At 69.2% G+C, this 57671-nt stretch carries 56 protein-coding genes (2 of these 56 cut by a window edge); 30 read left to right on the forward strand and 26 right to left on the reverse strand.

The window, feature by feature from the left end:
• Positions 1-439: the 3' end of a magnesium and cobalt transport protein CorA gene (locus LX13_RS00240; protein ID WP_253659324.1), read on the forward strand. It extends 629 nt beyond the left edge of the window; 439 of the gene's 1068 nt are visible here — the last part of the coding sequence; the start codon falls outside the window, past its left edge; it ends in the stop codon at positions 437-439.
• A gap of 4 nt (positions 440-443) precedes the next feature.
• On the opposite strand, the gene LX13_RS00245 is transcribed toward LX13_RS00240, so the two are convergent.
• The gene (locus LX13_RS00245; protein WP_253660502.1) at positions 444-1028 is read right to left on the reverse strand and encodes a suppressor of fused domain protein; all 585 of its coding nucleotides are present in this window, start codon (positions 1026-1028) and stop codon (positions 444-446) included.
• A gap of 40 nt (positions 1029-1068) precedes the next feature.
• Between LX13_RS00245 and LX13_RS00250 the strand changes: the two genes are divergently transcribed.
• The gene (locus LX13_RS00250; protein ID WP_253659325.1) at positions 1069-1779 is read left to right on the forward strand and encodes a metallophosphoesterase family protein; all 711 of its coding nucleotides are present in this window, start codon (positions 1069-1071) and stop codon (positions 1777-1779) included.
• Positions 1769-2626 carry a chromosome partitioning protein ParB gene (locus tag LX13_RS00255; RefSeq protein WP_253659326.1) on the forward strand — a complete coding sequence of 286 codons (858 nt, stop codon included), beginning with the start codon at positions 1769-1771 and terminating at the stop codon, positions 2624-2626. Before LX13_RS00250 ends, LX13_RS00255 begins: the two co-directional genes overlap by 11 nt.
• 42 nt (positions 2627-2668) lie before the next feature.
• Here the strand turns inward: LX13_RS00255 and LX13_RS00260 are convergent, their stop codons facing one another.
• The 6 genes from LX13_RS00260 to LX13_RS00285 form a co-directional block, all read right to left on the reverse strand.
• Positions 2669-3841, reverse strand: a complete 1173-nt coding sequence (locus tag LX13_RS00260) for an ABC transporter ATP-binding protein (protein ID WP_253659327.1) — start codon at positions 3839-3841, stop codon at positions 2669-2671.
• A 2-nt stretch (positions 3842-3843) separates the two neighbouring features.
• A complete protein-coding gene (locus LX13_RS00265) occupies positions 3844-4674 on the reverse strand; it encodes a carbohydrate ABC transporter permease (protein ID WP_253659328.1) in 831 nt (276 codons plus the stop codon).
• An 8-nt stretch (positions 4675-4682) separates the two neighbouring features.
• Positions 4683-5699, reverse strand: a complete 1017-nt coding sequence (locus LX13_RS00270; RefSeq protein ID WP_253659329.1) for a carbohydrate ABC transporter permease — start codon at positions 5697-5699, stop codon at positions 4683-4685.
• A complete protein-coding gene (locus LX13_RS00275; protein WP_253660503.1) occupies positions 5696-7114 on the reverse strand; it encodes an extracellular solute-binding protein in 1419 nt (472 codons plus the stop codon). Before LX13_RS00275 ends, LX13_RS00270 begins: the two co-directional genes overlap by 4 nt.
• A gap of 311 nt (positions 7115-7425) precedes the next feature.
• A complete protein-coding gene (locus tag LX13_RS00280) occupies positions 7426-7920 on the reverse strand; it encodes a YflT domain-containing protein (RefSeq protein ID WP_253659330.1) in 495 nt (164 codons plus the stop codon).
• The gene (locus LX13_RS00285; RefSeq protein ID WP_253659331.1) at positions 7917-8870 is read right to left on the reverse strand and encodes an HpcH/HpaI aldolase/citrate lyase family protein; all 954 of its coding nucleotides are present in this window, start codon (positions 8868-8870) and stop codon (positions 7917-7919) included. The genes LX13_RS00280 and LX13_RS00285 overlap by 4 nt, the downstream gene beginning before the upstream one ends.
• A 56-nt stretch (positions 8871-8926) precedes the next feature.
• Between LX13_RS00285 and LX13_RS00290 the strand changes: the two genes are divergently transcribed.
• The 4 genes from LX13_RS00290 (at position 8927) to LX13_RS00305 (ending at position 13473) form a co-directional block, all read left to right on the forward strand.
• The gene (locus LX13_RS00290) at positions 8927-10225 is read left to right on the forward strand and encodes a magnesium transporter MgtE N-terminal domain-containing protein (protein ID WP_253659332.1); all 1299 of its coding nucleotides are present in this window, start codon (positions 8927-8929) and stop codon (positions 10223-10225) included.
• Entirely contained in the window at positions 10222-10803 is a 582-nt protein-coding gene (locus LX13_RS00295; protein WP_253659333.1) for a DUF1003 domain-containing protein, read from the forward strand. The genes LX13_RS00290 and LX13_RS00295 overlap by 4 nt, the downstream gene beginning before the upstream one ends.
• A gap of 132 nt (positions 10804-10935) precedes the next feature.
• Complete coding sequence (locus LX13_RS23355) at positions 10936-12267, forward strand: PraA/PraB family alkane oxidation protein activator (RefSeq protein ID WP_308214684.1); 1332 nt, start codon at positions 10936-10938, stop codon at positions 12265-12267.
• 48 nt (positions 12268-12315) lie between these two features.
• Positions 12316-13473 (forward strand): Mrp/NBP35 family ATP-binding protein, encoded by a 1158-nt coding sequence (locus LX13_RS00305; RefSeq protein WP_253659334.1) that lies wholly within the window; start codon positions 12316-12318, stop codon positions 13471-13473.
• A gap of 32 nt (positions 13474-13505) precedes the next feature.
• Here LX13_RS00305 and tatB read toward each other — a convergent pair whose 3' ends face one another.
• The 4 genes from tatB to sigE form a co-directional block, all read right to left on the reverse strand.
• Positions 13506-13979, reverse strand: coding sequence for a Sec-independent protein translocase protein TatB (gene tatB, locus LX13_RS00310; RefSeq protein WP_253659335.1), 474 nt, complete (start codon positions 13977-13979; stop codon positions 13506-13508).
• A gap of 34 nt (positions 13980-14013) precedes the next feature.
• Complete coding sequence (locus LX13_RS00315) at positions 14014-15534, reverse strand: S1C family serine protease (protein ID WP_253659336.1); 1521 nt, start codon at positions 15532-15534, stop codon at positions 14014-14016.
• Positions 15531-15971, reverse strand: a complete 441-nt coding sequence (locus tag LX13_RS00320; RefSeq protein WP_253659337.1) for an anti-sigma factor — start codon at positions 15969-15971, stop codon at positions 15531-15533. The genes LX13_RS00315 and LX13_RS00320 overlap by 4 nt, the downstream gene beginning before the upstream one ends.
• Positions 15972-16129: 158 nt before the next feature.
• Positions 16130-16750, reverse strand: coding sequence for an RNA polymerase sigma factor SigE (sigE, locus tag LX13_RS00325; RefSeq protein ID WP_253659338.1), 621 nt, complete (start codon positions 16748-16750; stop codon positions 16130-16132).
• Positions 16751-16952: 202 nt separating this feature from the next.
• On the opposite strand from sigE, the gene LX13_RS00330 reads away from it, so the two are divergent.
• The gene (locus LX13_RS00330) at positions 16953-17627 is read left to right on the forward strand and encodes an O-methyltransferase (RefSeq protein ID WP_253659339.1); all 675 of its coding nucleotides are present in this window, start codon (positions 16953-16955) and stop codon (positions 17625-17627) included.
• 24 nt (positions 17628-17651) lie between these two features.
• Here LX13_RS00330 and LX13_RS00335 read toward each other — a convergent pair whose 3' ends face one another.
• The 4 genes from LX13_RS00335 to rfbD are packed head-to-tail and all read right to left on the reverse strand — an operon-like array spanning position 17652 to position 21382.
• Positions 17652-18455 (reverse strand): SGNH/GDSL hydrolase family protein, encoded by an 804-nt coding sequence (locus LX13_RS00335; RefSeq protein ID WP_253659340.1) that lies wholly within the window; start codon positions 18453-18455, stop codon positions 17652-17654.
• Complete coding sequence (gene manB / locus LX13_RS00340) at positions 18448-19557, reverse strand: mannose-1-phosphate guanylyltransferase (RefSeq protein WP_253659341.1); 1110 nt, start codon at positions 19555-19557, stop codon at positions 18448-18450. Before manB ends, LX13_RS00335 begins: the two co-directional genes overlap by 8 nt.
• Complete coding sequence (locus LX13_RS00345; RefSeq protein ID WP_253659342.1) at positions 19558-20475, reverse strand: glycosyltransferase family 2 protein; 918 nt, start codon at positions 20473-20475, stop codon at positions 19558-19560.
• Positions 20465-21382: a dTDP-4-dehydrorhamnose reductase gene (gene rfbD / locus LX13_RS00350; RefSeq protein ID WP_253659343.1), complete on the reverse strand. Its 918-nt coding sequence runs from the start codon at positions 21380-21382 to the stop codon at positions 20465-20467. Before rfbD ends, LX13_RS00345 begins: the two co-directional genes overlap by 11 nt.
• A 150-nt stretch (positions 21383-21532) precedes the next feature.
• Between rfbD and LX13_RS00355 the strand changes: the two genes are divergently transcribed.
• Positions 21533-23188, forward strand: a complete 1656-nt coding sequence (locus tag LX13_RS00355) for an LCP family protein (RefSeq protein WP_253659344.1) — start codon at positions 21533-21535, stop codon at positions 23186-23188.
• A gap of 16 nt (positions 23189-23204) precedes the next feature.
• The gene (locus tag LX13_RS00360; protein WP_253659345.1) at positions 23205-23927 is read left to right on the forward strand and encodes a TIGR03089 family protein; all 723 of its coding nucleotides are present in this window, start codon (positions 23205-23207) and stop codon (positions 23925-23927) included.
• A 51-nt stretch (positions 23928-23978) separates the two neighbouring features.
• On the opposite strand, the gene LX13_RS00365 is transcribed toward LX13_RS00360, so the two are convergent.
• A complete protein-coding gene (locus LX13_RS00365; protein WP_253659346.1) occupies positions 23979-25139 on the reverse strand; it encodes an acyl-CoA dehydrogenase in 1161 nt (386 codons plus the stop codon).
• A gap of 160 nt (positions 25140-25299) precedes the next feature.
• Here LX13_RS00365 and LX13_RS00370 point away from each other — a divergent pair, with 160 nt between their 5' ends.
• Both LX13_RS00370 and LX13_RS00375 read left to right on the forward strand, forming a co-directional pair.
• Positions 25300-26124 carry a dienelactone hydrolase family protein gene (locus LX13_RS00370; RefSeq protein WP_253659347.1) on the forward strand — a complete coding sequence of 275 codons (825 nt, stop codon included), beginning with the start codon at positions 25300-25302 and terminating at the stop codon, positions 26122-26124.
• Positions 26125-26244: 120 nt separating this feature from the next.
• A complete protein-coding gene (locus LX13_RS00375) occupies positions 26245-27123 on the forward strand; it encodes a type IV toxin-antitoxin system AbiEi family antitoxin (protein ID WP_253659348.1) in 879 nt (292 codons plus the stop codon).
• Between the two features lie 140 nt (positions 27124-27263).
• On the opposite strand, the gene purE is transcribed toward LX13_RS00375, so the two are convergent.
• Positions 27264-27818, reverse strand: coding sequence for a 5-(carboxyamino)imidazole ribonucleotide mutase (purE, locus tag LX13_RS00380; RefSeq protein ID WP_253659349.1), 555 nt, complete (start codon positions 27816-27818; stop codon positions 27264-27266).
• Positions 27811-29052, reverse strand: a complete 1242-nt coding sequence (locus LX13_RS00385; RefSeq protein WP_253660504.1) for a 5-(carboxyamino)imidazole ribonucleotide synthase — start codon at positions 29050-29052, stop codon at positions 27811-27813. The genes purE and LX13_RS00385 overlap by 8 nt, the downstream gene beginning before the upstream one ends.
• A 151-nt stretch (positions 29053-29203) precedes the next feature.
• Between LX13_RS00385 and LX13_RS00390 the strand changes: the two genes are divergently transcribed.
• Entirely contained in the window at positions 29204-29776 is a 573-nt protein-coding gene (locus LX13_RS00390) for a GtrA family protein (RefSeq protein ID WP_253659350.1), read from the forward strand.
• A 33-nt stretch (positions 29777-29809) separates the two neighbouring features.
• On the opposite strand, the gene LX13_RS00395 is transcribed toward LX13_RS00390, so the two are convergent.
• The 3 genes from LX13_RS00395 to LX13_RS00405 are packed head-to-tail and all read right to left on the reverse strand — an operon-like array spanning position 29810 to position 32323.
• Complete coding sequence (locus LX13_RS00395) at positions 29810-31126, reverse strand: sensor histidine kinase (RefSeq protein WP_253659351.1); 1317 nt, start codon at positions 31124-31126, stop codon at positions 29810-29812.
• A gap of 7 nt (positions 31127-31133) precedes the next feature.
• Positions 31134-31811, reverse strand: coding sequence for a response regulator transcription factor (locus LX13_RS00400; protein WP_253659352.1), 678 nt, complete (start codon positions 31809-31811; stop codon positions 31134-31136).
• Complete coding sequence (locus LX13_RS00405; protein WP_253659353.1) at positions 31808-32323, reverse strand: PH domain-containing protein; 516 nt, start codon at positions 32321-32323, stop codon at positions 31808-31810. Before LX13_RS00405 ends, LX13_RS00400 begins: the two co-directional genes overlap by 4 nt.
• A 72-nt stretch (positions 32324-32395) precedes the next feature.
• Here LX13_RS00405 and LX13_RS00410 point away from each other — a divergent pair, with 72 nt between their 5' ends.
• Entirely contained in the window at positions 32396-33046 is a 651-nt protein-coding gene (locus LX13_RS00410; protein ID WP_253659354.1) for a DUF6069 family protein, read from the forward strand.
• On the opposite strand, the gene LX13_RS00415 is transcribed toward LX13_RS00410, so the two are convergent.
• Complete coding sequence (locus tag LX13_RS00415; protein WP_253659355.1) at positions 33043-33855, reverse strand: biotin--[acetyl-CoA-carboxylase] ligase; 813 nt, start codon at positions 33853-33855, stop codon at positions 33043-33045. The two genes, LX13_RS00410 and LX13_RS00415, sit on opposite strands and share 4 nt — an antisense overlap.
• A 117-nt stretch (positions 33856-33972) precedes the next feature.
• Here LX13_RS00415 and LX13_RS00420 point away from each other — a divergent pair, with 117 nt between their 5' ends.
• From LX13_RS00420 to LX13_RS00470, 11 genes are all read left to right on the forward strand, one after another.
• Positions 33973-35601, forward strand: a complete 1629-nt coding sequence (locus tag LX13_RS00420) for an acyl-CoA carboxylase subunit beta (RefSeq protein WP_253659356.1) — start codon at positions 33973-33975, stop codon at positions 35599-35601.
• Positions 35598-35858, forward strand: coding sequence for an acyl-CoA carboxylase subunit epsilon (locus LX13_RS00425; protein ID WP_253659357.1), 261 nt, complete (start codon positions 35598-35600; stop codon positions 35856-35858). Before LX13_RS00420 ends, LX13_RS00425 begins: the two co-directional genes overlap by 4 nt.
• 13 nt (positions 35859-35871) lie before the next feature.
• Positions 35872-36504 carry a Maf family protein gene (locus LX13_RS00430; RefSeq protein WP_253660505.1) on the forward strand — a complete coding sequence of 211 codons (633 nt, stop codon included), beginning with the start codon at positions 35872-35874 and terminating at the stop codon, positions 36502-36504.
• A gap of 285 nt (positions 36505-36789) precedes the next feature.
• Complete coding sequence (locus tag LX13_RS00435) at positions 36790-37782, forward strand: ATP-binding cassette domain-containing protein (RefSeq protein WP_253660506.1); 993 nt, start codon at positions 36790-36792, stop codon at positions 37780-37782.
• On the forward strand, positions 37779-38597 hold the full coding sequence (locus LX13_RS00440) for an ABC transporter permease (protein WP_253659358.1): 819 nt from the start codon (positions 37779-37781) through the stop codon (positions 38595-38597). Before LX13_RS00435 ends, LX13_RS00440 begins: the two co-directional genes overlap by 4 nt.
• Positions 38598-38637: 40 nt before the next feature.
• Positions 38638-40020: a hypothetical protein gene (locus LX13_RS00445; protein WP_253659359.1), complete on the forward strand. Its 1383-nt coding sequence runs from the start codon at positions 38638-38640 to the stop codon at positions 40018-40020.
• Between the two features lie 4 nt (positions 40021-40024).
• The gene (locus LX13_RS00450; RefSeq protein WP_253659360.1) at positions 40025-41296 is read left to right on the forward strand and encodes a glycosyltransferase; all 1272 of its coding nucleotides are present in this window, start codon (positions 40025-40027) and stop codon (positions 41294-41296) included.
• Positions 41297-41477: 181 nt separating this feature from the next.
• Positions 41478-42434, forward strand: coding sequence for an alpha/beta hydrolase (locus LX13_RS00455; protein WP_253659361.1), 957 nt, complete (start codon positions 41478-41480; stop codon positions 42432-42434).
• A gap of 246 nt (positions 42435-42680) precedes the next feature.
• Positions 42681-44195, forward strand: a complete 1515-nt coding sequence (locus LX13_RS00460; protein ID WP_253659362.1) for a condensation domain-containing protein — start codon at positions 42681-42683, stop codon at positions 44193-44195.
• A complete protein-coding gene (locus LX13_RS00465) occupies positions 44192-45607 on the forward strand; it encodes a condensation domain-containing protein (protein WP_253659363.1) in 1416 nt (471 codons plus the stop codon). The genes LX13_RS00460 and LX13_RS00465 overlap by 4 nt, the downstream gene beginning before the upstream one ends.
• On the forward strand, positions 45604-46950 hold the full coding sequence (locus LX13_RS00470; RefSeq protein ID WP_253659364.1) for a condensation domain-containing protein: 1347 nt from the start codon (positions 45604-45606) through the stop codon (positions 46948-46950). Before LX13_RS00465 ends, LX13_RS00470 begins: the two co-directional genes overlap by 4 nt.
• Before the next feature lie 28 nt (positions 46951-46978).
• On the opposite strand, the gene LX13_RS00475 is transcribed toward LX13_RS00470, so the two are convergent.
• Positions 46979-48277, reverse strand: a complete 1299-nt coding sequence (locus tag LX13_RS00475; RefSeq protein ID WP_253659365.1) for a hypothetical protein — start codon at positions 48275-48277, stop codon at positions 46979-46981.
• A gap of 100 nt (positions 48278-48377) precedes the next feature.
• Entirely contained in the window at positions 48378-49700 is a 1323-nt protein-coding gene (locus tag LX13_RS00480) for a hypothetical protein (RefSeq protein ID WP_253659366.1), read from the reverse strand.
• A 39-nt stretch (positions 49701-49739) separates the two neighbouring features.
• On the opposite strand from LX13_RS00480, the gene LX13_RS00485 reads away from it, so the two are divergent.
• Complete coding sequence (locus LX13_RS00485; RefSeq protein ID WP_253659367.1) at positions 49740-51008, forward strand: glycosyltransferase; 1269 nt, start codon at positions 49740-49742, stop codon at positions 51006-51008.
• Between the two features lie 148 nt (positions 51009-51156).
• Positions 51157-52020 carry a glycosyltransferase family 2 protein gene (locus tag LX13_RS00490; protein ID WP_308214686.1) on the forward strand — a complete coding sequence of 288 codons (864 nt, stop codon included), beginning with the start codon at positions 51157-51159 and terminating at the stop codon, positions 52018-52020.
• Positions 52021-52036: 16 nt separating this feature from the next.
• Here LX13_RS00490 and LX13_RS00495 read toward each other — a convergent pair whose 3' ends face one another.
• Both LX13_RS00495 and LX13_RS00500 read right to left on the reverse strand, forming a co-directional pair.
• Entirely contained in the window at positions 52037-52852 is an 816-nt protein-coding gene (locus tag LX13_RS00495; RefSeq protein ID WP_253659369.1) for an ABC transporter permease, read from the reverse strand.
• A complete protein-coding gene (locus LX13_RS00500) occupies positions 52849-53805 on the reverse strand; it encodes an ATP-binding cassette domain-containing protein (protein ID WP_253659370.1) in 957 nt (318 codons plus the stop codon). The genes LX13_RS00495 and LX13_RS00500 overlap by 4 nt, the downstream gene beginning before the upstream one ends.
• A 550-nt stretch (positions 53806-54355) precedes the next feature.
• Here LX13_RS00500 and LX13_RS00505 point away from each other — a divergent pair.
• The 3 genes in view from LX13_RS00505 to LX13_RS00515 are tightly spaced (at most 5 nt apart) and all read left to right on the forward strand, a layout consistent with a single transcriptional unit that may run on beyond the window.
• The gene (locus tag LX13_RS00505; protein WP_253659371.1) at positions 54356-55804 is read left to right on the forward strand and encodes a condensation domain-containing protein; all 1449 of its coding nucleotides are present in this window, start codon (positions 54356-54358) and stop codon (positions 55802-55804) included.
• A 5-nt stretch (positions 55805-55809) separates the two neighbouring features.
• On the forward strand, positions 55810-57312 hold the full coding sequence (locus LX13_RS00510; RefSeq protein ID WP_253659372.1) for a condensation domain-containing protein: 1503 nt from the start codon (positions 55810-55812) through the stop codon (positions 57310-57312).
• A protein-coding gene (locus tag LX13_RS00515) for a condensation domain-containing protein (protein ID WP_253659373.1) crosses the window boundary here: on the forward strand, positions 57293-57671 show its 5' end (the start). The gene runs 977 nt beyond the window's last position; the window shows 379 of its 1356 coding nt (coding positions 1-379); its start codon is at positions 57293-57295; its stop codon lies off the right edge, out of view. The genes LX13_RS00510 and LX13_RS00515 overlap by 20 nt, the downstream gene beginning before the upstream one ends.

Raw genomic sequence — 57671 nt, forward strand, 5'->3', positions numbered from 1 at the left:
CGAGATCGACTCGGTCTACCTGCTCAAGCGCGAGATGACCGAACTCCGTCGTGCCGTGGCGCCGCTCGCGGTCCCGCTGCAGCGGCTCACCTCGCCGGACAACGAACTGTGTCCCAAGGAGGTGCGTCGTTACATGCGCGACGTGCTCGACCACCACACCACCGTCGCCGAGCAGATCAGCACCTTCGACGAGGTGCTGACGTCGCTGCTCGAGGCCGCCTCGGCGAAGATCGGCATCCAGCAGAACACCGACATGCGCAAGATCACCTCGTGGGTGGCGATCGCCTCGGTGCCCACCATGGTCGCGGGCATCTACGGCATGAACTTCGACAACATGCCCGAACTGCACTGGCACTACTTCTATTACTGCGTGCTGGCGTTTCTCGCGGTGGTGTCGGTGCTGTTGTGGCGCACCTTCCGGCGCAACCACTGGCTCTGAGGACTCAGACTGCGCCCGGATCGGCGGCGATCCGATCGGGGTCGGCGACGTCGATCCCGGCCTCGTCCCAGGCGCGGCGCAGGGCCTCGACCCCCCGGAGTCGGACCCACGCGGCCTCGTTGCCGGTGACCGGCACGGCGCGCAGGAACGTCACCGCCGACATCGGATCGGGCAGCGGGCAGTCCTCGATGTCGTCGGGCTCGAGAACCACCGCGGTGCACGACGATCCCGACCACAGGGGCTCGCCCAGGTCGATGAGCGCGTCGGGAACCAGCACGATCCCCTCGACCGACGGCGCGGCGGCCAGCAGGGCCAGGCTGCGGTGCAGTCCGGGCAACTCCCGTTTCTGCGCCATCCTGATCACTATCTCCGCGCGCGGGCCGCGGAGCGGATCGGCGGCCAGGTCGGTCGGATCGGTCATCGGGTGTCGGGCGCACCCGACGCTGGCGTAGACCACCTGCGTGTCGGTCTCGAACCGCAGCACGTCCACCGCCTCCACGCCGAGAAACGTGACGGACGCCTTCTGCGGGGATGCGGACAGAACCGACCGCAGGTGGCCGGTGATCTGATCGGTGACGTGCTCGCTCATCGTCATCAGTCAACACCTTCCCTGCCGGTAGCCTCGACACATGGTGCGAGTTCTCGCGGTGGCCGACGAGGTGGTCGATGCACTGACCTGCGGTCTCGTCGAACAACTCGCCCCCGATCTGATCCTCGGCGCCGGCGACCTGCCTTTCGACTACCTCGAGACGCTCTCCACCCGCAGCGGCGCCCCCTGTGTCTTCGTCCCCGGTAACCACGATCGGGACCTCTCCGGTTTCCGTCGTGGCCGGGGCGGATGGGTCCGCGCAGGCCTCCCGGCACCCGACCCCGGCCCGCGCGGCGCCGTGAACGCCGACGGCCGGGTGGTCACCGTGGCGGGTCTGCGTATCGCCGGGCTGGGCGGCTCCATCCGCTACAACGACGGCCCCAACCAGTACCGCGAGGCCGCGCAGCGGCGCCGGGCGAACCGGCTGCGGTGGCGGCAACGACTCGCCCGACGCTCCTCGGTGCCGGTGGACATCCTGCTCACCCACAGTCCGGCCCGCGGGTACGGCGACGGTGACGACGGCCCGCACATCGGTTTCCGCTGCCTCGTCGGGTTGGTCCGGACGCTCCGCCCGCAGGCCCTCGTCCACGGCCACATCCACCCGTACGGGATGACCCCGGCCGATCTGCAGATCCCCGTGGACGGATCGGAGGCGGGCGCGCTGTCGATGAACACCGTGGGCTACACCGTCTTCGACATCGACGCCGGCGGTAGTCGGATATCCGTGCGGAGGCGCAGACATGGCTCGTGACACCGGGTTCCCCGACGCGGACGCCGAGAACGACTTCACCCGCCTGCGCAGACAGGCCGAACTCGCGCGCCTGTCGGCGTGGTTCACCAGGGCGCCCGCCGACGTCAACACCATCCTGCCGTTCGACGAGGTCGTGGCCGCGCTCGGCCGCACCGGTGAGACCAACGTCGGCCTGGTGGTCGTGGAGGTCTCCACGATCGTCGGGAGTGTGGACCGCACAAGGGATTTCGACCGGTACTTCCGTCCCACGTCCGCACGCGTGCGAGCGCGGTGGCAGCGTCTGGCGGCCGCGCAGCGACGCGGCGAATCGGTACCGCCGATCATCCTCTACCGCATCGGGTCGATGCACTTCGTCGTCGACGGGCACCACCGGGTGTCCATCGCGATCGCCCGTCGCATCAAGACGCTCGACGCCTACGTCACCGAGATCCACACCCGCATCTCACCCGACGGCATCAACGCGACGTCCGACCTGCTGCTCAAGGACCACCGCCGCCTGTTCCTGGCTCGGGTACCGCTGGCGGGCAAGCAGGCCGACGCGATCACCTTCGACGACCCGTTCCACTACGCCGAGCTGGCCGAGGCCGTCGAGGCGTGGGGGTTCCGGCTGACACAGGAGATCGGCGAGTTCCTCTCCCGTGGCGAGATCGCCCGCCGATGGTTCGGCGAGGAGTTCCTGCCGGTGGTGCGGATGGCGCGCCGCGCCGAGGTCCTGCCGGGCGTCACGAGCGACGCCGAGCTGTACAAGTGGCTGGCCGGCGAGCGCTATCGCCTTGTGCGCAAACATGTCTGGGATGAAGACATCATCGACGAGCTGCGCAGCAGCGCGCCGCGCCGCCTGCCCTGAGGGCGAGACGACGCGGCGTGGTGGTGACTGCGGTCGCGGGTACTAGAGACGCAGGTTGTGCCCGCTGGCCTGATCGAACAGTGCGACCTTGGAGGTGTCGTAGAACAGCTCCGCCGACTGGCCCTTGCTGATCGTCGACTCCGGGGAGAGCCGCGCGATGAGCTGGTTGGACCCGAAGTCGGCGCCGGAGTCCGCCGCGAGTTCGGCCAACGCATCGCTCGAGGCCCGCTGGCCCTCGACGGTGAAGTAGGCGTACTTGTCCGAGCCCATCGACTCGAGCACCTCGACGTGGGCGGCGAAGGTGCCACCGTTGCCGCGCGCCAGGGTGTCGAGCAGTTTCGCGTCCTCGAAGTGCTCGGGACGGATACCCACCAGCACCTCGCCGTTGCTCTGCACCGACTGGGCGTTGGACACGACCTTCTGGTGATCGGGGACGACGATCTCACCGATCGCGGTCTGCACGGAGCCGGCCGTGAGCGTGCCCGGCAGGAAGTTCATCGCGGGCGAGCCGATGAAGCCGGCCACGAACAGGTTCGCCGGATTCGAGTACAGCTCCTGCGGTGATCCGATCTGCTGGACGTGTCCGCCGCGCAGCACGACGACACGGTCGCCGAGGGTCATCGCCTCGGTCTGGTCGTGGGTGACGTAGACCGTGGTGGTGCCCAGTCGCTGCTGCAACCGCGAGATCTCGGTGCGCATCTGCACGCGCAGCTTCGCGTCGAGGTTCGACAGCGGCTCGTCCATCAGGAAGGCCTTGGGATCGCGCACGATCGCGCGTCCCATCGCGACGCGCTGTCGTTGACCACCAGAGAGGTTCGCCGGCTTGCGATCGAGGTACTGACCGAGGTCGAGGATCCGGGAGGCCTCGTCGACCTTCGCCGCGATCTCCGACTTCGACAGCTTCGCCAGCGTGAGCGGGAACGCGATGTTGTCGCGCACGGTCATGTGCGGGTACAGCGCGTAGCTCTGGAAGACCATCGCGATGTCGCGATCCTTCGGGGCCTTCTCGTTGACGCGGGTCCCGCCGATGCGCAGTTCGCCCGAGGAGATGTCCTCGAGACCGGCGATCATGTTGAGCGTCGTGGACTTACCGCAGCCCGACGGCCCGACGAGGATCACGAACTCGCCGTCGGCGATGTCGATGCTCACCTCGCTGACCGCCAGCGAACCGTCGGGGTATTTCTTGGTCACCTTGTCGAGAACGATGTCGGCCATGGTTATCCCTTCACAGCGCCGGAGGTCAGGCCGGCAACGATTCGACGTTGGAAAAAGAGCACGAAGATGATGATCGGAATGGTGATGACGACGGCGGCCGCCGCGATGGAGCCGGTCGGCTCGGCGAACTGCGAATCACCGGTGAAGTTCGCGATCGCCACGGGGGCGGTGATCGAGTTCTCGGTCGACGTCAGTGAGATCGCCAGGAGCAGGTCGTTCCAGGCGAAGATGAAAACGAGGATTGCCGCGGTGACGATGCCCGGTGCGGCCAGCGGCGCGATCACCTTGCGGAACGCCTGAGCCGGTGTGGCGCCGTCCATCTTGGCCGCCTTCTCCAGCTCCCAGGGGATTTCCCGGAAGAACGCCGACAGCGTGTACACCGCCAGCGGCAGCGCGAAGGTGATGTACGGCAGGATCAGGCCCGGCCACGTGTCGAAGAGGCCGATCTTCCGCTCGATGTTGAACAGCGGTGTCACCAGGGAGATCTGCGGGAACATGGCGATCAGCAGTGCCGCTCCGATGAACAGCTTCTTGCCCGGGAAATCGAGGCGCGCGACCGCGTATGCGGCGATCGTGCCCAGCAGTACCGCGATGAACGTGGTGATCAGGCCGATGCCGATCGAGTTGATCAACGCGCTCGTGAAGGTGCTGGTGTCGAAGATGCCTTTGTAGTTGTCGAGGGTTAAGCTCTTCGGGATGAAGTTGCCGTCGGTCACCTGGCCGGTCGTCTTGAACGACAGGCTCACGATCCACAGCACCGGGATCAGTGCGTAGAGCACGACGAGCAGATTGATGACGGACCAACCGACCTTGCGTCCAGCAGTCTGGTTCATGCTCGGACCTACCGCCCCTCGGTGTCGGACCCGGGCGCCGAGGCGCCGAATCCCTTGATGAACAATGCGGCGATGATCGCGACGGTGAGGAAGATCAGCACGCTGATCGCTGATCCCACACCGAGATTGAACGCCCTGAACAGGTTGTCGTAGCCGAGAACAGAGACCGAGTACGTCGTGTTCGCACCCTTGGTGAGCACGTAGATGTTGTCGAAGATGCGGAACGCGTCGAGCGTGCGGAACAGCAACGCGACGAGGATCGCCGGCTTCATCAACGGGATGGTGATGCGGATCAGACGGGTCCACGCACCCGCTCCGTCGACCTGTGCGGCCTTGAGGAGATCGTCGGGCACCAACGCCAGACCGGCGAGCAGCAGCAGAGCCATGAACGGCGTCGTCTTCCACACCTCGGCGAGAACGATCACCGCCAGAGAGGGGATCTGGTGGGTCAACGGCGCCGAACCGGTGGGCAGCAGGTTCGCGAGGTACCCGGTGTCGGGCGTCCATGCGTAGTACCACGAGTAGGCCGCGGCCACCGTGACGATGCCGTAGGGGATCAGGACGACGGTACGTACCAGCCCTTTGCCGAAGATGGTGCGGTGCATCACCAGCGCGATCGCCAGACCGAGCACGAACTCGATCACCACCGACACGACGGTGATGCCGAGCGTCACCGAGAACGCCGTCCACCAGTAGCTGTCACTCAGTGCGGTCGCGTAGTTGGTGAACCAGACGAACTCACTCTCACCCGGCGCCGACAGGCTCGCCTTGAACAGGCTCAGGTAGATCGAGTAGACGATCGGATACCCGGTCACGGCGAGCATGACGATCGCGGCGGGTGCGATGAGCATCAGGCCCAGTCGACGCTCGGCGCGTTTGCCGTCACTGACGTTCTTGGCGGTGGGGGGTGCTCCCCCACCGTCGGCCCGGGCCGGGGCCTGGGCCGGCGACCGCGTCGGGCCGGAGGCATCGGGGCGCGCGTGCCGCCCGCCGGGCTGCGTGAGCCCGCCATCGGCAGTTGTCATGGAATCAGTCCCTTACCGTCGATTGCCTTGCGGACCTGGTCTGCCAACACGTCGACGCCGGACTTGGGGTCGAGCCCACCGGGCGGACTCAGCTTGGCGACGAGCAGCGTCGAGATCGCCTGATAGACCGGTGAAGCCGGGCGAATCGACGACGAATTGGCCTCGAGCTGGGCCTTGATGTCGTCACCCATCGGGTACGTCTGCTTGAAATCCGGGTCGTCGTAGATGGATGCGATCGTCGGAGGCGTGCCACCGCTGATCGAGTACACCTTCTGGGCGTCGGAGTTCGTCAGACACTGCGCCGCCTTGAAGGCCAACGACTTCTGCTTCGAGGTGCTCGCCACCGCGAGGTTCACACCACCGACGGTCGCCTTGGCGGGGGTACCCGGGTTGACCCCGGGGTAGCGGGCGAAATCGAACCGGGTGCGCACGAGCTTGTTCACCGGCCCCAACTCGGAATCCTTGGGCGGGTTGTCCGCATCTGCGAAGAGGTTTGCGTACTTCTTCATCTCGGGGAAGAAGGCGACGTCGCCTGCCGCGGCGTTCGACCTCATGCTGGGGAACACGAACGGGTAGTTCACCTGGAAGGTGGACAGACCGTTCTCCATCGCCAGACGTCCCTCGTTCTCCTTGTTGTTGCTCAACGAGGGATCGCTACCCGGTGCGCGGGCCACCGAACGCAGGATCTCCAACGCCTTCTCGGTCGCCGCACGATGCTCCGGGGTGTCGTTCAACGTGATCTTCGACGGATCGTCAGGGTCGACCACCTCGCCGCCCGCACTGGCCAGCAGCGTGTTGAACCACACCATCAGCCCTTCGTACTGGGCGCCCTGGACCTCGACGTAACTTGGCGCGGGGCCGGGTCCCTTCCACGCGGTGCGGATCTTCTCGTTGGCGGCGAGCACCTCGTCCCAGGTGGCCGGCGGCGTGGTGGTGCCGAGATACTGCTTGAGGACGTCGGGTCGGTACCAGAGCAGCTGCGTGTTGGTCCACGTCGGGATCGCGTAGAGACGTTTGTCGTTGTCGTCCTTGGTCTTCCACTCGGCCGTCGCGAGCGGTCCGGGCAGGGACTCCTTGCTGATCTGCGACACCAGATCACTCGGAACCGGCTCCAACCACCCTGCATCGGCGAATTCCGCCGTCCACACGACGTCCATGCCCATGAGATCGAGGCCGGCGTCGTTACCCGCGAGCCGACGCGCCAACTGCAACCGCTGGTCGTCGGCCGCCTTGGGAAGCGCGTGCGTGACGATGTTGTACTCACCGTTGGACGCGGCGCTGCACTTCTTGCCGACCTGGTCGATGAACGTCGCGCCGTCGGCCGGGGCGTACGCGTTCAACGTGCCCGTGGTGTAGCCGGAGCCACACGCGCTGACCCCGGGGATCACCACCGCGGCCGCGACCGCCGCGACGATCAGTTTCGACGCACCGGGGCGACGAAAAAATCCCCCCTGGTGCGGACGGGATGGCCCGCCCCCGAAAACCCTGTTCCCCGCCACGTGCGCCTCCTTGCGACCGGAGCACACGCACCAACGATCGGCGTGCACCTTCGAATGCCTGAGGCGTTACGTTATATGTGGCAATTCGTGACGCGCAACACATTCGGCATGATCGTCCCAACTGGATGCGAAATTGCCGCCGTGCGGCCACATCCAGTCGGGCTGAGCCCGCGCCGCACCGCGCGATCGGCGTCGGGAATCGCGGCGGGTGTGGTAACGCGGTCCGATCAGATCGACGTGCGCGCCAACAGGTCGCGGGCCTTCTCGGCGCTCTTGGGATCGCAGATCACGTCATAGCGACCGGCAACCAGCTGCATGGTGGAGGCGAAGTCGCGCTGCCCGCGCGTGGCGGCATACGGGATCGAGGTCGAGATGACACCGAAGACGATGCCGCCGACGAGTCCGAAAATCAGTGGGACGATTGCGTTCCCGGTCACCACCAGACTCACCAGCAGACCGAAGAACAGTCCGAGCCACGCGCCGGACACGATGCCGCCGCCGATCACCTTGCCCCAGGTGAGACGGCCGAGCACCCGCTCGACCTGCATGAGATCGACACCGACGATGGTGACGTCCTCCACCGAGAAGTTCTCGTCGGACAGGTAGTCGACCGCCTTCTGCGCCTCGGCGTAGGTGCCGTAGGAGCCGATCGGCCAGCCGGTGGGCGGCGTGGGGAGTCCGGGGGTACCGCGGGCGGGCCCGGGTCGCATCGGGTTGGTCATGTCTGGTGGTCCTCTCGTTGCAGGCCGGCGGCGCGGCCCTTCTGTGCGATCACCTCGGCCATCGCAGCGCTTGCCTCGTCGATCATCTCACCGCGGTGACGCACCGCGCCGCGTGCGCCACCGGGGCGCGACGTCGCCTCCCGATAGGCGTCGAGCAGGTCCTCGGCGGCGTCGTAGTCGCTCTGACGAGGCGCGAAGGCCGCGTTGGCGTCCTCGATCTGGCTGGGGTGGATCACCCACTTCCCGTCGAATCCCAGGGCGGCGACCGCAGCTGCGTTGCGACGGAACGCATCCCGCGCCTCGATGGCCAGGTACGGGCCGTCGATCGCGGCGAGCCCGTGTGCTCGGGCGGCGATGAGCACCGACATCAGCACGTGGTGGTGTGCGTCGCCGCGCTCGTATCCCTCGGGCTGCTCCCCGGTGGTGAGCGTCCGCATCCCCAGGCTCGCCGCCATGTCCGCCGGTCCGAGCACCAGCGCCTCCAGACGTGAACTGGCCGAGGCGATCTCATCGATCTTCGTCAGCGCTGTCGCGTCCTCGATCTGCGCCTGGATCCCGATGGCCGACGCCACGAGGTCGTACTTCGTCTCGAGCTGGGTCAGCAGCAGGTCGATCGCGACGACCTCCGCACCCGAGCGCACCTTCGGCAGGATTATGGAGTCGATGTGCGGGCCGGCGCCGCTCACGACCGCGATGAGATCGTCGTGGGTCCAGGGTGTGGACCACCCGTTGACGCGCACCGCCCGTCGCTGCCTGCCCCATCCGGGATGGGCGAGCGCCTCGACGATCGTCGCGCGGGCGGCCTCCTTCTCACTCGGGGCGACCGCGTCCTCGAGGTCGCAGAACACCTCGTCGGCGGGCAGATCGCGCGCCTTGCCGAGCATCTTGGCCGAACTGCCGGGAACGGCCAGCACCGACCGTCGCGAACCCGGCGACGACTGTGTCTGCATGCGTATGGACCTCTCCGCGAGCGGCTTCACAACGGGCGATGACTACCCTTACAGCCATGGCAGCAGTGAGCAAGGTGTTCGTGGCCAGGCTCGCGGGCCTGGCGGTACTCGGCCCCGACGGCGAATCGATCGGTCGGGTGCGTGACCTCGTGCTCGCCCTGCGGTACGACACCGCCCAGCCGCGCGCGCTCGGTCTCGCCGTCGAGCTGTCCACGCGGCGACGGATCTTCGTGCCGATGCTGCGCGTCACCACCATCGAACCGAACTCCGTGACGCTCAACACCGGAACCGTCAGCATGCGTCGACTCAACCTGCGCCCCGGCGAGGCGCTGGCGATCGGTCAGATCCTCGATTCCCGTGTCCGGATCGTCGATCCCGACCTCCCGGAGCTGGCGACCACCGACGCGACGGTCGTCGACCTGGGCATCGAGCGCAACCGGACCCGCGACTGGACGGTCTCGCGGGTCGCCGTGCGCGGTCTCCGGTCGCGACTCGGCCGCCGCGGCGGTACGCATGTCGTGGACTGGAACACCGTCCGCGGCCTCACCCACAGTGCCCTCGAATTACCTGGACAAGGTGTCGCGCAAGCGCTCTCGCAGTTCGACGGCATGCGTGCGGCCGACGTGGCCAACGCCCTGCGCGAGCTGCCGCCGAAGCGACAGATGGAGATCGCCGCGGCGCTCGACGACGAACGTCTCGCCGACGTCATCCAGGAGCTGCCCACCGACGACCAGACCTCGCTGATCGGCCGCATGGAGGTCGATCGCGCCGCCGACGTCCTCGAAGCCATGGACCCCGACGACGCCGCCGACCTCCTCGGCGAGCTGCCCGACGTCGAGGCCGAGGCACTGCTGCAGCTGATGGATCCGGTCGAGTCCGAGCCGGTCCGCCGACTGCTCTCACACTCCCCCGACACCGCGGGCGGCCTGATGACGCCCGAACCGCTGGTCGTGACCGCGTCGACCACGATCGCCGAGGCGTTGGCCAGGGCCCGCAACATCGACCTGACGCCGGCGTCGGCGAGCCTCACGTTCGTGGTGCGACCGCCGACGGCCACCCCGACCGGCAAGTACCTGGGGTGCGTGCACCTGCAGGCGCTGCTACGCGAGCCGCCCGCCAACCTCGTCGGCGGCATCCTCGACACCGACCTCGCACACCTCAATCCCGAGGACTCGCTCGAGACCGTCACCCGCTACTTCGCGACCTACAACCTCGTGTGCGGACCGGTCGTCGACGAGGAGGGCCATCTGCTCGGCGCGGTCACCGTCGACGATCTCCTCGACCATCTGCTGCCCGAGGACTGGCGTGAGACCGAGCCGCAGGACGTCACCGCGGCCGCCGAGGTCGCTCCGTGAGCCCGGACGCGTCGCGGACGACGCGCGGCAAGCTCGACACCCCTCGCAGCGGGCGCCGGCGGTTCCGTTTCCACCTCGACTCCGACATCGTCGGCGTCTACAGCGAACGGCTGGCCCGCTTCCTCGGGACCGGCCGGTACCTGGGCATCCAGACCATCGTCGTCATCGTGTGGATCACCCTGAACCTCGTCGCGATCAGCATCCGCTGGGATCCGTACCCGTTCATCCTGCTCAACCTGGCGTTCTCGACCCAGGCCGCCTACGCGGCCCCGTTGATCCTGCTCGCGCAGAACCGGCAGGAGAACCGCGACCGGGTGGCGCTCGAAGAGGATCGGATGCGGGCCGAGCAGACCAAGGCCGACACCGAGTTCCTCGCCCGCGAGCTCGCCGCCGTGCGATTGGCCGTCGGCGACACCGTCACCCGCGACTACCTGCGCAAGGAACTCGACGACCTGCTGACCGAGATGACCACACAGCTCAAGAAGGCCGAGAAACGCCGGAACTCCGAGGGCAAGAACACCGAGGGCCAGAAGAGCGAGTCCAAGGCCGGCTCGAAACGCGACCCGATCGACGATTGAACATCGTCGATCGGTTGTGACCGATCCGCTACGTCACCGTGACCACATATGTATCGTGGGTCACAGTCCCGGGTCGGGGGATGATGTGAAGATCGGCGAGAACGGAGCTTTCCCAACGTGTCTCGGATTTCCGTGCCCCCTTCCGTTCGTGAGCACTTCCCGCGTCGCGCGGTGTCGTTGAGTGTCGCGAGCATCCTGATCGGGGTGTTCGTCCTCGGAGCCGCCACCTCGAGCGCGCAGCGTCAACCGGCGTCGGTGGCCGCGGCGGCCGAGGTCCGCGCCGAGGCGCCCGTCGCCCAGGTCCTCCCCGGCACGACCAGGACGCCGGCCGGCTTCGCACCGCCTGCCGCGCGACCCGCCGCGGCCGTCGAGGCGCTCCGCGCGCTCGCACCCACGCTGCCGCCCGGACCGCTGGGCATCCCCGGGTTCGTCCTGCAGGCCTACAAGCTCGCGGCCGACCGTGTCGGTGCGGAGAACAGCGCCTGCAAACTCCCCTGGTTCCTGCTCGCCGGGATCGGACGCATCGAGTCCGGTCATGCGGGCGACGGATCGGTGGACGCCTCCGGGACCACCATCAACCCCATCGAGGGTCCGCTCCTCAACGGCACCCTCGCGGGCAACGCCGTCATCACCGACACCGACAAGGGCGCCATCGACGGCGACGCGACACACGACCGGGCGATGGGACCCATGCAGTTCATCCCGAGCACCTGGGCGGCGTGGGGAACCGACGCGAACGGCGACGGCAAGGCCGATCCGAACAACATCTTCGACGCGACCCTCGCCGCGGGCCGCTACCTCTGCTCCGGGGTCACCGACATCATGTCCGCCTCGCACCGCGTGAGTTCGGTGCTGCGCTACAACAACTCCGTCGAGTACGCCACCAACGTCCTCACCTGGGCGTTGGCGTACTCCACCGGGGCGATGCCCACCACGGGCATCCTCGAACCGAAGCGACCGCCCTCGACCAAGGCGTCCGCGCCGGTCACCGCGCCCGGCTCGCGTCCGCGCGCACCGTCGGCCCCCGGCGCACCGTCGGCCCCCGGTACCCCGTCCACCGCCGACGGACCGGCCGCGCGTTTCGCGAAGGTGAGCACCCGGTTCACCACCCCGGCCACGATCGTGGTCACGTCGCCGGCCGGGCCGGTCAGCTGCACGGTCGACCTCACCGGCGAGACCAGCACCGACGGGACGACCGCGACCATCAGCAAGGCCGCGATCCGCGGCGCCAACGCGTTGTGCGGCCTGGCCCGTACCGCGGGGATCCCCTGGACGGTGACTCCGACCAGCGCAACGGCCGTCGAGGTGTCGAACGTGGGCGTCGACGCGCTGGGGGCGCGGTGTGGACCCGTCGTCCTGACCGGCGCTCTGACCGAGGCCCTCACGACGACGTCGGAGAGCACCGGCACCTGCACGGTTCGCTCGCTGACACTGCGCCCGACACCCGCGCTCGCCCTGGCGTAGCCGGACGCCGGTCCGGCCCGTTCATCGCGGCGGATACTCTGGTCGGTGATGACTGACTACTCCCCACGAACCCCCGCGGACACCGAATCGGCGATCCGGATCGCGCTGTCGAAGGTGACCGATCCCGAGATCGGCAAACCCATCACCGATCTCGGCATGGTCAAGTCCATCGCCGTGGCGCCGGACGGCAGTGTCGACGTGGGTATCTACCTGACCACCTCGGGATGCCCGCTGCGCACCGAGATCACCGAGCGCGTCACGAACGCGGCCTCAGACGTGCCCGGTGTCGGAGCGGTCCGCGTCGAACTCGACGTCATGGACGACGAGCAACGCACCGAACTCCGCAAGTCCCTGCGCGGTGATCGCGCCGAACCGGTGATCCCCTTCGCCCAGCCGGGCTCACTGACCCGCGTCTACGCCGTCGCGTCCGGCAAGGGCGGCGTCGGCAAGTCCAGCGTCACGGTCAACCTCGCCGCGGCGATGGCCCGACGCGGTCTCACCGTGGGCGTGCTCGACGCCGACATCTACGGCCATTCCGTGCCCCGGATGATGGGCAACGACGCCAAGCCGACCCAGGTCGAGAAGATGATCATGCCGCCGATGGCGCACGGCGTGAAGTTCATCTCGATCGCGCAGTTCACCAGCGGGAACACGCCGGTCGTGTGGCGCGGACCCATGCTGCACCGTGCCCTGCAGCAGTTCCTCGCCGACGTCTACTGGGGCGACCTCGACGTGCTGCTGCTCGACCTGCCCCCGGGCACCGGCGACGTGGCCATCTCGATCGCCCAGCTCATCCCGGGTGCGGAGATCCTCGTGGTCACCACCCCGCAGCAGGCCGCCGCCGAGGTCGCCGAACGCGCGGGCGCGATCGCATTGCAGACGCGTCAGAAGATCGTCGGTGTCGTGGAGAACATGTCGTGGATGGAGCTGCCCGACGGCAGCCGGATCGAGCCGTTCGGTTCCGGCGGCGGCGAGATCGTCGCCGAACGCCTCACCCGCGCAGTCGGTTCCGACGTCGCTCTGCTGGGCAAGATCCCGCTCGACACCGCCCTGCGTGAAGGCGGCGACTCGGGGATGCCGCTGGTGCTCTCGGCGCCGGAGTCGGCCGCGGGTTCGGCGCTGCTCGAGGTGGCCGAGCGTCTGGCGGTCCGCAGGCGTGGTCTGGCCGGCATGAGCCTGGGCATCGACACCGCGCGCAACCTCTAGACGGCGCGCGCGTCCCGTGTCCGGGGGTGGGGCTAGGTCGCGTCCCAGTCGGTGACCTCGCGACGCGGCGGTGTGGCCGGTCGGTCCAGGTCGAAGGCCGGGTCCGCGGCGTTCGTGGTCGCCTTGGCGACCGACGTCTTGTCCATCGACACCGCGGGAGCCGGGGTGATCTCGGGCATCGGCGCCGACACCGGCTTGATCTTCGTGGTGTCGTCGAAGTTGCCCGTGAAGAACGACTCGTCGCCGTCGAGCAGGTGCTTTGTGATGATCGACCGCGGAGTCATCCCGCGCAGTTGGTTGAGCTCGGCGAGGGGCGCCCGGAAATCCTCGAACTCGGGACCCAGGTCGTCCTTGAGCTGACTGGTCGCGCCGGTGGCGTACTCGCGCACCTGACGCAGCGACTTCATGCTCCAGGTGACGGCTCCGGGAAGGCGTTCCGGGCCCAGGATGACGAGACCGGCGATCAGAAGTATGAGGAGCTCTCCCCAACCGACGCTGCTGAACACGGTTTCAGGCTACTCCGGGGTCTCGGCGAGACGATCAGGCGTCGGTCGCGGGCGTGATGGTGGTGTCGAAGGTCCGCCCGTCGCGCCAGTAGCTGATCGGGATGCTCTTGCCCGGTGTGGACGTGCGCTCGGCGACGGTCAGCTCGTCGGCGCCGTCGATCGGGCGTCCGTCGAACTCGGTGACGACGTCACCCTCACGCAGCCCCGCGCGCTGTGCGGGCGATCCGTCGACCACGTTGCGGACCTGGGCGCCGAGCACCCGGTCGTTGCGCACCGAACTGGTGTTGACGCCGATCTGGGCGTGCACGGCGCGACCGTCGCGGATCAGTTCCTCGGCGATACCGCGGACCTCGTTGATGGGGATCGCGAAACCGAGACCGATGGAACCACCGCCGGGTACGAGGCCGGCGGTGTTGATGCCGACGACCTTGGCGTCGTCGTCGACCAGGGGTCCACCGGAGTTGCCGGGGTTGATCGCGGCGTCGGTCTGGATCCCGTCGATGACGGCGTTGGTGTCGGAGGTGTCGTCGGGGCGCAGCGGGACCGCACGGTGGGTGGCGCTGACGATGCCGCTGGTGACGGTCCGATCGAGACCGAGCGGCGATCCGAAGGCGATGACCTCCTGGCCGATGGCCAGGTCGTCGGAGTTGCCCAGGGCCGCGGTGGTGAGGTTGTCGATGTTGTCGACCTTGATCACCGCGAGATCGGTGCGGATGTCGCGGCCGACGATGCGGGCGGGCACCCGCTGACGGTCGAAGAACGTGACCTCGAGCTTCGCCTTCTGGGTCGCGGCGAGCGAGATCACGTGGTTGTTGGTGACGATGTAGCCGTTCTTGTCCAGGACGACCCCGGACCCCGTGCCCACCGCACTCGACGTGCTCACGGTGATGGCGACGACGGCCTTCTCGACCGCCGAGGCGACGCGGGCCACCTGTCCCCGATTTCCGCCGGGGGTGGACTCGCCCTTGCCGAGTGAGACCGAGTCGGAGTTCAACGGTGGCGTCACCTCGGCGGTGACGCGGCCCAGCAGGCCCCCGATGCCGCCGATGAGCACCGCGATGACGGCGAGCAGGGCCAACGCCCGCCAGCTGACGATGCGGTCGAAGAGCAGTTCACGCGCGCCGAGCTTGCGTCCGGGAACGGTCGGCACGGGAGCGGTCGGACGGTCGACCGCCGGGCGGTCCATCGCGGCGATGCTGGCCGGGTCGCGCCACGGGTCCGCGGGGACCGGGGGCTGCTCGGTCTCGCCGAACCGGGAGTCCGGGTCGCGCTGCAGCGAGGCGGTGTCGTCGGACGGTCGGGCGAAGGCCTCGCGCAGCACCGGGTCGGGGTCGGCGACCACGGGCTGTCGCGGTCCGGTGCGAACCTGGTCGGAGGCGGCAAACGATCCGGCCACGCCGTCGGGTCGCCCGAACACGGCCACGGTCTGGGGTGAGATCGGTGAGTGCCGAGGACGACGCTGCGTCGGCTGCGACTCGCCCGTGGGCGGACGTGACGGACCGTCGGGACCGGGGTCCGACGGTGTGGGGCCGCCGGACTGCTGATCAGAGGTCAACGATTACGCCACCGGCTCGGACGGTGGATGGGGAAGCCGGGGGCCGACAGCGGACCACGCGGGACGCGGCGCTCGTCGGTGCGCTCGGCCTCGCGACGCGCCAGGGCGCTGCGCAGATCGATCTCACGGGTGGGGATCTGGTTGAGCTGACCCAGCAGATCGACGGGCATGGTCACGTCGGCACAGGAGCGCAGCGCGCTGCGGGCGGAGGTCTGGGCCTCGACCTCGGCGGCACACTCGGTGCAGGCCGAGATGTGACGGGCGGCCCGGAGATGGGCGTTCATCCGGAGTTCGCCGTCGACGTACGCGGCGATCGCCTCGGTGGCGAGGTGATCGGTCGATGCGAACGACCGGCCACCGTCTGAGCCGGGCGCACGGTAGGACGCGTTCGGCGAGAACGACGAGTTCGCAGGTGTCCAACGATTTCGGTCGGTCATCTCGATCACCCCTCTTCGCGATTCGGCCCGGATGGGAGTGGCCCGCTGCTCGCGGACCATCGACCACGATAGCGAACCCACATCCGGCGTGCCGAGCATCCATCAGCCCGACCTCGAGATCAACGAACCGGGAGCCCGCAGGGTTCCCGGGGGTGCGGCTACAGCGCCGGGGTGGCGACCGAACGGCTGCTGGTGTGGCCGTTCGACGCGAGGTGGTCGCGGATGGCCTGGCGGCCGCGGTGGATGCGACTGCGCACGGTCCCGAGCTTCACGCCGAGCGTGGTGGCGATCTCCTCGTAGGACAGGCCCTCGATGTCACACAGCACGACCGCGGCACGGAACTCCGGGGCCAGCGCGTCGAGCGCCTGCTGCAGGTCGGGGTCGAGATTTGCCTCGACATAGACGCGCTCCGGGTCGGGGGCGGTGCCGGGGACGCGCTCGTAGTCCTCGGGCAGCGCCTCCATGCGGATCTTCGCGCGGCGCCGGACCATGTCCAGGAAGAGGTTGGTGGTGATGCGGTGCAGCCATCCCTCGAACGTGCCCGCGCGGTAGTTCGACAGCGAGCGGAAGACCCGGATGAAGGTCTCCTGGGTGAGGTCCTCGGCGTCGTGCTGGTTGCCGGACAACCGGTACGCCAGGCGGTAGACGCGGTCGGCGTGCTCACGGACCAGTTCGTCCCAGGACGGCATCAGGGCGCCGTCGCCGGTCTCGTCGAAGCGCGCGGTTCCTCCCACGACGGTGACGTCGGTGTCGTTGCTGAGCTGGGGAGATTCGGTCATCTGCGCGGCTCCACTTTCCTCTGGTGAGATGTGGGGATCACTGCTGGCAACTCGAGCCCCTGAGGGTTTGTTCCCGAGACCACCGCATCTGCTGTTGGTGATGACTCTGGTACATCGGCGTGTGCAAGCAGTGTGAGTGAGCTGAGGTTTCCCTGAGAGTCGCGTTCTCTCCTCCGGCGGCACGGGGGATAGCCTCATCGTTGTGTCCGACACCACCGGTGAGAACCCACCCGATCCCCACTCGCTGCGCGCCTACGCCGAGTCGGCGATCGCCGAGGACGACGCGCTGATCGCGGCCCGCGAACGCGCCCAGGAGCTCGGCGCGCCCGCCATCTCCCCCGCCGTCGGCGCGGCGCTCTGCCTGCTCGCCCGGCTCGTCGACGCACGGTCGGTGGTCGAGATCGGTACGGGCGCAGGCGTCAGCGGTCTGTGGCTGCTGGGCGGGATGCGCGCCGACGGGGTGCTCACCACGATCGACCCGGAGTCCGAACACCAACGCGCGGCCAAGCTCGGATTCGCCGCCGCCGGCGTCGCGGCCTCGCGGACACGACTGATCAACGGCCGCGCCGCCGAGGTGCTCCCCCGCCTCGCCGACGACTCCTACGACCTCGTCTTCGTCGACGGCGCCGTCATCGACCAGCCGCGCTACGTCCGTGAGGGGTTGCGGCTGTTGCGATCCGGCGGTGTCCTGCTGGTACACAACGCGACAGCAGACGGCCGGATCGCCGACCCGTCGGCCACCGACCCCGACACCGTCGCGGCGCGAGAGGCCGCACTGCTCATCTCCGAGGACGATGCGCTGCTGCCGGTGGTGATCCCGCTCGGACGCGGACTGCTCGCGGCCACCAGGGCCGAGCGTCCCGCTCCGCTGGACTGAACCACCCTCGGACCGCCGCGTCGATCACCGTGTCGCCGGGACCAACTCGGTGAGATCCGGGTATTTGGGGGCCATGTTGTCGCCGCGGGACCGGCCGCGCAGTCGCCGGCCGATCCACGGCGCGGCCGCCTGAGCGGCCCACTGACGGTTGTCTTTTCGCCGCTGCGCCGCCGTCATGGTCTCGGGAGGACCGAACGCCACCGGCACGAGGTCGTGGTCGATGCCCAGCGACTCCAACACCCGGATCGCCATCTGGTGATGGCCCGCCGACGACAGATGCATGCGGTCGAACTCCCACATCCGGCGGTCGGAGAACTCGTGCATGCGCCAGAAGTCGACCAGGTCCACGCCGCGACGTTCGACGACCTCGCGCAGTAGTTCGTTGTAGATCGCGAACCGGCCGCGCATCGCGGCGAACAGCGGTCGGCCCCCGGTGTCGAATGCCGTGAACGTGAAGACGCGCGCACCCGTGTCGACCAGGGCGCCCAACGCGTCGTCGTAGCGCGCGATGATGGCGTCGATGTCGACCGACGGGCGCAGCAGATCGTTTGCGCCCGCGCACATCCCGACGAGATCAGGGGTCATCGCCACCGCAGGCTCGAGCTGGTCGTCGACGACCGGGCCGAGCAACTTCCCACGGATCGCGAGGTTCGCATAGCGCGTCGGTGCGACACCGGTCTCGACGGTACGACGCGCGAGCACCTCGGCCATCCGATCCGCCCAGCCACGAACCCCGTTCGGGCAGCGCGGTTCCGGGTCCCCGACCCCCTCGGGGAACGAGTCGCCGATGACGACGAACCGGCGCACGGCCGGTTCGGTGTCAGACATCGGTGGAGAAGCGCACCCCGCCGTCGGGGATGGTCACACCGGGCCAGACCCGGGCGCCGCGGAGCAGTTCACAGCGTGCGCCGATGTCGGCACCGTCACCGATCACGCCGTCGCGGACCAGGGCTCGGGGACCGATCCGGGCGCCGAAACCGATGATGCTGCGCTCGACCACCGCGCCTGCCTCGATCACCGCGCCGTCGAACACCACGGCACCGTCGAGACGCACCCGCGCGCCGATCTCCGCGCCGCGCCCGACGACCGTGCCGCCGATGAGGACGGCTCCGGGGGCGACGCCCGCACCCTCGTGCACGAGGGACTCGCCGCGCTGACCCGACAGCGCCGGCGACGGGGCGATGCCGCGCACCAGATCCGCCGAGCCCTGCACGAAGTCCTCGGGGGTACCCATGTCGCGCCAGTACCCCGCGTCGACGTGGGCGTGTACGTGACGGCCGTGGGCCAACAGGTTCGGGAACACCTCGCGCTCGACCGACACGGGACGGTCGGCGTCGATCTCCTCGATGACCGACCGCTTGAAGACGTAGCAGCCGGCGTTGATCTGATCGGTCGGCGGATCCTGCGTCTTCTCCAGGAAGGCGGTCACGCGACCGTTGTCGTCGGTGGGGACGCATCCGAACGCGCGGGGGTCGCCGACCCGCACGAGGTGGATGGTGACGTCGGCGCCGGAGGTGTGGTGCGTGTCGAGGACCGCCCGTACGTCGGTGCCGCCGAGGACGTCTCCGTTGAACACCAGGATCGTGTCCGCGGTCAGCTCGCCCAGCACGTTGCGGATGGCGCCGCCGGTGCCCATGGGCTCGGTCTCGGTGACGTAGCGGATCTGCATCCCGAGTTTGTAGCCGTCACCGAAGTGGTCCTCGAACACCTCGGCCTTGAACGAGGTGCCGAGCACGACGTCGGTGATGCCCGCGGCCTGGATCCGCGACAGCAAATGCGTCAGGAAGGGCACGCCCGCGGTCGGGAGCATGGGCTTGGGCGCCGACAGGGTCAGCGGGCGTAGCCGAGTTCCTTTGCCTCCCACCAGGATCACTGCTTGAACGGCGGGTGCGCCTGCCGACTTGTCGGCAGCGCTGTCGAACTCTGACACTCAGGCCTCCCTCGGAGGTGTCGATGGTGGATTCACGATAGGCGAATCCGGCCGGCTGGTCGTGGTCCGTCGGGCAGATGCGACCGCCATTCGTGACCGAACCCACAGGCCGGCGCGCAGCCCCGCCCGCAGCGGGGCCCAGCGTGCTCCCGGATGCCGGTCGGCCTGGAAGCGGTAGGCGCTCTCGTGGTGCGCGGGCAGCATCAGTTCCGGGTGTTCACCGGCGACGTGGCCCTTGCGGTGGATCACCTCGGCGCTGGGTGCGAACACGTTGAGCCACCCCGCGCGCGCGAGGCGGTCACCGAGGTCGACGTCCTCCATGTACATGAAGTAGCGGGAGTCGAAGCCGTTGATCGACTCGAAGGCCGCGCGGCGCAGCAGCAGACACGAACCGGAGAGCCATCCGACGGTGCGCTCGGCGATGGCCTCGTCGTCCTGTCGGTAGCCGGCGGTCCACGGGTTCGACTTCCACACCCGGCCCAGCAGGGCGTGTCCGGTTCCCGACACGAGGTCGGGGACGCGGCGCGCCGAGGGGTAGACCGTGCCGTCGGGTTCACGGATCAGCGGTCCGACCGCTCCGGCGCGCGGCCATCGGCGGGCGACGGCGAGCATCTCGTCGATGGAACCGGGCACCCACTCGACGTCGGGGTTGGCGACGATCACGAACTCCGTCGCCGGATCGGTCGCCGCGACCGCGCGGTTCGAGGCGCCGCCGTAGCCGATGTTGGCCCCGGTACGCAGCAGGGTGACGTTGTCGAAGTCCCGCTCGGCGGCCTCGGGCGCGCCGTCGGTGGATCCGTTGTCGGCGATGACCACCTCGTGTTCGACCGTGGTCGCCGTGGAGAGGCTGCGCAGGAAGTTGGAGAGGTGGTCGCCGGAGGAATAGGTCACCGTCACCACGGCCAACTCAGCTGTCACGGGGCAAGGGTAACGAACGTGTGTGCAGCGCCATGTCCAGGGCGGGGCGCCACTCGCGCAGCGGCCGCAACCCCGCATCCGCCCACGACACGCCGGACAACACCGAATAGGCCGGACGTGGTGCCGGGCGCGGGAACTCGGCGGTCGTGACCGGTCGGACGCGATCGGGATCGGCCCCGACACCGACGAACACGGCCCGGGCGAGGTCGAACCAGCTGCATCGGCCCGCGTTGGTGGCGTGCAGCACGGCACCCGTCACGCGGGACAGGTGGTCGGGCGGCGTCTGCGCGAGCTGGAGCAGCCCGGCGGCGAGGTCGACGGCGTAGGTCGGCGACCCGATCTGGTCGTCGACCACCCCGATCGTGTCGCGCTCGGTCTCGAGGCGGCGCATCGTGGAGACGAAGTCGGAGCCCCTGTCGGCGCCGGTGTAGACCCACGCGGTCCGCACGATCGTCGTCCGCGGGTCGGCCGCGCGCGCGGCGCGCTCACCGGCCAGCTTGGTCCGCCCGTAGACGGTGGCCGGCGTCGCGTCGGGATCGAGGTCGGCCGGCTCCAACGGCCGGTCCCTGGTCGCGGGGGCGGAGAAGACGTAGTCGGTGGACAGGTGGATCAGCCAGGCGCCCGCGGCCGCCGTGACGCGGGCGAGCGCGGCGGGACCCGCGACGTTGGCGGCCTCGGCCATCGCGACATCGGTCTCCGCAGCGTCCACCGCGGTGTAGGCCGCGCAGTTCACGACCACGTCGTGCGGCCCCAGGTCGGCGAGGACCCGTGCGGGCGCGCCGGCGTCGGAGATGTCGAGGTCGGTGCGACCGAGTCCGATCGCCCCGGGCGTGGCGGCCAGCAGACGGCCGACCTGCCCCCCGGCGCCGGTGACGAACAACCGGCCCGGTCTCGTCGAATTCGTCACACCCGCCCCTCCTGGTCAGACATCGCCGTGAGCATATTGGACCCCGCCGCCCGGCGTTGCGCTCCCCGATCGACCCCGTCACCCCCAGTAGCGTGAGACCCCGGGGAACAGCCAGTACATCTCTGCCATCTCAGAAGTCGAAAGGGTCACGTGCACCAGCCACCCGACGATCGGCGTGCGCGTCGTGCCGCACCCCGGGACCCCGGCGAACGGCGTCGGCCCCGTCCGTCGACCGGTGCGACCCGATCCGGAGCCGGCGCGCGTCAAGCGTCGTCGCGAGCCGCCGCGGCACCCGGCACCACCCCGAGGTCGGGCAACCCGACCCCGGCGCAGGCGCCCACCCCACCGGTCGGGCCTCCCCGTAACGGCGCCCTGACCCTGTCGGGCAACGTCGGACGGGTCGCCGTCGCGCTGCTGTCGGTGGTCGTCCTGCTGATCACGGGGTTCGCGTGGAGCAGCATCACCTCGCTGCAGAACGGGGTGACCCGCCTCGACGGACTGCAACTCGGTGACGGCCGGGACGGCGCCGTCGACATCCTGATGGTCGGTACCGACTCCCGGGTCGACGCACAGGGCAACCCGCTGTCGGCGTCCGAGGCCGCCCAGCTGCACGCCGGCGACGAGGTCGCCACCAACACCGACACCATCCTGCTGATCCGGATCCCCAACGACGGGTCGTCGGCGACGGCGATCTCGATCCCCCGCGATTCCTACGTCGACGTCCCCGGGATCGGCATGAGCAAGATCAACGCCGCCTACGGCGCCACCAAGGAGACCAAGCGGGCCGCGCTCGTCGAGGCCGGTACCGATCCCGCCGAGGCCGAGAAGGAGGCGACGGTGGCCGGCCGCAAGGCCCTGATCCAGACCGTCGCGCAGCTGACCGGCGTGCAGGTCGATCGGTACGCCGAGGTCGGACTGGTCGGGTTCGTGTTGCTCACCAACGCCGTGAACGGTGTGGACGTCTGCCTGCGCAACCCGGTGAACGAGCCCCTGTCGGGTGCGCGCTTCCGGGCGGGGCGACAGACCCTCGACGGCGCCAAGGCCCTGAGCTTCGTCCGACAGCGTCACGACCTCCCCCGCGGCGACCTCGACCGCATCGTGCGCCAGCAGGTGTTCATGGCCTCACTCGCGCAGAAGGTGCTCTCGGCCGGGACGCTGACCGATCCCGGCAAGCTGAGCGCGTTGCAGGACGCGGTGTCGCGGTCCATCGTCATCGACGACAACTGGGACATCCTCAAGTTCGTCGAGCAACTGAAGGACCTCACCGGCGGCAAGGTGAAGTTCGCGACCATCCCGGTCACCGACGAGCAGGGCTGGAGCGAGGACGGTGAGCAGTCGGTCGTCACCGTCGACCCGGCCGCCGTGCACCGGTTCACCGCGGCCCTGTTGACGTCGAAGAAGGGCGCCCTGGCGCGCGACGAGTACACCGTCGACGTGACCAACGCCGGGACCGTGGACGGACTCGCGACGAACGTCTCGGGCATCGTCGCGGCCAAGGGCTACACCCGCGGCACGACCGACACCAAGGGCACGAACGACGCCGACAGCTACATCGCGACGTCGGAGAACAACGCCGGCGCAACCGATCTGGCCAAGCAGATGGGCGGCCTGCCGGTCCGGGTCGACGGCTCGGTCCCGTCGGGACACCTCCGCCTGGTGCTCACCGATTCCTACACCGGCCCCGGGTCGATCAGCGACACCGGCGCGCAGGGGCAGCAGGATGGCGCCGCGCCGGCGACCCCGGCCGCCGCGACCACCGCCCCGCCGATCACCGCCGCCGGTTCCGGGCCGCAATGCGTCAACTGATGAAAGCGTCGTGCCGATGACCCCCACCACCCACGCCACGGTCACCGACGCGGTCTTCGCGTACGCGATGGCGCACGACCCCGCGGGCCCGTTGATCACCTTCTACGACGACGCGAGCGGTGAGCGGACCGAGCTGTCCACCATCACCACCGCGAACTGGGCGGCCAAGACGGCCAACATGATCCGCGACGAGTTCGGGCTCGCCCCGGGGGATCTGGTCGCCGTCGACCTGCCCGTCCACTGGCAGACGTTCGCGATCCTGCTCGGCGCGTGGTGGGCCGGATGCGAGGTCGTCATCGGTCCGTCCGACGCAGCAGCGGGCGCCTTCTGTTCGATCGACCGTCTCGACGCCAACGACCACGGGGGCGAGGTCGCGGTGGCGCCGCTGGACCCGTTCGCCCGGCCCGTACCCGGTCTGCCCATCGGCATCACCGACTTCGGGTCCGCGGTGCGGGTGCACGGTGACCAGTTCGCCCCCGTCGTGGCGGGACCGCTCGCCCTCGCGGGCCGCGACACCACCGACGTCATCTCCGCGGCACGCGATTTCGCAACCACCGCGGACATCGGTCCCGGGGCGCGCATCGTGTCCACCCGGCACTGGGACACCGCGGACAATGTCGTCGCCAACCTGTTGTCGGTGACGGTCGCCGGCGCGAGCCTGGTGCAGATCGCGAATCCCGACGTCGCCCGACTCACCGATCGTGCGGCGAGCGAAAAGGCCACCGCGACACTCTCGTAATCGCGATGGCCCCGTCGTGGGTCGTGGTCGCCGTGGTGACGACCGCGGGTGTCAGCGCAGCAGGGCGCGCGACATCACGACCCGCTGGATCTGGTTGGTGCCCTCGTAGATCTGGGTGATCTTGGCGTCGCGCATCATCCGCTCGACCGGGAAGTCGCGGGTGTAGCCGGCCCCACCGAACAACTGCACCGCATCGGTGGTGACCTTCATGGCGACGTCGGAGGCGAAACACTTCGAGGCCGACGAGATGAAACCGAGGTTCTTCTCACCGCGCTCGGCGCGGGCCGCCGAGGTGTAGACCATCAACCGCGCCGCCTCGATGTTCATCGCCATGTCGGCGATCATGAACTCGACGCCCTGGAACTGCGAGATCGTCTTGCCGAACTGCTTGCGGTCCTTGATGTACTCGATGGTCTTGTCCAACGCACCCTGCGCGATACCGACCGCCTGCGCGCCGATGGTGGGACGGGTGTGATCGAGGGTCTGCAGGGCGGTCTTGAAGCCGGTACCCGGCTCGCCGATGATGCGATCGGCCGGGATCTCGCAGTTCTCGAAGTACAACTCCGCCGTCGGTGAGCCCTTGATACCGAGCTTGCGCTCGTAGCCGCCGGTCGAGAAGCCGGGATCGTCCTTGTGGACCATGAACGCGGAGATGCCGTTGGCACCCTTCTCCGGGTCGGTCACCGCCATCACGGTGTACCAGGTCGACTTGCCGCCGTTGGTGATCCACGCCTTGGCGCCGTTGAGCACCCAACCGTCGGCGGTCTGCTTGGCACGGGTGCGCATCGCGGCGGCGTCCGAACCAGCCTCTCGCTCGGACAGGCCGTAGGACGCGAGGGCGCCTCCGGTCGCGAGATCGGGCAGCACCTGCTTCTTCAGTTCGTCGGAGCCGTTGAGGATCAGCCCCATGGTTCCGAGCTTGTTGACCGCGGGGATCAGCGAGGCCGATGCGTCGGCCCGCGCGACCTCCTCGATGACGATGCACGCGGCGACCGAGTCGGCGCCCTGACCCTCGAACTCCTCCGGCACGTGGATCGCGTTGAAGCCCGACGCATTCAGGGCGTCGAGCGCCTCCTGCGGGAAGCGTGAGTTCTCGTCGACGTCGGCCGCGTACGGCTCGATCTCCTTCTCCGTGAGCGCACGAATGGCCTCACGCAGCGCGTCGTGTTCCTCGGGCAGTGAGAACAGGTCGAAATCCGGGTTACCCGACATCGGCGAAACTCCTAGCGAACTGTGGTGGACCGGTGGATACGTCCTCTTCATGCTAGCGCCGGTGATCGAAATAGTTACTCACGGGTAACCCAGATCATGTGGTGTGCCCCGGCCCCGGATGCGAGGCTGACCGGATGACCACCCACGAAGGACGGCGCCGGTGAGCAACGACACATTGGCCGATTTCGACCGTACCGAGTTCAGCGCACACGGCCGCACGGCCCCGGTCTACCGCCTCGGCACCGGGCCCGCGGTCGTCGTCATCTCCGAGATGCCCGGCATCACCCCGAAGGTGGCCGACTTCGCGCGGACGGTGGCGGGCATCGGGTGCACCGCGGTCATGCCGCACCTGTTCGGCGCCGACGGCAAGGACCCGATGGACGCACGGATCCCCGCACTGGGCGCCGTCGCCACCATCACCCGCGCGATCGTCCCCGCCTGCATCAGTCGCGAGTTCACCGTCCTGGCCACCGGCAAGTCGTCACCGGTGGTGACGTGGCTGCGCGCACTCGCCGCCCAGGAGCACGCGCGCTGCGGCGGACCCGGCGTCGGCGCGATCGGGATGTGCTTCACCGGCGGGTTCGCCCTCGCCATGGCCGCGGACGACCGGCTGATCGCGCCGGTGCTGTCGCAGCCGTCGTTGCCGTTCGCGATGTCGGGCCGGCGGGCCCGCTCCATCGACATCGACCCCGGAGACCTCGAGAAGGTCAGGGGGCGTTGTGCCGCCGGAGATCTGACCGTGCTCGGGCTCCGCTTCCAGGGCGATCGGATGTGCCCGTCCGCGCGGTTCGGATGGTTGCGCGAACAGCTCGGCGACGCGTTCACCGCCGTCGAGCTCCCGGACTCCTCGGCAAACCCGGACGCGATGGGACCGCCGCACTCGGTGGTCACCGAGGGACTGATCGACGAGCCCGGCCAGCCGACCCGCGCGGCGTTGGACGAGGTGCTCGACCTGTTCCGTAGGCGGCTGCTGACCCCCGCCTGACCCCGCCCCCGCGTCGGGCCCTCGTTCCTCGGTGTTGGGCCCTCGTTCCTCCGTGTTGGGCCCTAGTTCCTCCGTGTTGGGCCACTGAACCGTTCTGGCGATCCGTGCGTCGAACAACGCATGACATCTCCCGAGCCCACCGCCGAATCCTCAGGGCGGATCATCCGGTCCGACGCACATGCGACCGACGTCCGCCGCGATCACCACCGCCTGCACCGCGGCATCTACACGCCCTTGGCGTCCGAACTGTCGACGACAGACCGGATCCGGGCCGCGGCCATGAGAGCCGGCGACGGCGCCGTGGTGGCCGGACTGAGCGCGGCCATCCTGCACGGCACGACGTTCGTCGACGAGGACCACGATGTGGAACTCATCCGAGGTCTGGACGGTCAGGGACGGATGCGCGGATCGGTCCGCGTGATCCGCACCGACCAACTCGGACCGGGCGACATCGAGATGGTCGAGGGTATTCGCGTCACGTCACCGGTGCGGACGGCCTACGACCTCGGCCGGCGACGCCCGGACTGGATGGCACTGGCGCGGTTGGACGATCTCGTGCGGGCGACGCAGCTGAGTCTGACCGAGCTGTGGTCCTACACCCGGGCACACCCGCGAACCCACGGAGTCCCGCAGATGCGCGAACTCATCCACCACATCGACCCCGCAGCGGAATCACCGGGTGAGAGTTGGCTGCGCCTGGTCATGATCCGCAACCATCTACCGCGACCGGACTCGCAGATCGTGCTGACCGACACCGACGGCCGCATGATCGCCCGGTTCGACCTCGGCTACAAGCGATACAAGCTCGGAATCGACTACGACGGAATCGAATTCCACACCTCCGACGAGCAACGCGCCCATGACGCACGTCGCGATCGAGCCGCGCGCGACAGGGGCTGGGAGGCGATCCGGGTCGCGGGAACCCTGTTGTCGCGCGACCCCTGCGCGGTGATCAACACCATCGAGAACGCGATGCGGCAGCGTGGCTACCGCCCGTGAGGGCAACGACGACCCAACAGGCGGTGACAACGGCCCAACGCGCGGGAACCAGGGCCCAACGCGGTCAAACGAGGACCCAACACGGGAGAACAACGGCCCAACACGGGAGGGCGGGCGTCGGTGATCGGGACGGTCGGCGGTCAGTCGCCGAGCAGTGTGCGCCGGAGGGCGACGTCCTTCTCCAGCACCACCGTCTCGAGCTCACGCTGGAACGCCTGCATCCGCGCCAGCAGGACCCGATCACCTGTCGCGAGGATCCGGACCGCCAGCAGACCCGCGTTGCGGGCACCGCCGATGGAGACGGTCGCGACCGGGACGCCCGCGGGCATCTGCACGATCGACAGCAGTGAGTCCATCCCGTCGAGGTATTTCAGCGGGACCGGCACGCCGATCACCGGGAGCGGCGTCGCCGAGGCCACCATGCCCGGCAGGTGCGCGGCACCACCGGCGCCGGCGATGATCACCGAGATCCCGCGATCGGCCGCTCCCGCGGCGTAGTCGAGCATGCGCTGCGGCGTGCGGTGCGCCGAGACGACACCGACCTCGAACGGCACCTCGAACTCGGCGAGGGCCTGCGCCGCGGCCTCCATCGTGGGCCAGTCGGAGTCGCTGCCCATGATCAGACCCACCCGCGGCCCCGACGGGCTGGTGCCCACCGGATCGCCCGCGGGGGCGGGTCCCGTCGATTCAGCCATCGCTGTGTTCATCCCATCCGTCGGTCCATACCGCGTTCGACATCCAGTGTGCGGCCCGTTCGGCGCGCTCACGCACGGCGGCCACGTAGTCGGGGTCGGTGATCGAGCCGGGACCACCGACGACGTTGACGTGACCGATCTTCCGATCCGGACGCTCGCCCTTGGCGTACAGGTGCACCTTCGCGTCGGGCATTCGCGCCATCAGATGATGCAGCCGCTCGTCCATCGACATCGCCGGCGCCTGCGCCGCGCCCAGGATGTTGCCCATCACGGTCACGGGCGCACGACTGCGGGTGTCACCGAGTGGATAGTCCAGGACCGCTCGCAGGTGCTGCTCGAACTGGCCGGTGACAGCACCGTCCATGCTCCAGTGCCCGCTGTTGTGCGGGCGCATCGCGAGCTCGTTGATCAACAGCCGACCGCCGTCGGGTCCGGGCTGGGCGGTCTCGAACAGCTCGACCGCCATCACACCGACCACGCCGAGTTCGGCGGCGAGCCGCAGCGCGATCCGTTCCGCCTCCTCGGCGAGGTCGTCGGACAGGTCGGGGGCGGGCGCGATGACCACGGCGCACTGCCCGTTGCGCTGCACCGTCTCCACGACCGGCCACACCGCACCCTGGCCGAACTCCGACCGGGCCACCATCGCCGACAACTCGCGACGCATCGACACCTTCTGCTCGGCGATCAGGGCGGAGTCGGAGGTGCGGGAGTCGGCGAGGATCTGCCGGGCCTCGTCGAGGCTGTCGGGCATCCAGACCCCGCGGCCGTCGTACCCGCCGCGGATCGCCTTCAGGACGACCTGACCGTCGTGCCGGGTCCAGAAGTCGTCGAGGACTGCACGCGCGTCGACCGCGGCGTCGTCGGCCGGCGCCAGATCGGCGAAATCGGGGATCGGCAGGCCCATCTCCGACAACCGACGGCGCATCGCCAGCTTGTCCTGCGCGTAGAGCAGGGCCTGCGGCGGCGGCGCGACGGTGACGCCCTGCTCGACCAGCGCGAACAGGTGCTCGGTGGGGACGCCCTCGTGGTCGAAGGTGACCACGGTGGCGCCGTCGGCCAGTCGTCGCAGATCGTCGAGTTCGGTGTGGGTGCCCAGGACGACGTCCGGGGTCACCAGCGCGGCCGGTTCGTCGTGCGAGGCGGCGAGGACACGCAGCCGCTGGCCGAGCGCCACCGCGGCCTGATGGGTCATCCGGGCCAACTGCCCGCCACCCACCATCGCCACGACGGGCATACCGCCGCTGCTCGGGGACGGACGCCGACTCTCGGGGGTCTCACTGCTCACGGCGGTAATGGTGTCACGACCACCGCACAACACACCCAAAGCGCCCGGTCAGCCCGTTCGATGGGGGCGAATGCGCGATAGTTTCGTACACTCTGGACTTGTGTCGTTCATCGACGGGTTGATGGCCCGTACCCCAGCGCCGGTACAGCGGCTGGCGCTCCGTCATCACGAACTGATCAAGTTCGCGCTCGTCGGCGGGTCCACGATGATCTTCGACATGGCGATCTTCTACAGCCTGAGCCTGTCGGTTCTCGAGCAGAAGCCGGTCGTCGCGAAGGTCATCGCGAGCACCCTCGCGACGGTTCTGAGTTACTTCCTCAACCGCGAATGGGCCTTCAAGAACCGTGGTGGTCGTCAGACGCACCACGAGGTCCTGCTGTTCTTCGTCATCAGCGGGATGGGCGTCATCCTGCAGGCGGCGCCGCTGTTCATCGCCAACAACCTGTTCGACGTGCGCAACCACGCCAGCGTCGCCCAGTTGGTGGTCATCGACTTCGTGCTCGGCTACGTCATCGGCAACGTCCTGCAGCTCGCGTTCCGGTTCTGGGCGCTGCGCAAGTTCGCGTTCCCGGAGACGCAGGGTCACGAGGACCAGGAGATCGAGGCGCTGGCCACCGGCCACGTCACGCTGCCCGAGAACAAACCCGCCTCGCAGTCCGACTCGGTCTCGTAAGACCTCGGCTCGTGAGGCCCGGCCCGTAGAACCTCAGCGGGGTTCGCGCGCGGCACCGACCGGACGCTCACGCGGTCCCGACAAGGGGCCCGATTCCCCGGTCGGCACCACGATGGTGAACGTGGCCGGACGGCGTGCGGCCAGGTCCAGGCGGCCGCCGTCGGCCTCGATCAGGGCGCGAGCCAGCGACAGCCCCACCCCGCTCGATCCCCCGGTGGAGTACCCGCGGCGGAAGATGTGCGGGACGAGCTCGTCGGGGACTCCGGAGCCTTCGTCGGACACCGACACCCGCAGCATCCCGGCCCCGGACAACTCGGCGACGTCGACGAGGGTGTCGCCGTCACCGTGGCGCAGCGCGTTGTCGATGAGCACGCTGACCGCCTCACGCAGACGGCTCGGTGTCGACCACGCCGTGGTGTCACCGGCGTAGGTGACCGCCAGCGACCGGCCCTCCTGGGCGAACGAGTCGGTGAAGTCGCGGACGAGCGGATCGATGGCCGACTGCACCGGGATCGGCCCCTTGGGCACCACCGCGGAGTCGCGCGACACCGAGATCAGTTCGTCGAGTTCACGGTTGAGTCGTTCGACCTGCTCGTGGGCGGCCTCGGCCTCGGTGACCACGTTGGCGTCATCGTGCAGGGAGAGCTCGTCGAGTCGGAGCTGGATGGCGGTGAGTCGACTGCGCAGTTGGTGCGACACCTCGCCGACGATCTCGCCCTCCCGTTCGAGGCGGAGCGCGATCTCCCGGTTCGCGACCTCCAGCGCGCTGGAGACGCGATCGAGTTCGACGATGCCGTGGGCCTTCCACGCCGAGTGGAAGTCGCCCTGGGCCATGCTCGACGCTCGCTCGGCCAGTTCCTCGAGCGGATCGGCCAGCCGTTTGGCGGTGAACGCGGCGACCGCCGTACCCGCGGCCACCGACATCGTCAGCACCAGTGCGACGACACCGACGGCGGTCCACTGGTTGCTGCGCACCTGCGACAGCGGGATCTCCATCGTGATGGCGCCCGCGTCACCCAGGCTCACCGACTCGCTCACCGTCGAATCGCCGATGGGCGAACCGATCTCGGTGCGGTCGGTCTCCCCCGGTGCGGCCGGGTACTGCAGTTCGAGCCGTCCGTTCGCCGGGAGCAACAGGCGGAACGGGGCGCTGTCGATCGAGGCCGGACCCTCACGGCCGGCCACCTCCTGGTCGATGAGCTCGCTCGACACACGCTTGAGCCGTTGATCGAGATCCTGATGAGCCAGATCGTCGACCCACCACCAGGCGGTGAACATCAGCGGCAGGCCCAGGAGCAGGCCGATCCCGACCACCATCGCGATCATCGACAACAGGATTCGCCTGCGCACGGCCGCTCTAGTCCGGATCGAATCGGAAGCCGACACCGCGGACGGTGACGATGCGCTTCTTGCGGCCGGACTGGTCGTCGCCGATCTTGCGGCGCAGCCACGACACGTGCATGTCCAGGGTCTTCGACGACCGCAGGTCGGCCGATCCCCACACCTCGGTGAGGATCTCCTCGCGGCTGACGACCTCGCCGCCGCGTTCCATCAGGAAGCGCAGCAGGTCGAACTCGCGGTTGGCCAGGGTCGCGTCCTTGCCTGCGACGAGCACCCGACGCCCACGGGCATCGAGGTGGATGTCACCGGCCTCCAGGACGAGGTCGACGCCCTGCTTGCGGCGCAGCAGCGCACGGACACGGGCCAGCAACTCGGCGAGTCGGAACGGTTTGCCGACGTAGTCGTCCGCGCCCGCGTCGAGACCCACCACGAAGTCGACCTCGTCGGTACGGGCGGTCAGCATCAGCACCGCGAGTTGCGGACGGGCGGCGCGCACCCGACGGCAGACCTCGAGTCCGTCCATGTCGGGCAGTCCGAGGTCCAGCACGAGCAGCTCGAACCGGGTGTCCTTGGACCGCTCGAGGGCGTCCGGGCCGGTGGTCACGATCTCGCACCCGTAGCCCTCACGGGTGAGCGCCCGGGCCAGGGGGCCCGCGATCGCCTCGTCGTCTTCGGCCAGCAGTACGTCCGTCACGTTTTCACGTTACCGTCGCCCCGGTCGAACACCTCGTGGTAGAGCAACGAGTGCACCTTCTCGACCTGCGGGATGTCGTCGAAGGACAGCGGGTCGTCCGATGCGGACTCGATGATGAGCGTCCCGGTGCGCAGCATGCGGTCGACGAGTCCGTGCCGGAACTCGACGGAGTTGATGCGCTGCAGCGGGATGTCGATGCCGGAGCGGGTGAGGATGCCGTTGCGGAACGTCACCCGACGGTCGGTCAGCACGAAGTGCGTTGTGCGCCAGGAGATCAGTGGGCGCAGGAAGAACCAGACGACCAGGGCCAGCCACACCACCGCGATCACGATCCACACGACGAGTTCGGCGGTGCCGTCCAGGCTCGACGAGGTGGTGTAGCCACCCGCCACGCCGGCCGCCGCTGTGACCAGCAGGAACACGATCGTGGGGAGGACCAGGCACTTCCAGTGGGGATGACGGTGCAGCACCACGTGCTCGCCCTCGGCGAGGATGTTCTCCGGATACCCCATGCGTAGAAGTTAGTCGAGAGGTCGGGCCGCCTGGGTGTGACTCGCTACACTCTGCGTCAAAGGGAGGTGCCGATGTACCCGAACGATCCTCGAGACCCGCGCACACGAGCGTACGAACAGCAGCCCTACCAAGACCAGTACGGCAACGACCAGTACGGCCAGGCCCAGTACGGCAAGGACTCCTACGCCGGAGATCGCTATGCGGCCGACAACTACTACGACGACCGTCGCCGGACCGCCGATCCCTATCAGGCGCCTGCCGCCGAGCGGTCCCGGTCACGCGCCCCCAAGCCGCCGCGTCGCGGACCCCGCATCAACGCCGGCCTGTTCGCGGGCGGCGTACTGGCCACCGCGGTCGTGACCGCGCTCGCGGCCTGGCTGGTCGCCTGGATCATCCGCGTCATCAGCCAGCGGATCACCGAGACCGGCAAGCTCGGGGTCTGGAACCCCGTCGCGCAGGACGAGTACTGGTTCGCCGTCGTCGGGGCGCTGTGCGCGCTGCTCGCGGGTGCGCTCTGGTACGTGCTGCAGCTGACGACACCGTCGCCGGATCAGTTCTTCGGGTGGATCGTGGGTCTGCTCATCGTCGCGGCCGTATTGCTGCCGTTGCTGCTCTCACAGGAGTGGACCTCGGCGATCGGCACCGCGGTGATGCACCTCGTGATCGGCCTGCCGATCCTGTTCCTCGTCCGTGCGATGGGCTCGAAGAGCCTCGAGTACTAGTCGGTCCGGATCGCCCGGAGATGAGTGACGTCGCCGGCGGCCAGCGCGGTGGGGTGATCCGCCCCGTCGGCCAGCACGACGATCCGACCGAACTCGTCGACGTCACGGGCGATCCCGACGATCGACCGGTCCCCCGGTAGTTCCATCCGGACCCGGGCGCCGATGGTGGCGCACACCTCGCGATAGGCCGCGGTCAGGGCGGCGATGTCGTCCGGCCACGACCGCACCCCCTCGGCGAGTTCGGCGAGCACCGCGCCGGCGAGCGCGGATCGGTCCACCGGGGTGTCGGTGTGCAGGTTCAGCGACGTCGCCGTGGGTACCGGTAGGTCGGCGACCTGCAGACCGGTGTTGATGCCGAGCCCGATGACCACCGCCGGATGGGTGCCGTGCGCCAACTCGGCGAGGATGCCCGCGACCTTCGACCCGTCCACCAGCACGTCGTTCGGCCACTTGAGCACGGCGTCGACCCCGGTGACCGTCCGGATAGCGCGCACCGCGGCGACTCCGGTCAGCAGGGGCAGCCATCCGAGGACCCCGGCGGCCGCCGCCCCGCCGGAGCCGACCGCCGCCGACATCGCCAACTGCGCGCCCGGTGGGGACGACCAGACACGTCCGTGACGTCCGCGCCCGGACACCTGGTGGTCGGCGATGAGCACCTGTCCGACGGCGTCGGTGTCGACACATCGAGCCACCAGATCGGCGTTGGTCGACCCCGTCTGCGCCACCACCTCGATCGAACGCCACGACGGCCCCGCCGCCCGACCGATCAGTTCCGGGTCGAGGGCGCGGGGATCGGGGTGCGACGTCATGCGGTCAGCGTAGGGCCGTCACCGACGCCGCCGGACGGCCCGGATCGGCAAACATGAGACAACACTCAGGTTGGGCCGGTAGGCACGACCGAGCGCACGCTCGTTAGCATCGATGCCATGACAACAGCCTCGCGCGACGCAGACAGCGCGCCAGACATCCACACCACCGCCGGAAAGCTCGCTGACCTGCGTGGTCGCCTGGCCGAGGCAGAGCATCCCGTCGGCGAGGACGCGGTCGAGAAGACCCACGCGAAGGGAAAGCTCACCGCGCGCGAGCGGATCACCCATCTGCTCGACGAGGGGTCGTTCGTCGAACTCGACGCACTCGCCCGCCACCGCAGCACGAATTTCGGATTGGCCGAGCGCCGCCCGGTCGGCGACGGCGTGGTCACCGGATACGGCACCGTCGACGGCCGCGAGGTCTGCGTGTTCAGCCAGGACTCCACCGTCTTCGGCGGCAGCCTCGGCGAGGTCTACGGCGAGAAGATCGTCAAGGTGATGGACCTGGCGATCAAGACCGGCCGGCCGCTGATCGGCATCAACGACGGTGCAGGCGCCCGCATCCAGGAGGGTGTCGTCTCGCTGGGGCTGTACGGCGAGATCTTCCACCGCAACGTCCGTGCCTCGGGTGTCATCCCGCAGATCTCGCTGATCCTCGGTGCGGCCGCGGGCGGACACGTCTACTCCCCCGCCCTCACCGACTTCGTCGTGATGGTCGACAAGACGAGCCAGATGTTCATCACCGGCCCCGACGTGATCAAGACCGTCACCGGCGAGGACGTCACGATGGAAGACCTCGGCGGCGCGCAGACGCACATGTCGAAGTCCGGTACCGCGCACTACGTCGCCACCGACGAGGAGGACGCCCTCGACTACGTCAAGGACCTCCTCGGTTATCTGCCGAGCAACAACCGCGCCGAGGCGCCCCGTCTCCCGGTCGCCGTTCCCGCGGCCGGCTCGATCGAGGACACCCTGACCGACGAGGACCTCGAGCTCGACACCCTCATCCCGGATTCGCCCAACCAGCCCTACGACATGCACGAGGTCATCGCGCGGATCCTCGACGACGACGAGTTCCTCGAGGTGCAGTCCGGCTACGCCGGGAACGTCATCGTCGGATTCGGCCGCGTCGACGGTCGCAGCGTGGGCATCGTGGCGAACCAGCCCACGCAGTTCGCCGGGTGTCTCGACATCAACGCCTCGGAGAAGGCGGCGCGGTTCGTCCGCACCTGCGACTGCTTCAACATCCCGATCGTCACCCTGGTCGACGTGCCCGGCTTCCTGCCCGGCACCGAGCAGGAATACAACGGCATCATCCGACGGGGCGCGAAGCTGCTGTACGCGTACGGCGAGGCCACCGTCGGCAAGATCACCGTCATCACCCGCAAGGCGTACGGCGGCGCGTACGACGTCATGGGGTCCAAGCACATGGGCGCCGACGTCAACCTCGCGTGGCCCACCGCCCAGATCGCCGTGATGGGCGCCTCGGGTGCGGTCGGTTTCGTCTACCGCGGCAAGCTCAAGGAGGCCGCGGCCAACGGCGAGGACGTCGACGCCCTGCGCCTCGAGCTGCAGCAGGAGTACGAGGACACGCTGGTCAACCCGTACGTCGCCGCCGAGCGCGGCTACGTCGACGCGGTCATCCCGCCGTCGCACACCCGCGGACAGATCGCGACCGCGCTCAAACTGCTCGAGCGCAAGATGGTCACCGTCCCGCCCAAGAAGCACGGGAACATCCCGCTGTGACCGCGGCGGACGACGAACAGACCACCGCATCCGAGGCCGACGCGACAACGCAGTCCGCGCCGGTGTTCCGGATCGTGAAGGGGAACCCCTCCGACGAGGACGTGGCGAGCATCGTGGCCGTGTTGGCCGCCGCGACCGGCTCGGGCGAGGCGCCCGCCTCTGGTCCGCGCGACCTGTGGGGCACCCCGACCGACCGGCTCCGTCCCGCGGAGCCGCTCGCGCCCCTGAACTTCGTCAACCTGAGGTTCGGTTACTGAGTCGTCGACGCCGATCCAGGTCGTCCTCGGATCGGCGTCGCCGGCCCGACTGAAGGTGTTGCGGGCGGCCGGGATCGCACCGGTCGTCCGTGTCTCCGATGTCGACGAGGACGCCGTCGCGGCGGGTCTCGGTGTCGATGCGCATCCCGAACAGGTCGTCGCCGCGCTCGCCGCGGCCAAGGCGCAGGCGGTCCGTGCCACCGTCGCAGACGATCCGGAGATCGCCGCCGACGTCGTCGTGATCGGCTGCGACTCGATGCTTCTCGTCGACGGCCGGCTGACCGGCAAGCCGCACACCGCCGATGTCGCACGCGCGCAGTGGATGTCGGTGCGGGGACGGTCGGCGCAGCTGCTCACGGGCCACTGCGTCATCCGGGTGACCCCGGGATCACCGGACGGCCACGCGCAGGCGGTGTCGTCCACGGTGGTGCGATTCGCCGATGTCGACGAGGCGACCATCGACGCCTACGTCGCCTCGGGTGAACCGCTCGAGGTCGCGGGCGGGTTCACGCTCGACGGTCTGGGCGGGTGGCTGATCGAGGGCATCGACGGCGACCCCTCCTCGGTCATCGGTATCGGCCTCCCGCTCGTCCGACGACTGCTCGCCGAACTCGACGTACATCTGTCCGAGCTCTGGACCCACTGAGCGTCCCCCGGCCGCGTCGGTGATGTGGCGCACGGTGCGCATGGGCGTGGGCCGCTAGCCTGTGTCGGTGAGATCAGCAGCGAGCGCACAATTCGGCCCGATGCCGACCATCGCGGGGGAAAGCGAGTCATGACCGAACAGCGTCTCGGACGACATTCTCGACGCGACGACGACGCGGCGGACACGTCCGACGGTTTCGTCTTCGCACCGCAGGAGACGTTCGCGCCCCCTGTCGCACCCGTGCGGCAGGCGCCCGCTCGACCGGCACCCGCTCGACCGGCACCCATGCGGCAGCCACCGATCGAGCAGGCTCCACCGAGGCGACCCCGACCCGTCGGTCCGCTCGCCGTGGAGGTGTCCGGCCTCACCAAGACCTACGGCGAGCACCGGGTGGTCGACGATGTCGACTTCGTCGTGCCGGAGGGCACCGTGCTGGGCCTGCTGGGCCCCAACGGTGCGGGCAAGACGACCATCGTGCGGATGTTGGCCACACTGTTGCGGCCCGACGCCGGCCAGGTGCGGATCCTGGGCCGCGACGTGGCCAAGGACTCCACCGCCGTCCGCTCCCTGATCTCGCTCACCGGTCAGTACGCGTCGGTCGACAACGACCTCACCGCGCTGGAGAACCTCGACATCTACGGTCGACTGCTCGGCCTGAAGGGATCGCAGGCCCGCGCGCGGGCACGTGAGCTGGTCGACCAGTTCGGTCTCGCCGACGCCGCGACCCGCCCGGTGCAGGGATTCTCCGGCGGCATGCGCCGTCGCCTCGACCTCGCGGCGAGCATGATCCACCGCCCCGCACTGCTGTTCCTCGATGAACCCACCACCGGGCTCGACCCCCGCACACGTACACAGCTGTGGGAGATCGTGCGCGACGTCGTCGCCGCCGGGACCACCGTCGTCCTCACCACCCAGTACCTCGACGAGGCGGACGCGCTCGCCGACCACCTCGTCGTCATCGACCACGGCCGCGTGGTCGGTCGCGGGACGCCCGAGACGCTCAAGCGGTCGGTCGGCAGCTTCTCGCTGTCCATCCGTCTCGCTGATCCCGGCAGCACGCAGGCCGCCGCCGCGACCATCCAGGAACTCCTCGGCCACTCGGTGGACATCGACCGCCGCACCGGTGAGCTCACCGCACCGGTCCCCGACTCCGCCCGCGCGGCACAGGTCATCGCGGCCCTGTCCGCACGCCGGATCACCGTCGGCGAGTTCGGCGTCCACTCGCCCTCGCTCGACGAGGTCTTCCTCGCCCTCACCGAAGACCGGAGCCAGAAATGACATCGACCGAGAACGTGTTCGCGGCGATCCCCACGGCGACGGTCACCGAGACCATCAGTGCGGGCAAGGCCGTCCGCGACACCGCCACGTTGGCGCGACGCGGCCTGCTCAAGTTCAAGCACTCCCCGCAGCTGTTGGTCGACGTCATCATCGTGCCGATCATCTACACCGTGTTGTTCGGCAGCATCTTCGGCGGTGTCATCGCCGGCGACGTGACGACGTACCTCCCCACCCTGATCCCCGGCGTGCTGGTCAACGTGGCGATCACCTCGACCGTCGTCGTAGGCATCCAACTGCGTGAGGACATCGACAAGGGCATGCTCGATCGCTTCGTGTCGATGCCGATCTCGCGCATCGCACCGTTGGCGGGCGGACTGGTGGCCGCGAACCTGCGGTACCTGATCGCGGTGGTCATCACCGTCATCGCCGGCGTGGCGATGGGATACCGACCGGCGAGCCCGCTGGGGGTGCTCGCCTCGGCGGCCCTGGTCGTGTTCTCGGCGTTCGCGTTGAGCTGGGTGTTCGCCCTGATGGGGGTCGTACTGACGAAAGCCTCGGCCGTGCAGGGTTTCTCAGCACTGCTGCTCACCATCCTGGGTTTCACGTCCAACGCGTTCGTCCCCACCAGCACCCTGCCCGGGTGGCTGCGGCCGATCGCCGAGGTCAACCCGCTCTCGCAGCTGATCTCCGCGGTGCGTCTGCTCTCCAACGAGGGACAGGTCGACCACCACCTCGTCTACTCGGTTCTCGGTTCGCTGCTGATCATGGCGATCGCGACACCGCTCACCGTGCGCATCTACCTGCGCAAGCTCTGACGAGCGCGCCCACCGACGCCCTCGACGCTGGAGGAACGACGTGCCCGACCGCACACCACCCGTGCTGCGCACCACCGCCGACGACGACCTGTTCATCAGGATGGACCGCGCCCTGGGTGTGCCCGTCGTCAACCAGATCGCCTGGCGTCTGACGTCGGCACCGGATGAGCGCGAGCTGGAGCAGCTGTTCGGTCGGTTGGCGTCGGGTCGGCTCGGACGGCTGCTCCGACGGACCGGCCTCCCGCTCGTACGGGATCACTGGGTCGGCGCCGGGGCCGCGTCGGGCCGTCGGGTGGCCGACACCGAGCCCGTCGCCGAGGGAGCGGTGGTCGCGTGGATCGACGCGGCCGCGTCGCGACCGCTCGATCTGACCGAGGGCCCGGTCTGGGAACTCCGCTCGGCACCGCTGGCCTCCGGGGGCGCGGTCGTCTCGCTGTGCGTCGCGCACGCGGCCGGCGACGGCTCCGCGGTGATCGACGCCGTACGCGCCGCCCTCGACACCACCGCCGCCACCTCGTTCGCAGCCCGGTCGCCGGGGCTGATCGAACAGGCCGTCGACGCCGCGACGCAGGCAGGCGCCATCACCAGCAACCTCGTTGCCCTGGCGCGCGGCGCGATCTCCGCACGCACCGCCGGATCACCGTCCGACGGCAACGACGACCGCACCGGGCAGGCCCCGCTGTCGGCACGGACCAGCCGGGTGGTCCCCCGGGATCCCGACGCCGCGCCCGACGACCACGTCGCGTTGGCCCCGGTGTGCATCGTCGGCGTCCCGACCGAGCAGTGGGCGGCGGTGGCCGCCGCGTCCGGCGGCTCGTCGAACACCCTGTTCATCGCGATCGTGGTCGGGATGCTCGTCGCGGGTGGCCGTGCCGGTGACGACGACGTCGTCCGGATCTCGATCCCGATGTCGTTGCGCGGCGGCGTTCCCGACGACCGGGCCAACGCCACGCTCGGTTTGTCGCTGGATGTCCCGGCCTCGGCGGCCCGCGACAAGGACCTGGCGACCATCCGCGCGTTGTCGAAGGACGTCTACGCCCAGCGCACCGCCCGCCCGGGCACGTTCGTGCGGCTGCAGCCGATGATGCAGGCCCTCGGCGACCGCGCCGTGGCCGCGCTGAGCAAGGGGGCGACCACCCCGTTGGCACTCGCCTCGAACCTGGGCTCCCTCGACGACCACCTGGCCGGGCTCGGCGATCCCAACCGGGCCGACGGGATCGTGACCCGGTCGACCACCCAGGCGATCAGCACGGCCCGTCTGCGGGAGCTGCGGGGCGGCCTGGCCGCCTGGGTCAACGACACCGGCCAGACCACGACGGTGTCGGTGATCGGGCTGGATCCCGACGGCCTGGGGCGCACCTCGCTGTCGCCGATCCTGCACGCCGAGCTGGCCCGATGGTCCCTGACACCGCGGGAGTGGTGATCGGATGAGACTCGCGCTGGCGCTCAACGGCAGTCGGGGTGACGTCCAGCCGGGCATCGCCGTGGCTCTGGAGATGACGTCGCGGGGCCACGAGGTGGTCGTCGGCGTCCCGGAGAACCTCGTCGACTTCGCCCGCGGCCACGGTGTCGACGCGCAGATGTTCGCCCCCGACACCGACGACCTCCTCAGGTCCCCGCTGATCAAACGCGACCTGAAGTCACCGAACCCGCGCACCCGCGCACGAGCCATCCGCGAGGTCACCGAGTTCGGGGCGGCCACGATGGACGACCGACTGCTCGAGATGGCCGACGGAGCAGACCTGGTCGTCACCGGACTGATGGGCCAGGAACGCGGTGCGACGGTCGCCGAGCACCGGGGCGCCCGGTTCGTTCCCCTGCACTACTGCCCCGTCCGGCCGAGCCGGAGCGTTCCGGTGCCTCTCGGACCACTCGCTGCGCTGCGTGCGGTACCGGTGCTCAGCGAGGCCGTCTGGCGACTCGTCGACCACGCCTTCTGGTGGGGTTCGGCGCGACGCGGTGATGTCGCCCTGCGACAGCGATTGGGCATGGCCCCCGCCTCCGGGCCGCTCGGCAACCGACTCCGCAGCGCCGACAGCCCGGAGATCCAGGCGTACGACCCCGGCCTGTTCCCGACGCTCGCCGCCGAGTGGGGGCCGCAGCGCCCCTTCACGGGGTTCGTGACACCGCCCGCACCCGCGCGCGATCATCCGAGCGCCGACGACACGGTGTCGACGTGGCTCGACCAGGGGCCGCCTCCGGTGTACGTCGGGTTCGGCAGCATGCCGCTGGCCGACGCCCCGACAACCTTCACCCATCTCGTCGAGACGATCCGTGCACAGGGACACCGCGTCCTGCTGTGCGCGGGACCGAACGCCGAGGCCGTCGCCGGGCGTCTCGACGGTCCCGAGGTGCTGGTGGTCGGCGCGGTCGACCACGGGCTCGTGCTGCCGCGATGCGTCGCCGCGGTCCACCACGGCGGCGCCGGCACCACCGGGGCCTGCGCGCGGGCGGGTGTCCCCAGCTTGATCGCTGCGTTCAGCGCCGATCAACCGATGTGGGGTCGCGCGATCAGCGACGCCGGCCTGGGGGCCACGTGCGGGATCCGGCACGCCGACGACAACGACGTGCTGCCCGACCTGATCCGCCGGATTCTCGACCCGGGGACCGCGCAGCGGAGTCGTACATTTGCACGACTAATGATCGACCCCGCGGACGCCATCACGGCAATAGCGGAAATACTCGAGCAGACGGTGTGACGTACCGTCCACCTCGGATCCTGAGATCGTGCGTTCGTATCGGTTATGCGAGACTGTGCCTCAACTCACGTAAGGACATTTGATGCATTCAGGAATCAGCCGCGAAACGGGGACATCTCCGATGATGAACTCGACTCGGCCGTTGCGATCACGGCGTTTTGTGACATTTGTCATCGCAGCGATGACATCATTGTGCGTCGTCACATCCCTGTCTGCAACCGCAGCCGCGTCGCCCTCGGTCTCGACGATCGAACGCGTCGCCCGAGAAGGGCCGACCCAGTACGGCGTCTACGTGTACTCGGCGTCGATGGCGAAGACGATCAAGGTCCAGGTCCTCGTCCCCAGCGTCGCGCGCGGCCCCCGGCCGGTGCTGACGATGCTCAGCGGACTCGGCGAGGAGGACCCCACCAACAGCATGTGGCTGCGCAAGTCCGACGCGGCCACCTTCTTCCGCGACAAGAACGTCACGGTGGCCCTCCCGCTCGCGGGCAACGGCAGCTTCTACACCGACTGGCAGCGTGACGATCCGAAGCTCGGGCGCTACCGCTGGGAGACCTTCCTGACCCGCGAGCTGCCACCCCTGTTGGACAAGCAGTTCTCCGGCAACGGGATTCACGGTGTTGCCGGCCTGTCGATGGGTGCAGGTTCCGCCCTGACCCTCGCAGCGCGCAAGCCCGGGTACTTCAAGGCGGTCGGGTCCTACAGCGGCTGCTACTCGACGGCCGACATCGTCTCGCAGGGCATCCCGCGCGCCATCGTCGCGGCCTTCGGCGGCGACGCGACCAACATGTGGGGTGCGCCGAACAACCCGGCCTGGGCCGCGCACGACGTCCTGCTGCACGCCAACGGGCTCCGCGGCTCCGCCGTCTACGTCTCGGTCGGCAGCGGCCTGCCCGGGCCCTACGACGCACCGAACTACCCCGGGAACACCAATCCCGCCGACCGCCTGATCGTGGGCGGCGCCATCGAGGCGGGCGCGAACTTCTGCACCCACCGCCTCGCCGACACGCTCGCCGCCAAGCGGATTCCGGCGACCTTCGACTTCGAGGCGCGGGGATCGCATTCCTGGCCCTATTGGAACGACCAAATGCATCGCAGCTGGCCGACGCTTTCGCGCGGTTTGGGCGTAACCGGATAACAGTAAACAAAGATCTGTTGACGGATACGTAATAGGTGACAACATTTACCGACGGATGGTCACAGGCACTTGCGCACTGAGACTTTCACAGGCTAAATACTCACTCGACACCGAAAAAATCAACGGCGATCACGTTAGTGTCTGGTGTGGAGTGGAGTCCTTCGACAGGGCTGCGGAGCGGGGGCTCTGGGGGGATCGTCAATGCGCCAGGTCAGAAATGTGCCAGGACAGTAAGGAGATCTCCCCATGGAGTACACCGAGCTCGCCGACTATCCACTCCCGGCCGGAACGGTCACCGAGTGGACGCCGGCCGCCGATGACCACGACTGGGCCGACGACGACCGCCGACTGTCCTACGTCCACCTCGAGCACGCACGCCGCGCCCACGAGGTCGGCGACGAGTGGTACAGCCAGTGGATCGGCACCGCGTTCACGATCGACCACCCGCTCTGCGCCGACGCCATGGCCGCGACCCTGCAGCGCTGGTTCGCCCGGCACGAGGCGTTCCGCTCGACGGTGACCCGGCACCCCGATGTGGACGCCAACCACCTCGAGGACGAGTTCGGACGCCGCATCATCGCCGCCGACAAGGTGAGCATCGCGATCGCACGGGACGAGGAGCCCTCGACCAGCAGCGCGGTCTACGAGCGCATCAACGAGCTGTTCAACACCCGCATCAGCCCGCTGGCCTGGCCGCACTGCCTGGTCACGACGGTCGAGCCCGAGGACACCCCGGGATCGTTCCTGCTGGTGTTCGGCGCCGACCACACCGTCATGGACGCCTACACGCAGGTGTTCGCGATCAAGGAGCTCACGCGGCTCTACGAGTCGGCACTGCTGGGCCACGACGACTCCCTCGCCACCTTCGGCAGCTACCTCGACTTCAGCCACGCCGAGCGGGCCAGCGGTGCCCGTCTGGCCGCCGACACCGTCGAGGTCACCCGGTGGGCGAACTTCCTGCAGGCGCACTCCGACGCCACGTCGATCACGCAGCCGGACCCGATGCCCGCGTTCCCGCGTGCGCTGCCGGCGTCGCAGTCCCAGGTCGGTCCGCTCACCCGGGTCGAGACCACCCATTCACGCTTCCAGGGCAGTCTGTCGACCTGGCTGCTCGACGCCGAGCAGACCGAGCGGTTCCACCGCGCCTCCAAGGCGGCGGGCGCGAACATGGCCGCAGGCATCTACACCGCACTGTCGATCACCACGCACCGACTCTCGGGCACCGGGGACCTGCGCTTCATCAGTCCCGTGCACACCCGGACCGAGCTGCAGTGGGGCGAGGCCGCCGGATGGTTCGTCGGCCTGATCCCGGTCCACCTGCGTCCGGGGGCCGCACGCACCTTCTCCGAGGCCATCGGCCCGGTCGCCGAGTGCGCACGTGAGTACAAGGACCTGGGCACCGTGCCGTTCCACCCGATCGCCGACCTGATCGGGCACCGCACCCCGCCGCAGTTCGTCGTCTCCTACATCGACCTCCGCGGTGCCGAGGGCGCCGACCAGTGGGACACCCACGACGCCCGCGTGCTCCGCAGTGCCTGCGCGTCGTCGGACGAGGTCTACTTCTGGATCAACCGGATCCCGACGGGCACCAACCTCTCGGCCCGGTTCCCCAGCCACCACCCCGGCGCCAACGACGTGCACCGGTTCCTGCGCACCTTCAACGATGTACTCCTCGAGATCGTCGAGGCCGGTGACACCGGATTCGACGTCGAGACCGCGATGTCTGCCCCGGGAGGGCAACCGGGCGGCCTCACGTCGTGATCGCGGGCACGCTGCAGGGGTGGGATCCCGCGGCAGGCGAACTCGTCGAGTGGCGACTCCGGGACGGCGATGCCGTCGCCGCGAGCGCACCGACACACCCGGTGGGTCCCTCGTTCCTTCAGCGTGACCACCTCGTCGCGGCGACGGCCAAGCGCGCCACCGGCGCACCGCACCGTGCCGTGGTGATGATGGTGACCGACATCGACGAGCCACTGGACCGTGCGGCCATGCGAGCGGCGATCACCGGTTTCGTCCGTGCCCACGACGAGGTCCGTAGCTTCTTCGAGGTGTCGGACGACGCCATCGTCCGGCGGGTCGCCGACCCCGACAGCATCGAGTTCGACACCGTCGGCACCGGGCCGTCCGGCGATCACGCCACGCTCATCGACCGTCTGCACACCCGCATCGACTCCGAGGCGGTCCACGACCGACTGCCCGGGGTCGTCTTCGGTGCGGTCGACGCCGGTGACTCGTTCGGGTTCTACGTCGTGTCCGATCACTCGCACACCGACGGGACCGCGTCCATCGGTGCCCTCGGCGAGCTCTTCGAGCGGTACCGGGCGCATCGAAACGGCACCGCCGCACACCTTCTCGCCGCAGGCAGCCATCTCGACTACATCGCCGACGAATACGCCCGGGCCGCGCAGGTGTCGCCCGACGACCCGCGGGTCGAGACGTGGCGGTCGATCCTCGCCGACCACGGACGGACCGTGCCGCGATCCAAGCTCGACCTGGGTCTGACGGGACCGGGCACCCTCGACGCGATCGCCATCGACCGTCCCCTCGCCTCCGCCGACGCGACCGCCGCATGCGAGCGTCGCGCGCGGGCACTGGGCGGTTCGCTGCTCGGCCTCCTGTTCGCCGCGCTGGCCCGGGCGGAGTACGAGATCACCGGCGACCCCGCCTATTTCACGTCTACGGTCCTCTCCACCCGCGATCCGGAACTCCCCGGCACACAGGGATGGCTGTGCACCTTCGCGCCCGTGGCCTTCCGGGCCGACGCCGGTGACGACTTCGACGATCTCGTACTGATCGCCTCCGACGCGGTGCGCCGCACCCGTGACCTCAAAGCCGTTCCGGTGCATGCGGTGCTGGGACTGCTCGCCGCGCAGGGCGAATTCGTCCCGGACGACGGGAGCCCACAGATGGTGTCCTACCTCGACTTCCGGCGACTCGCCGACGAGACCTCGCCGGAGATCGCGGGCGGTCAGGTCATCCCGGGCGTCGGCCGCACCCGCAACGCCAACCTCTGGATCAACCGGAACAGCGACGGTCTCCGTCTGCTGTCACACCTGCCCGACACCGCCGCCGCCCGCGCCTCGGTGACCGAACTCCACGACCGCGTCGGTGCCGTTCTCGCCGAACACGCCTCGCGCGCCGACCTCGTGCCGACCACGGTGGGTGACCGATGAAACTGACCACCTTCGCCAACCTCGACGTCCCGGCCGGACGTCTGCACCGGTGGGCGACAACGGCCTCGGGTGTCGCGGTCCGGCACGCCACCGGTCCGTCAGAGAACGAGCGGTTCCACCTCGACGCGGTCGCCGACGGCGCCTCGGGCTGGCTTGCCGTCACCTTCGACATCGACTCGCCCGCACCGGATCTCGTGGCCGTGCAGCATGCGTTCGAGACCGTTCTGGACCACCATGAGGTGCTGCGCGCGCACTTCGTCACCGACGATGACGGCGACGTGCGCCGACTGCTGCACGCACCCGGCGGTCTGACGGTGTCGGCGGCGGAGACCGTCGAACACGTCGACGCCGCGACCTGCAAAGAACTCATCTCCTCGACCATCGTGGACGGGTGCACCGCACTGTCCCCCGCCTCGCACGTCCTCGCCGCACTCGAACACGGCGACACCACGACGATCATCTGCGCGTTCGACCACTGTTACGTCGACGCGCACTCCCTCGCCGTGATCGCCGAGGACCTCACCGACGCCTACCGCGGCGAGGCCCTGCGTCCGGCCGGTAGTTTCCTCGAGCACCAGGCCGCCGAGGCGTGCGGCGAGTTGTCCGACAGCGACGCCCGGATCGTCGGCTGGAACGACTTCCTGTCCGCCACCGACTGGCACGTCCCGGAGTTCCCCATCGATCTCGGGGTGGCCGAGGGCGAGTTCGCGGCCGCACGCATCCACGTCGAGACCGTCCTGTCGGCCGAGGACGCCGCGACGTTCTCCGCGTCCGCCGCCGAGCGCGGGATCCGCTTCTACCCTGCCCTGTTGGCCTGTCTGGCGTTGGCCACCCGCGATCTCGGCGGTCCGGAGAAGCTGCCGTTGATCCTGCCGGTGCACACCCGGCGTACCGACACCTGGTCGCGGTCGGTCGGCTGGTTCGTCGCGAACGCGCCACTGGTCCTCGACGCGTCGAACGATCTCGTCTCGGCGATGCGGTCGGCCACCGATGCCCTGGCCGCGGCCCTGCCACTCGCCGAGGTGGACCTGACCACGGTGTACGGCACGTTCGGGCACCGGTTGCGCAAGACCCGGCACGACGTGTTCATGGTGTCGTACCTGGACTACCGGCGTTTCGACGGACTGCCGACGATGAACGTCCACCACGTCTCGAGCGACGGCCGCGCCGACACGTTGCAGCTCTGGTTCTGGCGGGACGAGAACGGCGTGCACCTGCGCGCCCGTTTCCCCGACACCGAGACCGCCGCGACGGTGGTGCACACGCTGGTCGACGACCTGATCCGGATCGCCACCGATCAGCTGCGGCACGGTCACGCGTCGCTGCTCACCTCACCCGTCTGAGCCCGGACCGCCGGACACGTCAGCCGCCTCACCAGGCCGAGTGCGACAGGCCCCAGCGGTCGAGTTCGGCGGTGATGTCGCGGTGCAGTGCGTCCGCGTCGCCGAAATGGTCGGGGTCGATGCCGAAGAAGGCGACGCTGACCTTGTCGCCGTACTCGACCGCCCACGCTGCCAGGGCCGGGCCCTTCTCACGGCGCACCTGAGCCGGCTGCCCCTGCATGAGGGCGCGGATGACGAACGATTCCGCGGTGACCCCACCGATGTCGAGTGCCGTCGCCGGCGCCTCCCCGAGGTTGGACACCGTCGTGTCCGGGCCGACGAGCTTCGCCATCAGCCGACCGATGACCGCCGACGGAAGCAGACGCACGATCGGCTGGACGTTGTCGGCGACCTGCCGGTCGCCGGAGTTCGCATAGTCGACGAAGGCCTGCTTGCTCAGGGCCCTGATCCCGCCGAGTCCCACCTCCGGCCCGATGGCACCCGGGACCCGGATCCACACTCCCCCGGAGGCATTCGCACGATCGTCGTCGTCACCCTCGCGTTTGCTCACCGCGATGCACACGCGCAGGACACCGTCGGTCACCTGGATCCCGGCCCGCTGGACGAGTCCGCCGATGACACCGGTGAACAGACTGTTCGAGGTCCCGCCGAACTCCGCCGCCCGCGCCGCCCATTCCGCACGATCGAGGTCGTAGATCGCCAGGGTCGGTTCCGGGGCGGGATCGTGTGCGGCGACCGGAGTCGCCACCGGCGGCGGGGCGGTGACCGGTTCGGGCTTCGACGGCGGGTCGGTCGCACCCCGGCGCGCGGCGAGAGCGGCCCCGGCGATGACGGCCACCGACCGCGCAGCGGCGACGATCTGACCGGCCGCGTCGGTCAGATCGGCTCGGAGACCGGCCGACCCGGTGGTCACGGCCGCCGGCGGCAACGGGTTCGTCGAGCTGTGTGCGTGTGCCGCCGCGAGCGCACGGTAGATGCCCTGGCCGTCCGAGGTCATGTGCGAGACCAGCAGCGAGACCACACACCGGCCGGCGGAGGTGGGTGCGGCGTCGAGTTGCCAGCCGTACCCCGACGTCGGGTCGAGACGGGTCGTGCGCACGCGGGCGTCGAACCAGTCGGAGGTCGACGAGTCCTCCACCGGGTCGGTGGCGAGGCGCGGCTGCGGCGAGGAGTCGCACCGCACCCACCGTGCCCGCGCGAACGGCACCCGGGCATCGACCACCCGGCGTGCGAGGATCCCCTGCGCCAGTTGATCGTTGAGGTCGTGCAGCGCCACCGAACCGGGGTCGGCGGGCAGGATCCAGCAGTACTGGATCGGCGCGGACATCCCGAAGAGCCTCTCCGCCAACAGGTATGACTCGTCGTTGCCCGTTACGCGATACACCCGCTCGACACTAGTTGCCCTGGCGTATCACCGCAGCGCGTGATCACCGGATGCGATGAACGACACCCCACGCGTCGAGTTCGGCGGCGATGCCCGCCCGCAGCTGCGAGGCGTCGGCGAAGGCGGTCGCGTCGAAGGCGGCGACCGAGAAGGTCAGCGTGTCGCCCACCTGCACCGACCACGACTGCAACCCGTCGCCGAACCGGTGGTGCCGGTCGGGGTCCACCCCCTGGGCGTCGCCGCGGAACGCCACCGACGAGGCAGTCTTCCGGCCGATGCGGGCCACCTCGGGTCCGAAGACGCCCAGGTTCGAGGTCATCACGTCGGGCATCCCGTCACCCGCGGTCGCGACCTTCGCCACCACCGAGACCGGCAGCACGTTCATCAGGGGTCGCAGGTGCATCATCGCGGGTCGCGTTCCCGCGGCCAGACGTTCGTAGGCCTGCTTGCAGAGTCGTCGCAGGGCGGTCAGATCTCCCCCTGCGGTGGCCTCGTCGAGGACCATCACCGACACCCCCGCCGTGGCGTTCGCACGGTCGTCGCCCTCGGCTCGCTGGCTGACCGGTATCCCCACCTTGACGGGCTCGTCCGCCGGGAGGTGCCCCGCAGCGCGCAGCGCACCGGTGATGACCGCCACGAACAGGATGTTCGCCGTGCCGTGGTGGCGTCGGGCCACCTGCTCCCACTCCGCCGCGGACACCGAGACGACGGCCCAGCTGGTGTGTGCCCGTGGGGACCGTTCGTGCATGGGCGCACGCACGGCCCGGATCGGGGCACCCGGACCGTCGTCGGCTCGCGACATGAGCGCACCGGTCACTGCCCTGGTGACGCCGACCCCGGCCTGCGACACGACCGTGGCCACGTCGCCGAGGTCGGCGAGCAGTGCGCGCCCGGTGGCGACCGGCATCGGATCCGCCGAACCACCCGGTGTCGCGGCCGCAACCGCGGCGGCCACCATCCCGCGTCCGTCGGCGACCAGGTGCAGCGCGGTCAACGACACGACGAACCCGCCGTCGGCGGTCGGGGTCCCGCGCAGCCGCCACGTCGAGCCGGTCACCGGGTCGAGTGTGACGGTCTCGAGTTCCGCGTCGGCCCACGTCTCGATCCCGTCGGACGCGATCGGCCGTGTGTCGATGACCACATCGGGCGTCTCGGGTGAGTGCGACCACCGCGGACGGGCGATCGGCACCGACGGCAGCACCACCCGGCGGTTGAGGGAGCCGGTGCCGAGTGCGGCGTTCATCCGGGCCAGGTCCCCCGCGTCGACCACGTCGTCGAACGTCCACACCAGCTGCAGCACCACCGACCAGTCGAAGGCACGGTTGACGAACCAGTAAGTCATGTCCTGGGTTTCGAGACGCCGCATGGTCCCGAGCATAGGGCCGGGACCATTACGGTGTTGTCCATGGAACTGGTCCTGTCGTTCAACGGCAGCCGCGGCGATGTCCAGCCCGGCGTCGCGCTGGCCGTCGCGGTGGCTGCGCGGGGCCACACGGTGCGAATGGCCGTGCCACCCAATCTCGTTGACTTCGCGCGGGCCGCGGGTGTCCGCGCCGAGCCGTGCGGTGCCGACACCAGGGCGCTGCTGGGTTCCGACCTCGTCACCCGAGACCTCAAGTCGCGCAACCCCGTGTCGCGGATGCGCGCCGTCGCCGAGGTGACCCACCTGGGGAGTCGCGCGGCTGCGGCCGAACTCGTCGAGATCTGCACCGGCGCCGACGCGATCGTCGGGGGCAGCGTCGGGCAGGAGCGTTCGCTCACCGCGGCCGAGGCGCTCGGTGTGCCCTACCTCCCCGTGCACTACTGCCCCATGCGGACCAACGGCGCGGCCTCGCCGCTCGCGCAGTGGGGCCTCGACCCGCCTGCGTCGGTGTCCCGAGCATCCTGGCGGCTGCTCGAGCAGATCCTGTGGCAGACCAGCCGCAGCGGGGAGAACCGTCTGCGGTCCGACCTCGGCCTACGGCCGGCCCGCAGGTCAACGGCACGTCGGATCGCCGACCAGGGCGTGCCCGAGATCCAGGCCTACGATCCCGCCCTGTTCCCGGGACTGTCCGACGAATGGGGTGCGAGTCGTCCGCTGGTCGGGTTCCTCAACCTCACCGGCGACACGAGAGCGCTGGTCGGAGCCGACGCACCCTCCACCGCACTGAACACCTGGCTCGACGGGGGCGAACCACCCGTCTACGTGGGGTTCGGCAGCATGACCGTCGACGATCCCGCCCGACTCGCCGACGCCATCGTGCGGGGCACCCAAGGACACCGCGTGCTCGTCGCGACCGGCTGGAGCGATTTCATGTCCGACGCCGCCGACGACCGGATCCACGTGGTCGGCAGTGTCGACCACGACACCGTCCTGCCCCGCTGCTCGGTCGCCGTCCATCACGGGGGCGCCGGGTCCACAGCGGCCGGGCTGCGTGCCGGCCTGCCCGCCGTCATCTGCTGGCTGGGCGCCGATCAGCCGATGTGGGGACAGCAGGTGACGCACGCGGGTGCCGGGATCAGCGGTCCGCTCGCCGCACTCACCGAGACGACGTTGCGCGACTCGATCGACACCGTCCTCGCGCCCGCGTCGAGGGCCGCGGCGCAGGCGGTGAGCCGTCGGCTCATCGATCCGGTTCGGGCCGTCGACGCCGCTGTCGAGATCATCGAGTCCACCGTGCTCACCCGAGGGTGATCACCACCACGATCAGCGGTCGTCGCCGGGCCGCCGCGCCCGGGATCGCTTAGGGTCAGGGCGTGTCGTGTGCACGGCGAACCTTCTCACCGCACGCGCACGACGCCTGACCGGGGGTGAGGAAAGAATGTCGACGACGCTGCTGTCCGTGGTGATTCCCACGTACAACGAGGAGGACGTGATCGCCGACTGCCTCGACCGTCTGCTGCCCCAGCTCGATCACATCCACGAGATCGTCGTGGTGGACAACAACTCCGGTGACAAGACGGTCGACATCGTCGCGACGTACGTCGACCGCTACCCGGCTGTCCGGATGATCTCCGAGGAGAGTCAGGGACTGGTGTTCGCGCGTAACGCGGGCCTCGACGCCGCCACCGGGACCGCGATCGCCCGCATCGACTCCGACACCATGGTCGGACCGCGCTGGGCCGCCGACATCGTCGACTTCCTCGACGCCGACACCGACGGCCGGTGGGCCGCCCTGTGCGGTCGCGGCGAGGCCTATGGCCTCCCCTACGGCGACGCGATGTCGCGGATCAAGGAGCGGATCGCGTTCCTGCCGTTCGCCGCACGTCGCCACAGCAGGAATTCGGAGGTCAAGCCGGTCTTCGTGCTCTACGGGTCGAACATGGTGCTCCGACGCGACACGTGGCTGGCCATCCGCGAATCGGTGAGCATGCGCCGCGACATCTTCGAGGATGTCGACACCGGGTTGTGCGTCGGCGAGATCGGTGGCCGCAACGCCTTCCTGCCCCATCTCGGGGTCGGGGTGTCGCCGCGCCGGATGGAGAGCAGCGTCGGCTCGTTCGTCCGCTACATGAGCTTCCTACCGCGGACGTTCCTGCTGCACAAGCGATACGGACTCGCGCTCGGTTCGCTGACGCTCTACGTCCCGTGGGTGACAGTGGTGCATTCCGCCCGGCTGATCCTGATCCGGAGCTACGACGTCGAGACGCGGACGTTCGCGCCGCGTCACCTGCTGCGGCGGACCACCGACCGCATCATGCCCTGAGTCGTACCGCCACGCCTCACGCGCGGCGCATGTAGACCCGCAACGTCAACGGCGCCACCACGATCAGCACGACGGCCGCGCCGAGCAATGACCACGCGATCTGCATCCCGTAGATCCCGTCGGCCATCTCCCGTACCGCGGAGACAAGGTGCGAGACCGGGTTCACCCCGGCGAACGCCTGCATCCACCCGGGCATCGTCGCCACCGGGACCAGGGCGTTGGACATGAACGTCAGCGGCATCAACACGAGCATCGACACCCCCTGCACCGTCGACGCCTTCTCCATGACGACCCCCATCAGCGCGAAGATCCAGCTCAACGCGAACGCGACCACGACGACCAACACGCAGGCGAGAACGACCCCGACCACACTGCCCGGTCGGTACCCCATGAACAGGCCGACGATGACGGTGATCGTGGTACCGACGATGTAGCGGAGCACGTCGGCGAGCAACGATCCGGCCAGCGGCGCGATCCGGGCGATCGGGAGCGTGCGGAAGCGGTCGAAGACCCCCTTGTTCATGTCCTCGCGCAACTGGACTCCGGTCGTGACCGAGGCCGCCAGGGCGACCTGCACGAGAACCCCGGGGATGAGGATCGGGAGATAACCGGTCACGTCACCGGCGATCGCCCCGCCGAAGATGCTCGAGAACATCACGGTGAACACGATCGGCAGGACGATGACGTCGAACAGGTGTTGCGGGTTGTGCTTGATCTTGAGCAGTCCCCGGCCCGCCATGGTGGCCGACTGGGTGACCGCCTCGACGACGGTCACCTGACGGGCGGTGGGCGTGGGGGTGTCGATGTGCGACACCGTCGAGATGGCGGTCATGCTGCGTCCTCTCCGACGCCGGTGATCGAGAAGAACACGTCGTCGAGACTCGGCTTGACCACGTTCACCTCGGCCAGCTCGATGCCCACCGAACCGAGCGCCACCAGGATTCGGCCCACCACCGCGAGGTCGGTCAGGGCCACGGTCAGGGTTCCGTCGCCCGCGGCGGTCACCGCACCCGTCGGCACATGCCGTTCGGCGACGGAGAACGCGAGTGCGACAGCCGTCGGTTCGGCAGGCGTGAGCACGAGCGCCGAACTGCCGACCGACGACTTGAGTCCGTCGGCCGTCCCCTCGGCCACCACCCTGCCGCGATCGATGACCGCGATGCGGTCCGCGAGCTGGTCGGCCTCCTCGAGGTATTGGGTGGTCAGCAGGATCGTCGACCCCTCGGCGACGAGCTGACGCACCGTGTCCCACATCTGCGCCCGCGTCCGCGGGTCGAGCCCGGTGGTGGGCTCGTCGAGGAACAGCAACGGCGGCCGCGAGATCAGACTGGCGGCGAGATCGAGCCGCCGGCGCATGCCGCCGGAGAAGTTCTTCAACGTCTTCGACGCGGCCTCCTGCAGACCGAACTGTTCGAGCAGGTCGTGCGCACGGGCCCGCGAGTGACGACGCGAGCGCCCCAGCAACCGGCTGAAGACCATCAGGTTCTCGGTCGCGGTCAGGTCCTCGTCGACCGAGGCGTACTGCCCGGTGACGCCGATCATCGATCGCACCTCGGTGGCCTCGGCCACCACGTCGCGGCCGAAGACGCGCGCGCTGCCGCCGTCCGGACGCAACAGCGTCGCGAGCATCCGCACCGTGGTCGTCTTGCCCGCTCCGTTCGGGCCGAGCACCGCGTACACACTTCCCTGTGGCACGACGAGATCGACCCCGTCCACCGCCCTCATCGACCCGAAGGTCTTGGTCAGTGCGTGGGTCTCGATGGCCGGCCGATCGCCCGGTGTCATGTGTGTCCCCTCGATCGAGTCGTCGCGACATCGTGGAGTGTCGCCGTCAGAACCTCTGTCGTGTGCGCGATCTGGGCAAAGTGTAGGTGCCGATTCACGTTGTCGGCGGCGCTGATCGGCGCGAAGCGCGCCGCATCGGTCGTTCTTGTTCGGATGTACGGCGCGATGTCACACGCCCGTTACACGGATGCGATCTCGATGACTCAAAGGACCGCGTGATCTCGAAGTCGCTGTGGCGTCGAGATTTTCGGTGATCGTCCTCACCGTCATCCGAAAGCCGTTGCAAGCAACGCGATCTGAGGTATCTGAACACTCCTCCGGGGGCGTGTGACGGTCCGGACCGGCCCATCAGTGATGAAGAACACTCGTTACCCAGGTAAACAACATCGGCCCGGTCTGCCTACCATTTGCTCACCCCCGAATCGGGCATCTCCGAACGAACGGGGCATCCGACGGGCTCGGCAGCGCTGCCGGGATCGACCGCACGACACCTTCGATGCGTGTCGCTCATGCCCAGGACCACCATCGGCGCGAAATCTGAGAGGCTGAAGTGGAATTCACCGAATTGGCCGACTACCCCCTACCGGCCGGACAGCTGACGGAGTGGACTCCACGTCTCGTCGACGACGAGAGCGCCTGGGTGCACGACACCCGGCCACTGAGCTACCTGCACGAGGACTACTGCGGGCGCGGCAGCACCTGCCATCCGCCCACCGCACCCGAGGACGGGCACCAACGTGGGTCCTGGCTGGGTGCGGCGTTCGAGATCCCGCATCGCCACGACCCCGACGCGGTGGCCCGCGCCCTCACGGTGTGGATGCGTCGGCACGAGGTCTTCCGGACCACGGTCTCCGAGACCCGCGACGACGACGGTGTCCGCCTGTGCCGACGATCGACCTCCGATGTCGAGGTGGCCGGCACCGTCGTCGGTCACATGCGTACGGGCACAAGGGTTCACGAACACCTCGTCGGCCTCTTCGAGCGACTGTCCCCGCTGCAGTGGCCGCACTGCCTGGCGGTCACCATCGCCCAGACCGACTCCGCCGAGGACTCCTTCGTGCTGGTGTTCGGCGCCGACCACTCGGTGATGGACGCCTACTCCATGCTCCTCGCGATCGGTGAGATCCAGCGCATCTACGAATGCGAGTTGGCGGGGCAGGACCCCGAACTACCCATGGCGGGAAGTCATCTGGATTTCAGCGTGGACGAGCGGGTGGTCGGACAGGCCCTCGACGCCGAGCACCGCGCGGTCGACGTGTGGAGTCGCTTCCTCGCGCGTGACGAGGGCCGGTTCCCCGCGTTCCCACTCCCGGTCACGGGCCCGAGCTCGTCGCACCGCCGACACCAGAGCGGCACATCGTCCTGGGTCCTGTCGGCCACGCAGTCCGACGCGATCAACCGCCGCGCCCGCGAGTCCGGACACTCCATGCAGTCCGCCGTGCTCGCCGCGCTCGCGCTGACCACGCGGACGGTCGCCGGCGCCGACGTCACCCGGTTCGCGATGCCCATGCACACCCGCAACCAGGCGCAGTACGTCTCGTCGGTGGGGTGGTTCGTCGGGATGATCCCGATCGAGGTGGACGTGCGCGGGGTGGAGTCGTTCGACGACTGCCTGTCGCGGGCGGGCGGCGCGGTCACCGCGCACAAGGACCTGGCGCAGTTCCCGTACCCACGCATTGCCGAACTCATCGGCGTCGAGGAGGTGCCACGGTTCGTCGTGTCCTACGTCGACGCCCGCTTCATCCCGGCCGCGCAGGACTGGTCCCGCTGGGGTGCGCGAACCCTGCGCGGAGCGGCCGAATCCGACGACGAGGTCTACCTCTGGATCGTCCGGTCTCCGAAGGGCATCTCGGTCTCGGCGCGGTTCCCGAGCAACCCGGTCGCGACCGCCGGTGTGCACGACTACCTGAACTCTTTCACCGCGGTGCTGGCACGGCTCGCCGCGGCCGGTACCGACCAGACCCGGCTCAGCGCCGACGATCTCGTGGCTGCGAGCTGATCGCGATGATGATCGACATGCTCTCGCACTGGCAACCCGCACGGGGCCGCCTGGTGGAGCTCACGGCGACGGCCGCGTCGGTGGCCGCCGCCGGCTCGGCGCTCGCCCACCCGACACCGGCGTCGTTCCTCCAGGAGAACCACCTGCGGGGATCGGCGGCCACCGCGGCGCGCGGTGACGCGCACAAGGCCTACCTCGCCGCCACCACCGAGGTCGAGGGCGACTTCGACGCCGACGCGCTGGCCCGTGCCTTTCGGCGATTCGTCGCGCGGCACGACGGGCTGCGGTCGTGGTTCGACGTCACCGACGGGGCGGTCACCCGGCACATGGTGGCCCTGGCCGACATAGCCTTCGAGGCGACGGCCGTCGGCTCGGTCGACGACTACGGATATCTTCGGGCCGACGACGGGGCGGCGCCGCTGGCGCGTCGGTTCTCCGACCACGTCGAGCAACGCTTCAGCCAGAACGCCAACGCTCTGAGCTGGCCGGGTTTCGTCGCCGGTGCGATCGTCCGCGCCGACGGCTTCACGCTCTACTACGGCTGCGATCACGCGCTGAGCGACGGCATCTCCCAGGCTCTCGTCCTGGCCGAGGTGGCCGACCTGTACCTCTCCGAACGCGATGGCACCGACGTCGGCCCGTTCACGTCGGCACCCGCGGGATCCCAGCTCGACTACGTGGTGGCCGAACGCGCCCGCGCGCAGACGCTCACCGAGTCGTCGCCGGAGGTGCGTGGCTGGGTCGACATCGTCGCGCGCCACGGCAACCGGATGCCCCAGTTCCCCCTCGACCTCGGCCTGGCCCCCGGGGAGACCGCACCGGTCACCCCGATCAAGTTCGACGTCCTCGACGCCGCCGGCGCGGAGGTCTTCGACCGGATCTGCCGGGATCACGGCGCCCGGATGATCGGCGGCATCATCGCCGCCCTGGCGATCGTCGATCACGAGTTGGCCGGGGTGGACAGCTATTTCGGCATCACCGCACTGAGCGATCGCGCTCTCGCGGGGAGCGAGCTCTCGCAGGGCTGGTTCTGCCGTTTCGCGCCGGTGTCGTTCCCCATCACGCCCGCCCGGACGTTCACCGAACTGGTGTCCGCCGCGCAGCAGGGGTGCGAGGTCGGCAAGTCGCTGTCGGATGTGCCGGTGCACACCGTGCTCGGCTCACTCCTGGCCAGCGGCGCGCAGAGCGGCGACGTGCTCATCACCCCGCAGTTGCTCTCCTACATCGACTTCCGCCGGTTCCCGATGGCAGGCACCGCGGTATACGACCGCGGCATGCAGACCACCGGCGAGGGACGCACCTCGAATGCGTCCATGTGGGTGAACCGGGACGACTCCGGTGTGTACGTCGGGACCCAGACGCCGGACACACCGACCGCCCAGCGGCGCCTGGCGCGCTACCACCGACGACTGCGGGAGGTGTTCGCGGCGGTCGTGGCCGAGGGCGACCACGTGATCGCGACCGCGGTCACCGAGAGGGAGCCCAGCCTTGCGCGTCACCACGATTGACCGGTTCACCCCGGTCGGCGGGACACTGCACACCTGGTCGGTGAACTCGTCGGACAGCACGCCGGTCGTCTCGGCAGTCCCACCGTCGTTCAACCAGAGCTTCCACCTCGCCTCCGCAGGCGATTCCGACGACGCACCGAGCACGTGGCTCGCGGCGTCGTTCGACATCGACGGGCCCATCGATCTCAAGGCCATGGAGCAGGCGTACGCCATGCTCATCGCCCGCCACGGCACACTGCACAGCGGCTTCACCCGTGAGAACGGCGCCATCGTCCGACGACTGCACGACCCGGCGACCCTGGGGCTCGACGCCGCGGCGCCCGTGGTCGGGCTCGACTCCGACGGGCTCCGCACCCACC

The sequence above is a fragment of the Williamsia maris genome, assembly GCF_024171815.1.
In the GTDB taxonomy this organism is placed as follows: domain Bacteria; phylum Actinomycetota; class Actinomycetes; order Mycobacteriales; family Mycobacteriaceae; genus Williamsia_A; species Williamsia_A maris.

Excerpts from the sequence above, each read along its gene's own strand:
- LX13_RS00245 (WP_253660502.1), bottom strand. The coding sequence starts at position 1,028 with ATGAGCGAGCACGTCACCGATCAGATCACCGGCCACCTGCGGTCGGTT.
- LX13_RS00250 (WP_253659325.1), top strand. The coding sequence starts at position 1,069 with ATGGTGCGAGTTCTCGCGGTGGCCGACGAGGTGGTCGATGCACTGACC.
- LX13_RS00255 (WP_253659326.1), top strand. The coding sequence starts at position 1,769 with ATGGCTCGTGACACCGGGTTCCCCGACGCGGACGCCGAGAACGACTTC.
- LX13_RS00260 (WP_253659327.1), bottom strand. The coding sequence starts at position 3,841 with ATGGCCGACATCGTTCTCGACAAGGTGACCAAGAAATACCCCGACGGT.
- LX13_RS00265 (WP_253659328.1), bottom strand. The coding sequence starts at position 4,674 with ATGAACCAGACTGCTGGACGCAAGGTCGGTTGGTCCGTCATCAATCTG.
- LX13_RS00270 (WP_253659329.1), bottom strand. The coding sequence starts at position 5,699 with ATGACAACTGCCGATGGCGGGCTCACGCAGCCCGGCGGGCGGCACGCG.
- LX13_RS00280 (WP_253659330.1), bottom strand. The coding sequence starts at position 7,920 with ATGACCAACCCGATGCGACCCGGGCCCGCCCGCGGTACCCCCGGACTC.
- LX13_RS00285 (WP_253659331.1), bottom strand. The coding sequence starts at position 8,870 with ATGCAGACACAGTCGTCGCCGGGTTCGCGACGGTCGGTGCTGGCCGTT.
- LX13_RS00290 (WP_253659332.1), top strand. The coding sequence starts at position 8,927 with ATGGCAGCAGTGAGCAAGGTGTTCGTGGCCAGGCTCGCGGGCCTGGCG.
- LX13_RS00305 (WP_253659334.1), top strand. The coding sequence starts at position 12,316 with ATGACTGACTACTCCCCACGAACCCCCGCGGACACCGAATCGGCGATC.
- LX13_RS00320 (WP_253659337.1), bottom strand. The coding sequence starts at position 15,971 with ATGACCGACCGAAATCGTTGGACACCTGCGAACTCGTCGTTCTCGCCG.
- sigE (WP_253659338.1), bottom strand. The coding sequence starts at position 16,750 with ATGACCGAATCTCCCCAGCTCAGCAACGACACCGACGTCACCGTCGTG.
- LX13_RS00335 (WP_253659340.1), bottom strand. The coding sequence starts at position 18,455 with ATGTCTGACACCGAACCGGCCGTGCGCCGGTTCGTCGTCATCGGCGAC.
- LX13_RS00360 (WP_253659345.1), top strand. The coding sequence starts at position 23,205 with ATGACCCCCACCACCCACGCCACGGTCACCGACGCGGTCTTCGCGTAC.
- LX13_RS00365 (WP_253659346.1), bottom strand. The coding sequence starts at position 25,139 with ATGTCGGGTAACCCGGATTTCGACCTGTTCTCACTGCCCGAGGAACAC.
- LX13_RS00375 (WP_253659348.1), top strand. The coding sequence starts at position 26,245 with ATGACATCTCCCGAGCCCACCGCCGAATCCTCAGGGCGGATCATCCGG.
- purE (WP_253659349.1), bottom strand. The coding sequence starts at position 27,818 with ATGGCTGAATCGACGGGACCCGCCCCCGCGGGCGATCCGGTGGGCACC.
- LX13_RS00385 (WP_253660504.1), bottom strand. The coding sequence starts at position 29,052 with ATGCCCGTCGTGGCGATGGTGGGTGGCGGGCAGTTGGCCCGGATGACC.
- LX13_RS00405 (WP_253659353.1), bottom strand. The coding sequence starts at position 32,323 with ATGGGGTATCCGGAGAACATCCTCGCCGAGGGCGAGCACGTGGTGCTG.
- LX13_RS00410 (WP_253659354.1), top strand. The coding sequence starts at position 32,396 with ATGTACCCGAACGATCCTCGAGACCCGCGCACACGAGCGTACGAACAG.
- LX13_RS00415 (WP_253659355.1), bottom strand. The coding sequence starts at position 33,855 with ATGACGTCGCACCCCGATCCCCGCGCCCTCGACCCGGAACTGATCGGT.
- LX13_RS00420 (WP_253659356.1), top strand. The coding sequence starts at position 33,973 with ATGACAACAGCCTCGCGCGACGCAGACAGCGCGCCAGACATCCACACC.
- LX13_RS00435 (WP_253660506.1), top strand. The coding sequence starts at position 36,790 with ATGCGGCAGCCACCGATCGAGCAGGCTCCACCGAGGCGACCCCGACCC.
- LX13_RS00440 (WP_253659358.1), top strand. The coding sequence starts at position 37,779 with ATGACATCGACCGAGAACGTGTTCGCGGCGATCCCCACGGCGACGGTC.
- LX13_RS00450 (WP_253659360.1), top strand. The coding sequence starts at position 40,025 with ATGAGACTCGCGCTGGCGCTCAACGGCAGTCGGGGTGACGTCCAGCCG.
- LX13_RS00455 (WP_253659361.1), top strand. The coding sequence starts at position 41,478 with ATGACATCATTGTGCGTCGTCACATCCCTGTCTGCAACCGCAGCCGCG.
- LX13_RS00460 (WP_253659362.1), top strand. The coding sequence starts at position 42,681 with ATGGAGTACACCGAGCTCGCCGACTATCCACTCCCGGCCGGAACGGTC.
- LX13_RS00470 (WP_253659364.1), top strand. The coding sequence starts at position 45,604 with ATGAAACTGACCACCTTCGCCAACCTCGACGTCCCGGCCGGACGTCTG.
- LX13_RS00475 (WP_253659365.1), bottom strand. The coding sequence starts at position 48,277 with ATGTCCGCGCCGATCCAGTACTGCTGGATCCTGCCCGCCGACCCCGGT.
- LX13_RS00480 (WP_253659366.1), bottom strand. The coding sequence starts at position 49,700 with ATGCGGCGTCTCGAAACCCAGGACATGACTTACTGGTTCGTCAACCGT.
- LX13_RS00485 (WP_253659367.1), top strand. The coding sequence starts at position 49,740 with ATGGAACTGGTCCTGTCGTTCAACGGCAGCCGCGGCGATGTCCAGCCC.
- LX13_RS00495 (WP_253659369.1), bottom strand. The coding sequence starts at position 52,852 with ATGACCGCCATCTCGACGGTGTCGCACATCGACACCCCCACGCCCACC.
- LX13_RS00500 (WP_253659370.1), bottom strand. The coding sequence starts at position 53,805 with ATGACACCGGGCGATCGGCCGGCCATCGAGACCCACGCACTGACCAAG.
- LX13_RS00510 (WP_253659372.1), top strand. The coding sequence starts at position 55,810 with ATGATGATCGACATGCTCTCGCACTGGCAACCCGCACGGGGCCGCCTG.